This window comes from Pseudomonas sp. P4_C1 (assembly GCF_056402155.1).
Genome location: NZ_JBFUHY010000033.1, coordinates 1 through 47,032, shown reverse-complemented (window position 1 = coordinate 47,032; position 47,032 = coordinate 1). Strand labels below are relative to the sequence as shown.

Annotated in this window: 40 protein-coding genes; 11 read left to right on the top strand and 29 right to left on the bottom strand. The window is 58.3% G+C overall.

Going from position 1 to position 47,032, the window contains the following annotated elements:
* The 16 genes from AC1DU9_RS18345 to mtnA form a co-directional block, all read right to left on the bottom strand.
* A partial coding sequence (locus AC1DU9_RS18345; RefSeq protein ID WP_477810582.1) for an EpsG family protein occupies nucleotides 1-709 on the bottom strand: 709 nt, incomplete at its 3' end.
* Nucleotides 710-777: 68 nt separating this feature from the next.
* Nucleotides 778-2,061 (bottom strand): O-antigen translocase, encoded by a 1,284-nt coding sequence (locus AC1DU9_RS18340; RefSeq protein ID WP_477786805.1) that lies wholly within the window; start codon nucleotides 2,059-2,061, stop codon nucleotides 778-780.
* Nucleotides 2,051-3,193, bottom strand: coding sequence for a dTDP-4-amino-4,6-dideoxygalactose transaminase (gene rffA, locus AC1DU9_RS18335; RefSeq protein WP_223462474.1), 1,143 nt, complete (start codon nucleotides 3,191-3,193; stop codon nucleotides 2,051-2,053). Before rffA ends, AC1DU9_RS18340 begins: the two co-directional genes overlap by 11 nt.
* Entirely contained in the window at nucleotides 3,180-3,752 is a 573-nt protein-coding gene (locus AC1DU9_RS18330) for an acyltransferase (RefSeq protein WP_223462473.1), read from the bottom strand. Before AC1DU9_RS18330 ends, rffA begins: the two co-directional genes overlap by 14 nt.
* Nucleotides 3,753-4,005: 253 nt before the next feature.
* On the bottom strand, nucleotides 4,006-5,055 hold the full coding sequence (locus tag AC1DU9_RS18325) for an LPS O-antigen chain length determinant protein WzzB (RefSeq protein WP_223462472.1): 1,050 nt from the start codon (nucleotides 5,053-5,055) through the stop codon (nucleotides 4,006-4,008).
* Between the two features lie 61 nt (nucleotides 5,056-5,116).
* Nucleotides 5,117-5,353 (bottom strand): lipopolysaccharide assembly protein LapA domain-containing protein, encoded by a 237-nt coding sequence (locus AC1DU9_RS18320; protein WP_223462471.1) that lies wholly within the window; start codon nucleotides 5,351-5,353, stop codon nucleotides 5,117-5,119.
* A 24-nt stretch (nucleotides 5,354-5,377) separates the two neighbouring features.
* A complete protein-coding gene (gene ihfB, locus AC1DU9_RS18315) occupies nucleotides 5,378-5,680 on the bottom strand; it encodes an integration host factor subunit beta (RefSeq protein ID WP_477810581.1) in 303 nt (100 codons plus the stop codon).
* Nucleotides 5,681-5,831: 151 nt separating this feature from the next.
* Nucleotides 5,832-6,113, bottom strand: a complete 282-nt coding sequence (locus AC1DU9_RS18310) for a hypothetical protein (protein WP_223462469.1) — start codon at nucleotides 6,111-6,113, stop codon at nucleotides 5,832-5,834.
* A 210-nt stretch (nucleotides 6,114-6,323) separates the two neighbouring features.
* On the bottom strand, nucleotides 6,324-8,015 hold the full coding sequence (gene rpsA, locus AC1DU9_RS18305) for a 30S ribosomal protein S1 (RefSeq protein ID WP_007973639.1): 1,692 nt from the start codon (nucleotides 8,013-8,015) through the stop codon (nucleotides 6,324-6,326).
* A gap of 120 nt (nucleotides 8,016-8,135) precedes the next feature.
* Nucleotides 8,136-8,825: a (d)CMP kinase gene (gene cmk, locus AC1DU9_RS18300; protein ID WP_008049002.1), complete on the bottom strand. Its 690-nt coding sequence runs from the start codon at nucleotides 8,823-8,825 to the stop codon at nucleotides 8,136-8,138.
* Nucleotides 8,822-11,029, bottom strand: a complete 2,208-nt coding sequence (locus tag AC1DU9_RS18295; protein WP_263289828.1) for a bifunctional prephenate dehydrogenase/3-phosphoshikimate 1-carboxyvinyltransferase — start codon at nucleotides 11,027-11,029, stop codon at nucleotides 8,822-8,824. Before AC1DU9_RS18295 ends, cmk begins: the two co-directional genes overlap by 4 nt.
* Nucleotides 11,030-11,057: 28 nt before the next feature.
* Nucleotides 11,058-12,170 carry a histidinol-phosphate transaminase gene (gene hisC / locus AC1DU9_RS18290; RefSeq protein WP_223462467.1) on the bottom strand — a complete coding sequence of 371 codons (1,113 nt, stop codon included), beginning with the start codon at nucleotides 12,168-12,170 and terminating at the stop codon, nucleotides 11,058-11,060.
* 13 nt (nucleotides 12,171-12,183) lie between these two features.
* Complete coding sequence (gene pheA, locus AC1DU9_RS18285) at nucleotides 12,184-13,278, bottom strand: prephenate dehydratase (RefSeq protein ID WP_477810580.1); 1,095 nt, start codon at nucleotides 13,276-13,278, stop codon at nucleotides 12,184-12,186.
* Nucleotides 13,278-14,363, bottom strand: a complete 1,086-nt coding sequence (gene serC / locus AC1DU9_RS18280; RefSeq protein ID WP_223462465.1) for a 3-phosphoserine/phosphohydroxythreonine transaminase — start codon at nucleotides 14,361-14,363, stop codon at nucleotides 13,278-13,280. Before serC ends, pheA begins: the two co-directional genes overlap by 1 nt.
* 249 nt (nucleotides 14,364-14,612) lie before the next feature.
* Complete coding sequence (gyrA, locus tag AC1DU9_RS18275; RefSeq protein ID WP_056727165.1) at nucleotides 14,613-17,267, bottom strand: DNA gyrase subunit A; 2,655 nt, start codon at nucleotides 17,265-17,267, stop codon at nucleotides 14,613-14,615.
* A gap of 425 nt (nucleotides 17,268-17,692) precedes the next feature.
* Entirely contained in the window at nucleotides 17,693-18,769 is a 1,077-nt protein-coding gene (mtnA, locus tag AC1DU9_RS18270; RefSeq protein WP_223462464.1) for an S-methyl-5-thioribose-1-phosphate isomerase, read from the bottom strand.
* A gap of 108 nt (nucleotides 18,770-18,877) precedes the next feature.
* Here mtnA and AC1DU9_RS18265 point away from each other — a divergent pair, with 108 nt between their 5' ends.
* The 5 genes from AC1DU9_RS18265 to AC1DU9_RS18245 all read left to right on the top strand — a co-directional run bounded on the left by AC1DU9_RS18265 (nucleotide 18,878) and on the right by AC1DU9_RS18245 (nucleotide 23,864).
* Nucleotides 18,878-20,212, top strand: coding sequence for a TRZ/ATZ family hydrolase (locus AC1DU9_RS18265; protein WP_223462463.1), 1,335 nt, complete (start codon nucleotides 18,878-18,880; stop codon nucleotides 20,210-20,212).
* Nucleotides 20,213-20,269: 57 nt separating this feature from the next.
* The gene (ubiG, locus tag AC1DU9_RS18260) at nucleotides 20,270-20,968 is read left to right on the top strand and encodes a bifunctional 2-polyprenyl-6-hydroxyphenol methylase/3-demethylubiquinol 3-O-methyltransferase UbiG (protein WP_223462462.1); all 699 of its coding nucleotides are present in this window, start codon (nucleotides 20,270-20,272) and stop codon (nucleotides 20,966-20,968) included.
* A 4-nt stretch (nucleotides 20,969-20,972) separates the two neighbouring features.
* Nucleotides 20,973-21,644: an N-acetylmuramic acid 6-phosphate phosphatase MupP gene (mupP, locus tag AC1DU9_RS18255; RefSeq protein ID WP_007999922.1), complete on the top strand. Its 672-nt coding sequence runs from the start codon at nucleotides 20,973-20,975 to the stop codon at nucleotides 21,642-21,644.
* A gap of 187 nt (nucleotides 21,645-21,831) precedes the next feature.
* Nucleotides 21,832-22,572 (top strand): YciK family oxidoreductase, encoded by a 741-nt coding sequence (locus tag AC1DU9_RS18250; RefSeq protein ID WP_223462461.1) that lies wholly within the window; start codon nucleotides 21,832-21,834, stop codon nucleotides 22,570-22,572.
* 365 nt (nucleotides 22,573-22,937) lie between these two features.
* The gene (locus AC1DU9_RS18245) at nucleotides 22,938-23,864 is read left to right on the top strand and encodes a GGDEF domain-containing protein (RefSeq protein WP_223462460.1); all 927 of its coding nucleotides are present in this window, start codon (nucleotides 22,938-22,940) and stop codon (nucleotides 23,862-23,864) included.
* A 136-nt stretch (nucleotides 23,865-24,000) separates the two neighbouring features.
* On the opposite strand, the gene AC1DU9_RS18240 is transcribed toward AC1DU9_RS18245, so the two are convergent.
* The 7 genes from AC1DU9_RS18240 to AC1DU9_RS18210 form a co-directional block, all read right to left on the bottom strand.
* Nucleotides 24,001-24,762 carry an iron-containing redox enzyme family protein gene (locus AC1DU9_RS18240; RefSeq protein ID WP_263289821.1) on the bottom strand — a complete coding sequence of 254 codons (762 nt, stop codon included), beginning with the start codon at nucleotides 24,760-24,762 and terminating at the stop codon, nucleotides 24,001-24,003.
* 76 nt (nucleotides 24,763-24,838) lie between these two features.
* Nucleotides 24,839-27,298, bottom strand: coding sequence for an EAL domain-containing protein (locus AC1DU9_RS18235; protein ID WP_223462458.1), 2,460 nt, complete (start codon nucleotides 27,296-27,298; stop codon nucleotides 24,839-24,841).
* A 169-nt stretch (nucleotides 27,299-27,467) separates the two neighbouring features.
* Nucleotides 27,468-29,285, bottom strand: coding sequence for an ABC transporter ATP-binding protein (locus tag AC1DU9_RS18230; protein ID WP_223462457.1), 1,818 nt, complete (start codon nucleotides 29,283-29,285; stop codon nucleotides 27,468-27,470).
* Nucleotides 29,278-29,880: a DsbA family protein gene (locus AC1DU9_RS18225; protein WP_223462509.1), complete on the bottom strand. Its 603-nt coding sequence runs from the start codon at nucleotides 29,878-29,880 to the stop codon at nucleotides 29,278-29,280. The genes AC1DU9_RS18230 and AC1DU9_RS18225 overlap by 8 nt, the downstream gene beginning before the upstream one ends.
* Before the next feature lie 36 nt (nucleotides 29,881-29,916).
* Nucleotides 29,917-30,858 carry an oxygen-dependent tRNA uridine(34) hydroxylase TrhO gene (trhO, locus tag AC1DU9_RS18220; protein WP_457266327.1) on the bottom strand — a complete coding sequence of 314 codons (942 nt, stop codon included), beginning with the start codon at nucleotides 30,856-30,858 and terminating at the stop codon, nucleotides 29,917-29,919.
* A gap of 102 nt (nucleotides 30,859-30,960) precedes the next feature.
* Entirely contained in the window at nucleotides 30,961-31,260 is a 300-nt protein-coding gene (locus tag AC1DU9_RS18215) for a BolA family protein (RefSeq protein WP_102702334.1), read from the bottom strand.
* Between the two features lie 12 nt (nucleotides 31,261-31,272).
* Nucleotides 31,273-31,797, bottom strand: coding sequence for a DUF2059 domain-containing protein (locus AC1DU9_RS18210; protein ID WP_108215400.1), 525 nt, complete (start codon nucleotides 31,795-31,797; stop codon nucleotides 31,273-31,275).
* Nucleotides 31,798-31,988: 191 nt separating this feature from the next.
* On the opposite strand from AC1DU9_RS18210, the gene AC1DU9_RS18205 reads away from it, so the two are divergent.
* The gene (locus AC1DU9_RS18205; RefSeq protein ID WP_223462455.1) at nucleotides 31,989-33,383 is read left to right on the top strand and encodes a class II fumarate hydratase; all 1,395 of its coding nucleotides are present in this window, start codon (nucleotides 31,989-31,991) and stop codon (nucleotides 33,381-33,383) included.
* A gap of 131 nt (nucleotides 33,384-33,514) precedes the next feature.
* Here the strand turns inward: AC1DU9_RS18205 and AC1DU9_RS18200 are convergent, their stop codons facing one another.
* The 3 genes from AC1DU9_RS18200 to pap form a co-directional block, all read right to left on the bottom strand.
* Nucleotides 33,515-34,474, bottom strand: coding sequence for a DMT family transporter (locus AC1DU9_RS18200; RefSeq protein ID WP_477810579.1), 960 nt, complete (start codon nucleotides 34,472-34,474; stop codon nucleotides 33,515-33,517).
* A gap of 244 nt (nucleotides 34,475-34,718) precedes the next feature.
* Nucleotides 34,719-35,903 carry a thiolase family protein gene (locus AC1DU9_RS18195; RefSeq protein ID WP_477810578.1) on the bottom strand — a complete coding sequence of 395 codons (1,185 nt, stop codon included), beginning with the start codon at nucleotides 35,901-35,903 and terminating at the stop codon, nucleotides 34,719-34,721.
* Nucleotides 35,904-36,005: 102 nt separating this feature from the next.
* Nucleotides 36,006-37,526, bottom strand: a complete 1,521-nt coding sequence (gene pap, locus AC1DU9_RS18190; protein WP_223462452.1) for a polyphosphate:AMP phosphotransferase — start codon at nucleotides 37,524-37,526, stop codon at nucleotides 36,006-36,008.
* Between the two features lie 144 nt (nucleotides 37,527-37,670).
* Between pap and mnmC the strand changes: the two genes are divergently transcribed.
* The 5 genes from mnmC to AC1DU9_RS18165 all read left to right on the top strand — a co-directional run bounded on the left by mnmC (nucleotide 37,671) and on the right by AC1DU9_RS18165 (nucleotide 45,098).
* On the top strand, nucleotides 37,671-39,650 hold the full coding sequence (gene mnmC / locus AC1DU9_RS18185; RefSeq protein ID WP_223462451.1) for a bifunctional tRNA (5-methylaminomethyl-2-thiouridine)(34)-methyltransferase MnmC2/FAD-dependent 5-carboxymethylaminomethyl-2-thiouridine(34) oxidoreductase MnmC1: 1,980 nt from the start codon (nucleotides 37,671-37,673) through the stop codon (nucleotides 39,648-39,650).
* Between the two features lie 169 nt (nucleotides 39,651-39,819).
* Nucleotides 39,820-41,592, top strand: coding sequence for an N-acetylglutaminylglutamine amidotransferase (locus AC1DU9_RS18180; RefSeq protein WP_477810577.1), 1,773 nt, complete (start codon nucleotides 39,820-39,822; stop codon nucleotides 41,590-41,592).
* 3 nt (nucleotides 41,593-41,595) lie between these two features.
* Entirely contained in the window at nucleotides 41,596-43,344 is a 1,749-nt protein-coding gene (gene ngg / locus AC1DU9_RS18175; protein ID WP_223462449.1) for an N-acetylglutaminylglutamine synthetase, read from the top strand.
* Between the two features lie 124 nt (nucleotides 43,345-43,468).
* On the top strand, nucleotides 43,469-44,659 hold the full coding sequence (locus AC1DU9_RS18170; RefSeq protein ID WP_263289819.1) for an osmoprotectant NAGGN system M42 family peptidase: 1,191 nt from the start codon (nucleotides 43,469-43,471) through the stop codon (nucleotides 44,657-44,659).
* Between the two features lie 211 nt (nucleotides 44,660-44,870).
* Entirely contained in the window at nucleotides 44,871-45,098 is a 228-nt protein-coding gene (locus AC1DU9_RS18165) for a YheU family protein (RefSeq protein WP_223462448.1), read from the top strand.
* A gap of 5 nt (nucleotides 45,099-45,103) precedes the next feature.
* Here the strand turns inward: AC1DU9_RS18165 and csrA are convergent, their stop codons facing one another.
* From csrA to AC1DU9_RS18150, 3 genes are all read right to left on the bottom strand, one after another.
* On the bottom strand, nucleotides 45,104-45,289 hold the full coding sequence (gene csrA, locus AC1DU9_RS18160; protein ID WP_223462447.1) for a carbon storage regulator CsrA: 186 nt from the start codon (nucleotides 45,287-45,289) through the stop codon (nucleotides 45,104-45,106).
* 153 nt (nucleotides 45,290-45,442) lie between these two features.
* Nucleotides 45,443-45,775, bottom strand: a complete 333-nt coding sequence (locus AC1DU9_RS18155) for a YnfA family protein (RefSeq protein WP_008004345.1) — start codon at nucleotides 45,773-45,775, stop codon at nucleotides 45,443-45,445.
* Nucleotides 45,776-45,839: 64 nt separating this feature from the next.
* A complete protein-coding gene (locus AC1DU9_RS18150) occupies nucleotides 45,840-46,655 on the bottom strand; it encodes an SDR family oxidoreductase (RefSeq protein WP_115947244.1) in 816 nt (271 codons plus the stop codon).
* Between the last annotated feature and the right edge of the window lie 377 nt (nucleotides 46,656-47,032).

The following is a 47,032-nucleotide window of genomic DNA, read 5'->3' as shown; positions in this document are numbered from 1 at the left end:
CACTGAACAAGGGTAACGGGTAGTTATAAATATCCGCATTGAGATACAGATTTATTTTCTCACCTATAAACCCAAAATTAATCAAATATGAAAAAAGTGTTTGTATATCAAAAAATGCCGTAAAAGCCAGGAGAAAAAGTGCGACGGCCGCGTACACACTGCGACCTGGTCGAAGTTGATAAATAGCGAACGGCAATAGAATCAACAATGATGACACATGCACAAATGCGGCACAGATCACCAGAAGCATGAATATACCGATCTTCCGCACAGGAACAAACGTCGCGGCCCAAAAAAGAAGCGCGGAGGCTAAACCAAGACGAATGGCATTTAGTTCTTTATTAAGATAAAAATGACAAAAATATACAAGGATCGCGGCGCCGACATGGGGAGAAAAAAACCTTATCGCCCTGACGTTCAGCGCTACAGAGGCTAATGCAACCACACTGAAAAGCACGAGAGGCTCGCTACCAAAACCGCGCAACATAGACAGCAGGGTAAAAAACCCGAGCTCCACATTGAACTGTGAGTAGCTATATCCGCATAAAAACTCATCACACCCAAAAAAAAACGGAATGTTCGTGAACATTTGCGCGTAGGCAACATCATCGCTACCTACACCCAAACTCCGTAATGCCGCTAATATCACGAGAGCTATAGCCGATGAAAAAACTGCAAGCTGCTTGACCCACCCTTGTTTAATCAGCATTTCCGTACCACCGGAAATGGTCAAAAATATGAACACAGCGTAAATAGGCCAAACAAACTCAAAAGACATCAGTTACGCACCCAAAACTTCAACGCAAGAATACTTACAAGGAAACACATGATATAGGACATCATATACGCAACCGTGACACCTTCTGCGCCAACAATAAACTGCCCCACCAACAAGCTTAGAGATACAAATAAACCAGCTTGAAAAACTTCTGAAACTATATAAATACGAGTTGCCGCTCTTGCAACTGCAACAAAACCAATGACATAGTTAGACGCCTTGAAAAAATCACCAATCAGCTGGTAGAGTAAATATTCATTTAATTCCTCGAACTCTTTAGAGAGCAGCAAGGGAACAAAAAAATCCCGCCCAAAATAAAGCGTCCCGCCGCCGACTGCGAAAACAGCCATGACAAAAACTACAAACTTATGGGTAAGCTGCTCTATTTCTTTTTTATTATTAATCCGAGATATCATCGGCATGAAATAGGATGCCAAAAAGACACTAAAAAACCCCAAATATGCACTAGAGAGCCTAATTAGACCTTGCCAAATTCCCGCCTGGGTATAACCGGAATTACTAATTAGATTTTGTCGAATATAAATCTCGACAACGGGAAATGCGATCGCGCTCACGCACAACATCAAACTGAACCAGCCTAACTTTTTAAGTAAAAGCGAATCTATTTCCCTACGTCTAAACCTGAAACGTAGCGAGGACCTCAGATATAAATAAATACTTGGAAATACCGCCATTGCCAAGATCGATATAATCGCTATCGCCGCACCCGGCAACCCAAATTTTAATATCAGAAACCAGGCAAACGGTAACGAGATCAAGTTCCCAACTATCTGAGAAAATGCAAACGACTTAACATCAGCAAGTCCATTTGCGACAGAAGAGAACAGCATATTAAAAGCTAGCACAAACTGAAAAATCGACAACAATGATATAACCCAGGCAAGACTACCATCCCCAAGTATGAACACTGATATCGAATGAGAAAAAAGCAAAAACAACAAAGCAAAAAAAACAGAAAAGACAAATGCAAAAGCCGAGGCAGTACTCAAAAGCCTATAGAGATTAAACTTGTCATTTCTGTATTCAGCAGAATACTTTATAACGCCATGAGTGATACCTCCGCCAGCCAGCAGAGCGAGTATCGAAGTCAGGCTCATAAAATGGCCAAGCTTCCCCAGCCCGTCCGGCCCCAAATATAGAGCGATTAGCTTTAGAATCAGAAAGCCAACAACTATTTTTGAAGCCTGGGCAAGAGTCGTCAATACGGCGCTGGAAACAGCTTTCCGATACTGAAGCTTGTCGCTGCACTCGTTACGCGACACAGGACATAATCGCTGCAGTTACTTGGCTCTTGACCTCATTTTCCTCATCAGTATTCATACCTAACCAGAGAGGCAAGCGAATAAGGCGCTCACTTTCACGGGTGGTAAACTTATCATCACCGGAAAATACACCAAGCTTTTTTCCAGCAGGTGCCGAATGCAAAGGAATATAATGAAATACAGCACCAATACCAGCGTCTTTTAGTTTACTCAGCACCGCTGTGCGGACATCAATATCCTTCACCTTGATATAATACATATGGGCATTCGCAACACAGCCGTCCGGTATCACAGGGAGATCAACAACTCCCTTATTTTCATAAGCTTTAAAATGCTCATGGTACTTTGCCCATAGGGCAAGACGTGCAGAATTGATATATTCACAACGCTCTAACTGACCATACAAATAAGCCGCCTGCAGCTCACCAGGAAGATAACTGCTTCCTACATCTACCCATGTATATTTATCAATCATCCCTCGAAAGAACTGACTCCGATTTGTCCCTTTTTCCCGGATTATTTCTGCGCGGGCAACGAAACGAGCATCATTAATAATCAACAACCCTCCTTCACCACCACTTGTAAAGTTTTTTGTTTCGTGGAAACTAAAGGCAGCCATGTGACCAATAGAACCCAGTTGACGCCCCTTGTAGGTGGACATCATTCCCTGAGCAGCGTCCTCTATTACAAACAAACCATTGCGCTTGGCAATATCCATTATTGTATCCATCTCGCAAGCGACGCCTGCATAATGCACAGGCACGATCGCCTTGGTCCGAGATGTAATAGCACCCTCAATCAGGGTTTCATCAATGTTCATTGTGTCTGGGCGAATGTCGACAAACACGATTTTCGCCCCTCGCAGTACAAAGGCGTTTGCCGTACTAACAAAGGTATAGCTTGGCATGATGACTTCATCACCAGGCTGAATATCGATGAGAATTGCGGCCATTTCCAATGCCTGAGTACAGGAAGGCGTCAATAGCGCCTTGGCGCAGCCCAACGTTTTCTCAAACCACTGATGGCACAAAGCAGTGAACTCACCATCTCCCGACATTTTACCACTGCGCATGGCACGGAGAACGTACTGATCTTCATTACCAGTATATGGGGGCTTGTTAAATGGGATCATTTTTTTGCTCACTTAAAAATTCGACTTCGAGTTTCAGCAAATCTTTTTTGCGTTGTTTTATAAGCTTCGCTGGCACGCCGGCATATATCCCCCATGCCTCAGTCGACCTGGTGACTAATGCCATTGAGCCTATAGAACAACCTTCTGATATCTCAACACCCGGGAAAATAACCGACCCCGCTCCCACAATGACATGTCTGCCGAGTCGAACAGCGGAAAATTTCTCGTTCTTGAATTTTTTCGGGACGAGAGAGTTGGTCAATGTCTCGCCGCTATAATCGTCCGATTGCGAAAAGACTTTTACGCCATATGCCAATGTACAAAAATCGTCCATGACGATACCAGGAATACCTCCGGCGACGAGACACATTGGCGTGATGTGATTGTACCGACCAATTTTTACGCTTCCCGAGATCACACAAAAATCGTCAATCCTGGAAAAATCACCTATCTCGATTTTGTCCGCATTGTAAATGCACGCCTTGTCGCTGATTTTCACCTGCTTGCCAAGACTCTTGAAACCCAATTCTTGAAGTTCTTCGTCGGTTAGATAGGCCATTCTTGATGTACCAATTGAATTTGTAGTGCTAAATATTATTTCTACTATTACCGGTCACAAGCTTGCTTTAAGGTATTCAAGCTAAGCCCTGTGTCTCCTGCTCACAACCGAGAGAGGAGTGATTGTACCGACAGCCGGTAACTATCCAGTCGAAAACCACTGACTGATTGTACATTCACTAACCTGATTTCGCATAATGCCGCCGAAGAATCAACGCAAGCGCCGATTATCCAGCATTTTTCTTAGAGAAACCTCAAGAAAGCGCTCTACGCCGCCCCCACAAATAACGAACCAAACCAAACAGCAACCCCAGGAGCATCCCTCCAATCATTCCCAACCCTATGCACAGCATTTTCTTTGGCTTGATGGGGTCATCAGGTATCTCAATAGATCCATCTTGCCGATAAACAGAAACGCTGGAGGGATCAATCTGCAAGTCTTCATAGAAGAACTTTTTGATTTCAAGCATACGAAGATTTTTTATGAAGGGATCGTTACTTTTTCTCTCCTGCAAATTTTTTATTTCTGCACTCAGCGCCTTGGTGCCTCGCATGTACGTCAACTGGCCATCCATCGTTGCATTGACTTCGGCGGCGACATTACCAGAAATGATAGGAGGCTCTTCAAGGCCAATCGACTGCGCAACCCTCAACGCTTCTTGTAGTCGACTAATCGAATCACTCCGTACCCCACTTTCAGTCTGTCGCAAGATACTGATTTGCTGACCAATATTACGTGCGCGAACTTCTGCTTCCCGCGTAACGTTGGTAATCATCTCATTTTTAGAGGCTATACCTGCATTTGTTGCGAAGGTTTTCACCCACTCGGTTGCGCGCGTAGGATCATTATCCTGGACCGAAATCGAGTATCGATCTGGTTGTTCCTTGGAGGGCAAGCCTACAGTCAGTTTCTTTAAAAACTTTGAATACAATAAATCCTGTGACTCTTTTCGAGTCGTTTCAGAAAGCGATGGTAAATACACCTCTAGAAAGAACGCGCGACGCAACGCTTCACTTTGCAAGTTGCGAGTAAAAACATCAAACACATCCTTTACTGTATAAGGTGTAAGCTCCAACTCTTTGGTTCGACCATAGTTAAAATCGGCGATCCCATTAAAAGTTGGTGGCAGCAAATATACACGAGCCTCATAAACTGGCTTACTGATAAACGCATAAGCTGTTGCACCCAAAACAACAACTAAAGTAGTGCACAGTATCATTACTTTTTGAGCCCAAAGGGATCTCATCAACTCAAAAAAATCTATCTCATCCGACCCGGGCTTGGTCGATGGGTCATTCGTCATTCTGGCCAGCCTTTTCTAGTATGCATTTATGATGTTGCTTTTCATGTTCCAAGCTCGTATTTTAACGAATTCTAGGGTGCGTTTTCTTCTTTTGCGCAAAAATAAAAGCTAAAAGATGCCCTATTGCCATACCGCTCAGCAACACAAAAATTAGCGATACAGCTAGCGGAAGCTCCGGCGACGACCATCCAAGAAATACCAGTGAAACAGATTGCTTATTTTCAAGCACAAAAATGACTGTCGCAAATACAATCAGCAGTGCAATTACAAAAAAAACTATGCGCTTGACATAACTCATCGAAAAGTCTCTCGCAAATATCGATTACTGCTTTGCATCCTCGTCCTCATCCTCATTAACCCGATCCCTCAACTCTTTCCCGGGCTTGAAATGCGGAACAAATTTGCCGTCGAGACTGACCGACTGACCAGTTTTCGGGTTACGACCTACGCGTGGCGCCCGGTAGTGCAGAGAGAAGCTGCCAAACCCCCGGATCTCGATGCGATCCCYGGTAGCCAGACATTGGGACATTTGCTCAAGCATGGTCTTGATGGCCAGCTCCACATCCTTGGATGAGAGCAGCCCTTGATGGGTGACAATTCGTTCGATCAACTCCGACTTCGTCATATTTTTCCCTTCTTTTTCAAGCAGCTAGATCAGCGCTTCAAAGGTTTTAGCACGCCGGCATGATTTTGAACAGCCCGAGTTTTGCCATCTATTCCCCAACCCCAAAATGCTTGATTCCTGAAAGGCGGAAGACCTCTGAGCGGTTACCACCTCATCGACAGATCACCAACATAGTGCGCGTCAGGAACCCTGCCGGATTGAATCCAAAGAGGAAGCTTTCCTCCTCCTCCTTGACGTCGTCAGATCTCGCTACAACTTTGTAGCCCGCCCCTCTGCACTCCTTGGCCGCGCGCTTGTAACACCTCTCCCATCTCGAACCGAGCCCCGAACAATCGACCTCTATGCCGCTAACCCCGCGCACTACGTGAGTTTTGGCATTGGTGGTACAACCCGCTAGCGCCAGCACTGCTACTGCGACAATTAGCTTGTTCATTCACGTCCTTTTGCCAGAAAGCCTACCGGGCGATCATTAGTCTCAGGCTAAAGACTAGCTGCAAATAAGCGCTTGATCCGACTAAACAATCAGACATTTTTTCAGCACCTTTGGTTCACGACTCGAGCAGCTACAGCCGAGCGAAACTCACCAAACTCCAGGCACAAAAAAGGGCGACCGAAGTCGCCCTTTTTTACAGAAAGTCAGAACTTAGTTCTGCTTTTCCATTTGTGCACGCAGCAGGTCACCCAGAGTGGTGGCCACAGGAGCATCAGTAGCTACTGGCTTGTCGCGCAGGCTCTGGATTGCTTCTTTCTCGTCTTCAACGTCTTTCGACTTGATCGAGAGCTGGATTACACGGCTCTTGCGGTCAACGCTGATGATCTTGGCTTCTACTTCTTCGCCTTCTTTCAGAACGTTGCGCGCGTCTTCAACGCGGTCACGGCTGATTTCGGAGGCTTTCAGAGTCGCTTCGATATCGTCGGCCAGAGTGATGATGGCGCCTTTAGCGTCAACTTCCTTCACGATGCCTTTAACGATGGCGCCTTTGTCGTTCTCTTGAACGTACTCGGAGAACGGATCGCTTTCCAGTTGCTTGATACCCAGGGAGATGCGCTCGCGCTCTGGGTCAACCGACAGGATAACGGTGTCCAGCTCGTCGCCCTTCTTGAAGCGGCGAACGGCTTCTTCGCCCACTTCGTTCCAGGAGATGTCGGACAGGTGAACCAGACCGTCGATGCCGCCGTCCAGACCAATGAAGATACCGAAATCGGTGATCGACTTGATGGTGCCGGAGATTTTATCGCCCTTGTTGAACTGGCCAGAGAAATCTTCCCATGGGTTGGATTTGCACTGCTTGATGCCCAGGGAGATACGACGACGCTCTTCGTCGATGTCCAGAACCATGACTTCCACTTCGTCGCCGACTTGTACGACTTTCGAAGGGTGGATGTTCTTGTTGGTCCAGTCCATTTCGGAAACGTGTACCAGACCTTCAACGCCTTCTTCCAGCTCAGCGAAGCAGCCGTAGTCGGTCAGGTTGGTTACACGCGCGGTAACGCGAGTGCTTTCCGGGTAACGGGCTTTGATAGCAACCCATGGATCTTCGCCCAGTTGCTTCAGGCCCAGGGAAACACGATTGCGCTCGCGATCGTACTTCAGAACCTTGACATCGATCTCGTCGCCAACGTTGACGATTTCGGAAGGATGCTTGATACGTTTCCAAGCCATGTCGGTAATGTGCAGCAGGCCATCGACGCCACCCAGATCGACGAATGCGCCGTAATCGGTGAGGTTCTTGACGATACCTTTGACTTGTTGGCCTTCCTGCAGGGATTCCAGCAGAGCTTCGCGCTCGGCGGAGTTCTCGGCTTCCAGGACGCTGCGACGGGAAACGACAACGTTGTTGCGCTTCTGGTCCAGCTTGATGACCTTGAATTCCAGCTCTTTGCCTTCCAGGTGCGTGGTGTCGCGCACTGGACGGACGTCAACCAGAGAACCTGGCAGGAACGCACGGATGCCGTTAACGTCGACAGTGAAGCCGCCTTTAACCTTACCGTTGATAACGCCCTTGACCACTTCTTCGGCTGCGAAGGCTGCTTCCAGAACAATCCAGCATTCAGCGCGCTTGGCTTTTTCACGGGACAGCTTGGTTTCACCAAAGCCGTCTTCAACCGAGTCCAGAGCAACGTGAACTTCGTCACCGACGTTGATGTTCAGTTCGCCAGCGTCGTTGTAGAACTGCTCAAGCGGGATGAGTGCTTCAGACTTCAGGCCAGCGTGAACGGTTACCCAGCGAGCCTGGTAATCGATATCAACGATAACACCGGTGATGATGGAGCCTGCCTGAAGGTTCAGGGTTTTTAGGCTTTCTTCAAAGAGTTCCGCAAAGCTTTCGCTCATTTTAATTCCTGTTGATGAGGGCGAAGAATACGCCCATCTCCACACCCCAGACGGTGTGGGTTAGTTTCATTTAAAAGAAGCCACCGCAGGACTATGACTGGTCCCCTGCGGCCTTCTTGGTCACCCGGCGATATCGCGAATGGCGATCTCGCTCATGATGCGTTCCAGCACCTGGTCGATGGATAATTCCGTGGAATCCAGCTGTATGGCGTCAGCCGCCGGTTTGAGCGGGGCTACCGCTCGCTGGGTGTCACGCTCATCGCGCGCACGTATCTCATCTAGCAGACTCGACAGACTAACACCCTCGACTTTGCCCTTCAACTGCAAATATCGTCGGCGTGCCCGCTCCTCGGCGCTGGCGGTCAGAAAAATCTTCAGCGGCGCATCAGGAAAAACCACGGTGCCCATGTCGCGACCATCCGCCACAAGACCCGGCGCTTCCTGAAAAGCTCGCTGGCGCTGCAACAGCGCCTCGCGTACAGCAGGCAACGCAGCCACCTGGGAAGCGCCGGAACCGACGCTTTCGGTGCGAATGACATCGCTGACTTCATCACCTTCCAGAATGATGCGTTGCAACTGACCGTCCGTCGCCGCGATGAACTGCACATCCAGATGAGCGGCGAGTTTCTTCAGCAGCTCTTCATTGGTCAGGTCGACACCATGATTATGCGCGGCAAAGGCCAGCAATCGGTACAACGCACCGGAGTCCAGCAGATTCCAGCCCAGGCGCTTGGCCAGAATCCCGGCGACCGTGCCCTTGCCCGAACCGCTTGGCCCATCGATGGTGATGACCGGTGCAATGCTGATCACGACTGTGCCTCTTGTGCCACGCGAATACCGACCTGTGCGCACAGCGCCAGGAAATTCGGGAACGAAGTCGCGACGTTGGCGCAATCATGAATGCGGATCGGGGCACTGGCGCGTAGCGAAGCAACGCTGAACGCCATGGCGATACGGTGATCGCCATGGCCGTGCACTTCACCGCCGCCGATCTGACCGCCGTCGATGATGATGCCATCCGGGGTTGGCTCGCATTTGACGCCCAGCGCCAGCAAACCATCCGCCATGACCTGGATGCGATCCGACTCCTTGACCCGCAGCTCTTCGGCACCACGCAACACGGTGCGCCCTTCAGCACAGGCAGCGGCGACGAAGAGCACCGGAAATTCGTCAATGGCCAATGGAACCAGCGCCTCGGGAATCTCGATACCTTTGAGTTTAGCTGCACGCACGCGCAAGTCAGCCACCGGTTCGCCACCCACTTCACGCTGGTTTTCCAGGGTGATATCGGCGCCCATCAGGCGCAGGATGTCGATCACACCGGTACGGGTCGGGTTGATGCCGACGTGCTCGAGTACCAGTTCCGAACCCTCGGCGATCGACGCCGCCACCAGGAAGAACGCCGAGGACGAGATATCACCCGGGACTTCAATGTGGGTCGCGGTCAGTTTGCTGCCAGATTCGACCGATGCGGTAGCACCGTTGACCGTTACCGGATAGCCGAAACCGCGCAGCATGCGCTCGGTATGGTCGCGGGTCGGAGCAGGCTCGGTAACCGTGGTCTTGCCTTCGGCATACAGGCCGGCCAACAGCAGGCAGGACTTAACCTGGGCACTGGCCATCGGCATGGTGTAGGTCAGGCCCTTGAGCTTGTTGCCACCACGAATGGTCATCGGTGGACGACCCTCGGCGGCGGTTTCGATCACGGCGCCCATTTCACGCAGCGGATTGGCCACGCGATTCATCGGGCGCTTGGACAGCGATGCGTCGCCGGTCAGGGTGCTGTCGAAGTTCTGCGCGGCCAGCAGGCCGGACAGCAGACGCATCGAAGTACCGGAGTTGCCCAGATAGATCGGGCCCGGCGCCGGCTTCAGGCCATGCAGGCCAACGCCGTGAATGGTCACGCGTCCGTGGTGTGGGCCTTCAATGACCACGCCCATGTCACGGAATGCCTGCAAGGTCGCCAGGGCATCTTCGCCCTCGAGGAAGCCTTCGACTTCGGTGACGCCTTCAGCCAGGGAGCCGAGCATGATCGAACGGTGGGAAATCGATTTGTCACCTGGTACGCGAATCCGACCGGACAGGCGGCCACCAGGTTGAGCCAGGAAAATCAGATCGTTGGAATTCATAGCGTCCACATAGGCCCTGCGGGCCAGGATTTTACTGAAATGCTCGCGAGCAACCCGGGCGCGAGTGAAAACGCCCAACAATTGGTGCCCATCCCCTGCATCGACCGCGTCGCGCAAGGCGTCGAGATCGCTGCGAAATGTATCGAGTGTGCGCAGGACAGCTTCGCGGTTGGCGAGAAAGATGTCGTGCCACATGACCGGGTCGCTTCCGGCGATTCTTGTGAAATCGCGGAAACCGCCCGCAGCGTAACGGAAGATCTCAAGATTTTCATTGCGCTTGGCCAACGAATCGACCAAGCCGAACGCCAGCAAGTGCGGCAGATGACTGGTCGCCGCCAAGACTTCGTCGTGACGTTCAACCTGCATGTGCTCGACATCGGCGCCCAATTCGCGCCACAAACGGTCGACTACCGCCAGGGCTGCCGGATCGGTTTGCGCCAGCGGCGTCAGGATCACTTTATGGCGACGGAACAATTCGGCGTTGGAGGCTTCCACCCCGCTCTGCTCGGAACCGGCAATCGGGTGCCCCGGCACGAAGCAAGACGGCATGCTGCCAAAGGCTTCGGTGGCCGCACGCACCACATTGCCCTTGGCACTGCCGACATCGGTCAGGATCGCCTGGCCCAGATCCATGCCCGCCAGACGCGCGAGCACTTTCTCCATGGCCAGGATCGGCACCGCCAGCTGAATGACGTCGGCGCCCTGACAAGCAACGCCCAGGTCTTCCTCACAGCGATCCACCACACCCAATTCGACCGCGAGTTTGCGCGATTGCGGATCGAGATCGACCCCGACCACTTCGCGGCATATGCCACTCTCACGCAACCCCTTGGCAAACGAACCGCCGATCAATCCAAGGCCGACCACCACCAGGCGACCGATCATAGGTTCAGCAGATTGCAGTGCAGTGACATCAACCACGAGCCAGAACCTTGGTCAGCGCTTCAAGGAAGCGGCTGTTCTCTGCCGGCAGGCCAATGGTGATGCGCAGGTGATTCGGCATGCCGTAGTTGGCCACCGGGCGCACGATCACGCCCTCCCGAAGCAAGCCCTGGAACACCGGGGCCGCGACTTGATCGAGATCGACGCAGATGAAATTGCCTTTGGACGCAATCCAGCTCAGCCCCAGCTCACGGAATCCGGCTTCCAGTTGCTGCATGCCGGACTCGTTCAACTGACGGCTTTGCGCCAGATACTCCTCGTCCTTCAAAGCCGCACAAGCAGCGGCCAGGGCCAGGCTGTTGACGTTGAATGGTTGGCGTACACGGTTCAGCACGTCTGCGACCACCGCTGTGGACAACCCATAACCCACGCGTAGCGCCGCCAGCCCATAGGCCTTGGAGAAAGTGCGGGAAACCAACAGGTTCGGATAAGCCGCCAGGAAGTCCAGACCATCCGGCATATCACTGCCTTCGGCGTACTCGATGTAGGCCTCGTCCAGCACCACCAGCACATGCTCCGGAACATCCTGCAGGAATTCGTCCAGCGCCTCGGCATCGAACCAGGTCCCGGTCGGATTGTTCGGGTTGGCGATGAACACCACGCGGGTATTGGCATCGATGGCTGCCAGCATGGCAGGCAGGTCATGCCCCCAATCCTTGGCCGGAACCACCTTGGCCTGCGCGCCGACTGCCTGAGTGGCAATCGGATAGACAGCGAACGCATGCTCGCTGAACACGGCATTCAGGCCCGGCGCCAGATAGGCGCGCGCCACCAGCTCAAGAATGTCGTTGGAACCATTGCCCAGCGTCACTTGATTGAGCTCGACTCGGCACTGCTCGGCCAGCAGGGTCTTGAGCGCAAAACCGTTGCCGTCCGGATAGCGGGTCAGCTCGGCCAGCGCATCGCGGATCGCCGCCAGCGCCTTGGGGCCGGGGCCCAGCGGGTTTTCGTTGCTCGCCAGTTTGACGATGCTGGCTGGATCGAGATCCAGCTCGCGAGCCAGTTCGTCCACGGGTTTGCCCGGAACGTAAGGCGAAAGTTGTTGCACGCCCGGCTGTGCCAGAGCGAGGAAATTGCCACTCATTTGCTACCGCCCCTTAGAGAACTGCTTTCGGGTAGGAACCCAGCACTTTGAGTGCCACCGCTTCCTGACTGATCTTTTCCAGCACACTTTTGACCAGCGGGTCGCGGTGGTGGCCGACGAAGTCGATGAAGAACACGTAGGTCCACTTGCCACTGCGCGACGGACGAGTCTCGATTCGCGTCAGGTCGATGCCATTGTCGTGGAACGGCACCAGCAACTCGTGCAACGCACCCGGTTTGTTGCTCATGGAAACGATGATCGATGTCTTGTCGTCGCCAGTCGGCGGCACTTCCTGATTACCGATCATCAGGAAGCGCGTGGAGTTATCCGGGCGATCCTCGATCTTCTCGGCCAAATGGGTCAGCCCGTACAGGCCGGCCGCCATGTCGCCGGCAATCGCCGCCGAGTTCCACTCTCCCTTGACCCGCTTGGCCGCTTCAGCGTTGCTGGACACCGCCACACGCTCGACATTCGGGTAGTGGGCGTCCAGCCACTTGCGGCACTGGGCCAGGGACTGGGCGTGGGAGTAGATCCGGCTGATGCTGTCGGTCTTGGTGTTTTCACCGACCAACAGGTGATGGTGGATACGCAGTTCGACTTCGCCGCAGATCACCATGTCGTGCTCAAGGAAGCTGTCGAGGGTGTGATTGACCGCGCCTTCGGTGGAGTTTTCCACCGGCACCACGCCAAAATTCACCGCACCGGCCGCCACWTCACGGAACACTTCGTCGATCGCCGCCATCGGCTTGCTGATCACGGCGTGACCGAAATGCTTCATGGCCGCCGCCTGGGTGAAGGTACCTTCAGGGCCCAGATAAGCCACTTTCAGCGGCTGTTCGAGTGCCAGGCACGAAGACATGATTTCGCGGAACAACCGCGCCATCTCTTCGTTGCCCAGCGGCCCCTGGTTACGCTCCATGACACGCTTGAGCACCTGAGCTTCGCGCTCAGGACGATAGAACACCGGCACTTCGCCTTCGGCCAGCGAGGCCATCTTTACTCGCGCGACTTCCTGGGCGCAGCGCGCACGCTCACTGATCAGCTCCAGGACCTTTTCGTCCAGGGCATCAATGCGCAGGCGCAGTGCCTTGAGTTCTTGCTCAGACATTAGCCGTGTTCCTTCTCGAACTCTGCCATGTACGAAATCAGCGCATTGACGGCGTTGATGTCGACGGCGTTATAGATGGAGGCGCGCATGCCACCCACGGAACGGTGCCCCTTGAGGTTCAACAGGCCACGCTCATCGGCACCAGCCAGGAACGGCTTGTCCAGACGATCGTCCGCCAGGCGGAACGGCACGTTCATCCACGAGCGGTCCGACTTGTTGATCGGGTTGCTGTACAGGCCGCTGGCGTCGATAAAGCTGTACAGCGTGCGCTGCTTGACTTCGTTGAGCTTGCCGATGGCCTCGACGCCGCCCTGCTCTTTCAGCCACTCGAACACCAGGCCGGACAGGTACCAGGCCAGGGTCGGCGGGGTGTTGTACATCGAACCGTTATCGGCCGCGACCTTGTAGTTGAGCATAGTCGGGCACAGGGAACGGGCGTGGCCCAGCAGGTCTTCGCGAACGATGCTCACCACGATGCCGCTCGGACCGATGTTTTTCTGGGCGCCAGCGTAGATCATGCCGAAACGCGAAACATCCACCGGACGCGACAGGATGTCCGAGGACATGTCGGCGACCAGCGGTACATCACCGGTTTCCGGAATCCATTGGAATTCCAGGCCGCCGATGGTTTCGTTCGGCGCGTAGTGGACGTAGGCCGCGTCTTTCGACAGCTTCCATTCGTTCTGGCCGGGAATGGCGAAATAGTCGTAAGGCTTGGCGGTGCCGGCAACGTTGACGTGGCCGTAGCGCGAAGCTTCTTCGATGGCTTTCTGCGACCAGATACCGGTGTCGATATAGTCGGCCGAGCCGTTTTCCGGCAACAGGTTCAGAGGAATCTGAGCAAATTGCTGGCTGGCGCCACCTTGCAGAAACAGCACTTTATAGTTCGAGGGGATATTCAGCAGATCACGCAGATCCTGCTCGGCCTTGGTGGCAATGGACACGAACTCATCGCTGCGATGGCTCATTTCCATGACCGACAGGCCCTTGCCGTGCCAGTCGAGGAGTTCACCCTGGGCGCGCTGCAGGACAGCTTCGGGAAGCGCCGCAGGACCGGCACAGAAGTTATAGGCTCTCTTGCTCACATCCAATCTCGCTCTGATTTGGTGGTATCACGCAGTAAATCGCATTATCAGCCGACACCGGGTCCCTGCTGAAACAGAGATTTGTGGGAGCGAGCCTGCTCGCGATTGCATCACCGCGATACTTCAGACGTACCGCGGCGCATGCATCGCGAGCAGGCTCGCTCCCACAAGGGATCTCCAGTGGTGTCGATATTTCATTACGGACAAACAACAAGGGGGCGAATTTTCATCCGCCCCCTGCTTACCCGCTTATTCCTGTGGTTCTTCGTCAGCGGCGGCGTCGAGTTGCTGGTCTTCGGCAACGTCGTCAATCACGACCTCACCGACAAACCCTTCACCCTCTTCACCTTCCAGCTCTTCGCCCTCGACTTCCGACGGCTCCTGAACCCGCTCCAGCCCGACCAGTGTTTCGTCGTTGGCCAGTTTGATCAAGGTCACGCCCTGGGTGTTACGACCCAGGCTGGACACTTCGTCGACACGGGTGCGCACCAGGGTGCCCTGGTCGGAAATCAGCATGATTTCCTCGCCGTCGAGCACCTGCACCGCGCCGACCAGACGGCCGTTACGCTCGTTGCTGACCATGGCGATAACGCCCTGACCGCCACGCTTGTACTCAGGGAACTCGGTGATCGCCGTGCGCTTGCCGTAGCCACGCGCCGAAGCGGTGAGTATCTGGCTGCCTTCTTCCGGGATCAGCATGGAAATCAGCTTCTGGCCTTCCGGCAGACGCATGCCGCGCACACCGCGGGCGGTACGGCCCATGGCGCGAACGTCGGATTCCTTGAAGCGGGTAACCTTGCCGCCATCGGAGAACAGCATCACTTCGCGCTCGCCATCGGTGATGGCCGCGGAAATCAGCACGTCGCCTTCGTCCAGCTCCAGCGCGATCAGGCCGACACTGCGTTGACGGCTGAAGGATTCCAGCGGGGTCTTCTTCACGGTGCCGTTGGCGGTGGCCATGAAGATGTAGTGACCTTCGGTGTATTCCTCGACGGGCAGCATGGTGGTGATGTACTCACCATCATCCAGCGGCAGCAGGTTGACCAGCGGACGACCACGGGCAGCGCGGGACGCTTCAGGGATTTCGTAGGTTTTCAGCCAGTACACCTTGCCCTTGCTGGAGAACAGCAGCAGCGTGGTGTGGCTGTTGGCAACCAGCAGGTGAGCGATGTAGTCCTCATCCTTGACGCCGGTTGCCGACTTGCCTTTACCGCCACGACGCTGGGCCTGGTACGCAGCCAGCGGCTGGGTCTTGGCGTAGCCACCGTGGGAAATGGTCACGACGCGCTCTTCTTCCGGGATCATGTCACCCAGGGTCAGATCGAGACGAGCGTCGAGGATTTCGGTACGACGTACGTCGCCGTACTCGGCGCGAATCACTTCCAGCTCTTCGCGGATCACTTCCATCAGGCGCGTGGCGCTGTTGAGGATGCGGATCAGCTCGCCGATCTGGTTGAGGATCTCTTGATACTCGGCCAGCAGTTTTTCGTGTTCCAGACCGGTCAGGCGATGCAGACGCAGTTCCAGAATGGCTTGCGCCTGCTCTGGCGACAGGAAGTACTTGCCGTCGCGCAGACCGTATTGCGGATCGAGGTTTTCCGGACGGCACGAATCGGCGCCGGCACGTTCAACCATCGCCACCACGGCCGAGGATTCCCAAGGCGTGCTGATCAGCGCTTCCTTGGCTTCCGACGGCGTTGGCGACGCCTTGATCAGGGCGATGACCGGGTCGATGTTCGACAGGGCAACCGCTTGACCTTCAAGGATGTGGCCACGCTCGCGCGCCTTGCGCAGTTCGAACACGGTACGACGGGTGACGACTTCGCGACGGTGACGAACAAAGGCCTCCAGCAGATCCTTGAGGTTCAGGATCCGCGGACGGCCGTCGATCAGCGCGACGATGTTGATACCGAACACCGCTTGCAGCTGGGTCTGGGCGTAGAGGTTGTTGAGGATGACCTCAGGCACTTCACCGCGACGCAACTCGATCACGACGCGCATACCGTCCTTGTCGGACTCGTCGCGCAGTTCAGTGATGCCTTCAAGCTTCTTCTCTTTTACCAGCTCGGCGATCTTCTCGATCAGACGCGCCTTGTTCAGCTGGTAAGGGAGTTCGGTGATGACGATCTGCTGACGGCCACCGACCTTGTCGATGTCTTCGATCATCGAGCGGGCGCGCATGTAAATGCGCCCGCGACCGGTGCGGTAGGCTTCGATGATGCCGGCGCGACCGTTGATGATCGCGGCGGTCGGGAAGTCCGGACCGGGGATGTATTGCATCAGCTCGTCGACAGTCAGCTCGGGATTGTCGATGAGCGCCAGGCAACCGTCGATGACTTCACCGAGGTTGTGCGGCGGAATGTTGGTCGCCATGCCCACGGCGATACCGCTGGAGCCGTTGACCAGCAGGTTGGGAATACGGGTCGGCATGACCGCCGGGATCATTTCGGTGCCGTCGTAGTTCGGCACCCAGTCCACGGTTTCTTTATGCAGGTCAGCCAGCAGCTCGTGCGCCAGCTTGGTCATGCGCACTTCGGTGTATCGCATGGCCGCGGCGTTATCGCCGTCCACCGAACCGAAGTTGCCCTGGCCGTCTACCAGCAGGTAGCGCAGGGAGAATGGCTGCGCCATCCGAACGATGGTGTCGTACACCGCGGTATCACCGTGCGGGTGATACTTACCGATCACGTCACCGACAACACGGGCAGATTTCTTGTACGGCTTGTTGAAGTCGTTGCCCAGCTCGCTCATCGCGAACAGCACGCGCCGGTGCACGGGCTTCAAGCCATCGCGCGCATCCGGCAGTGCCCGCCCGACAATTACGCTCATCGCGTAGTCGAGGTAGGACTGCTTCAGCTCGTCTTCGATATTGACCGGGAGGATTTCTTTGGCCAGTTCGCCCATGAGAAGCCTGATTCCTTTTTCTGGTGAAACCTCGTCACATCCATATGGGACGAACGAAGCTCGCCGATACAGGCTGAGTGCCATGCACCGACTTACGACAAATCAACGAGTTATGCCATGGATCTGCGCAGTACGGGTCGCCTCTTAGGGCAACCCTGGAAACCGCCGGATGTTATCACAAGAGCCGCCACGCACCTATCCCCCAGATGCGCATGGAGAGTAGTTAGTTGACCGGTGACAGGCTTGAAGGGGACGAGAGGGGCTTAGAGCCGTGTTGAATGGAGAATTGGCGACTGATTCGGGTTGGTTCATTGGGTTTGACGGCCTCATCGCGAGCAAGCTCGCTCCCACAGGTTTTGTGTGCACCGCAAACACTGTGGGAGCGAGCTTGCTCGCGATGGCTATCTTTCAGACGCCAGAAACTATCAATGCAGACGCTTACGGCACATCAACTGCGCCATCTTCGCCGTATCCGGGCGCTCGACGATGCCTTTTTCGGTGACGATCGCATCGATCAGGTCCGCCGGCGTCACGTCGAACACCGGGTTAAAGGCATTGACGTCGGCCCCGACGCGCTTGCCACCGACCTCCAGTAGCTCGCGACCATCACGCTCTTCAATCGGAATGTCATCGCCGCTGGCCAGGTTCATGTCAATGGTTGAACTCGGCGCCACCACCATGAAGCGCACGCCGTGGTGCATGGCATTGACGGCCAGTTGATAGGTGCCGATCTTGTTGGCCACGTCGCCATTGGCGGTGATCCGGTCCGCGCCGACGATGACCCAGGTAGGGCCTTTGGTCTTCATGATATGCGCCGCGGCGGAATCGACATTGAGGGTCACGGGAATGCCTTCATTGGCCAGCTCCCACGCAGTCAGTCGCGAGCCCTGCAGCCACGGGCGGGTTTCGTCGACATAGACCTGCTCGACCATACCCTCGATGAATGCACCACGAATCACCCCCAGCGCCGTGCCAAAGCCGCCCGTGGCCAGAGCGCCGGTGTTGCAGTGGGTCAGGATCGCCTGGGCGTTGCCCTGATGCTTGCGGATCAGGTCCACACCCAGCTGGGCCATGGTCAGGTTGGCTTCGCGATCACTTTCATGAATGGCGATGGCCTCGGCTTCCAGCACCTCCAGCGGATCGGCATTGTCCTTCAGGCGATCAAGCCGGTCGTGCATGCGCCCCAGCGCCCAGAACAGGTTGACCGCGGTAGGACGGGAATCGGCCAACAGCATGAAATCCTCTTCCAGCGCAGCGTACCAGTCGCCACCTTCGGCAATCCGGGCGCGGGCCGCCAGTACGATGCCATAAGCGGCACTGATACCAATCGCCGGAGCACCGCGCACCACCATCGAGCGAATGGCCTCGGCCACGCCAGCGGCGCTGGTGTAGGCAATCCAGGTTTCCTCGAACGGCAAAATACGCTGATCCAGCAGATGGAGAGCGCCATCACGCCAATCGATGGCCTTTACCTTTTCCGCAGCCAACAGTCGATCGCGCATCCCTCACCCCGCACTCATGAACAAAAGCCGCCGATTATAGCGATCCCCCCGCGAAGACGCTCGGGTATACTTCGCCATCCTATACAAAAGCACTGGAACCGACCTTCGATGCCGAACACTGCCGCTGCGCTCGACCTGTTATTGCTGCCGACCTGGCTGGTACCCGTCGAACCCGCTGGTGTTGTCCTCAAGGAGCATGGCGTGGGCATCCGTGATGGACGCATCGTGTTTATCGGCCCACGTTCCGCCGCACTGAAGCTTAACGCAACCGAAATCCGTGAATTGCCCGACATGTTGCTCAGCCCCGGCCTGATCAATGCCCACGGGCACGCGGCGATGACGCTGTTCCGTGGCCTGGCCGATGACCTGCCATTGATGACCTGGCTGGAAAACCATATCTGGCCCGCCGAGGCCAAATGGGTCGATGAAGATTTCGTGCGCGACGGCACCGACCTTGCCATCGCCGAGCAAATCAAAGGCGGCATCACCTGTTTCTCTGACATGTACTTCTTCCCGAAGGTTGCCAGCGAGCGGGTGCACAACAGCGGTATTCGCGCGCAGATCGCGATTCCGATCCTCGACTTCCCGATTCCGGGCGCCGCTACGGCGGACGAAGCCATTCGTCAGGGCGTCGAATTGTTTGGCGATCTCAAACACCACGAGCGCATCAAAATCACCTTCGGCCCCCATGCCCCCTACACCGTGGGCGACGAAAACCTGGAAAAAATCAGGGTGATTGCCGAAGAGCTGGACGCATCGATTCACATGCACGTGCATGAAACGGCGTTCGAAGTGCAGCAATCGGTCGAGCAGCGCGGTGAACGCCCGCTGGCCCGCCTGGCACGCCTGGGCTTGCTGGGGCCACGTTTCCAGGCGGTTCACATGACCCAGATCAGCGAAGAAGACCTGACGCTACTGGTAGAAAGCAACAGCAATGTGATTCATTGCCCGGAGTCGAACCTCAAGCTGGCCAGCGGATTCTGCCCGGTCGAGCGTTTGTGGGAGGCCGGGGTCAATGTCGCGGTCGGCACCGATGGCGCGGCCAGCAACAATGACCTGGACCTGCTCGGCGAAACCCGCACCGCGGCCCTGCTGGCCAAGGCTGTCGCCGGCTCGGCCACCGCGCTGGATGCCCATCGCGCCTTGCGCATGGCCACCCTCAATGGCGCCCGGGCATTGGGTATCGAGGCCGAAACCGGCTCGCTGGAAATCGGCAAAGCCGCGGACATGGTCGCGTTCGACCTCTCCGGCCTGGCCCAGCAACCGGTCTACGACCCGGTTTCGCAGCTTATATACGCCACCGGCCGCGACTGCGTGAAACACCTTTGGGTTGCCGGCAAGCAATTGCTCGACGACCGTCGCCTGACAAGCCTGGACGAACAACAGCTTGGCACTGTCGCGAAGGCCTGGGGCCAGCGCATCAGTGGCCGCACCGAATCGTAAGCACCCTGGAGCACAATCCGGGGCAACAGGATTTTTCAAGTTTTAGAGGACTAGACCATGAGCAACGTCGACTACGCCGAAATCGCCAAATTCGAGGCCCTGGCCCATCGCTGGTGGGACCGCGAAAGCGAATTCAAACCGCTGCACGACATCAACCCGCTGCGGGTCAACTGGATTGACGAACGCGTCAACCTGGCGGGCAAGAAGGTCCTCGACGTCGGTTGCGGCGGCGGCATCCTCAGCGAAGCCATGGCTCAGCGCGGCGCGACCGTGATGGGTATCGACATGGGCGAAGCGCCGTTGGCGGTTGCCCAGCTGCATCAGCTGGAGTCGGGCGTGAGCGTCGAATACCGGCAGATCACCGCCGAAGCCCTGGCCGAGGAAATGCCCGAGCAGTTCGACGTGGTCACCTGCCTGGAAATGCTTGAGCACGTGCCGGATCCGTCGTCGGTCATCCGCGCTTGCTTCCGCATGGTCAAGCCCGGCGGCCAGGTGTTCTTCTCCACCATCAACCGCAACCCGAAAGCGTATCTGTTCGCCATCGTCGGCGCCGAATACATCATGAAGTTGCTGCCGCGCGGCACCCACGACTTCAAGAAATTCATCCGCCCTTCCGAACTCGGCGCCTGGAGCCGCATGGCCGGCCTGACCGTCAAGGACATCATCGGCCTGACCTACAACCCGCTGACCAAGCACTACAAACTGGCCTGCGACGTGGACGTCAACTACATGATCCAGACCCTGCGCGAGGAATAAGTCGATGCCAATCAGAGCGGTTCTTTTCGACATGGACGGCACCCTGCTCGACACCGCGCCGGACTTCATTGCGATCTGTCAGGCGATGCGTGCCGACCGCGGCTTGCCACCGATGAACGACAAGCACATCCGCGACGAGATTTCCGGCGGCGCCCGCGCAATGGTCGCAGTGACCTTCGCCATGGACCCGGAATCGCCGGGTTTCGAGGAGCTGCGCCTGGAGTTTTTGGAGCGCTACCTCGTCGGCTGTGCGGTGCACAGCAAGCTGTTCGACGGCATGGCTGAATTGCTGGCCGACATCGAAAAAGCCAACCTGATCTGGGGGGTGGTCACCAACAAGCCGCTTCGCTTCGCCGAGCCGATCATGCAACAGTTGGGGCTGGCTGAACGCTCGGCGCTGCTGATCTGCCCGGATCATGTGAAGAACAGCAAACCGGACCCGGAACCGCTGATCCTGGCCTGCAAGATGCTCGACCTAGACCCGGCCAGCGTGCTGTTCGTCGGCGATGACCTGCGCGACATCGAGTCAGGCCGCGATGCCGGTACCAAGACTGCTGCGGTGACCTTCGGCTATATCCACCCGGATGACAACCCGCGGCATTGGGGTGCGGATGTGGTGGTCGATCATCCGCTGGAGTTGCGCAAGGTGCTCGATAGTGCGCTGTGCAGTTGCTGAGCCGCGCTCCCGCAAGAGCGAATGACCACAGTCTTGCGAGGATGTGAGCATTACCAATGTGGGAGCGAGCCTGCTCGCGATAGCGGCGGATCAGTCAGCATTGATGTTGAATTTGATACCGCCATCGCGAGCAGGCTCGCTCCCACAGGGATAACGCTTGACCTGAAGAATTATTGTCGAGGTTTTTATGTTTGATTATTCCGCCCGCCCCGAACTGCTCAAGGATCGGGTCATTCTGGTCACCGGCGCAGGACGCGGTATTGGCGCCGCAGCGGCAAAAACCTACGCGGCCCACGGCGCAACCGTGCTGCTGCTGGGCAAGACCGAAGCCAACCTGATCCAGGTCTACGACGAAATCGAAGCCGCCGGCCATCCACAACCGGCGGTGATCCCGTTCAACCTCGAAACCGCCCTGCCCCATCAATACGATGAGCTGGCGGCGATGATCGAAAACGAATTCGGGCATCTCGACGGACTGCTGCACAATGCTTCGATCATCGGCCCGCGCACGCCGATCGAGCAGCTGTCCGGCGAAAACTTCATGCGGGTCATGCAAGTCAACGTCAATGCCATGTTCATGCTCACCAGCACTCTGCTGCCGCTGCTCAAGCTGTCGCAAGATGCCTCGGTGGTATTCACGTCCAGCAGCGTCGGCCGCAAGGGACGTGCGTACTGGGGCGCTTATGGCGTCTCCAAATTCGCCACTGAAGGCCTGATGCAAACCCTGGCCGACGAAGTCGATACCGTGGCCCCGGTACGCTCCAACAGCATCAACCCGGGCGCTACCCGCACCAGCATGCGCGCCCAGGCTTACCCGGGTGAAAATCCGCTGAACAACCCGACGCCCGAGGAGATCATGCCGGTCTACCTTTACCTGATGGGCCCGGACAGCACCGGTATCAACGGCCAGGCGTTCAACGCCCAGTAGCGACCGTACGTCGCTTTTTGGTGCCGCGCCGATTTCCTGTCGCGGCACTCGAATACACGCCAGGCACCTGTCAAACAAACGTCACATGCAGCGCTGCAAAAGTAATAGACGAAGCACAACCAGTTGATTTAATACAATTTTTATTCAGATGAACCGAATGGCACGACTTTCGCTTTAACTTTGCTCAGACACGCAACGTGAAAGCAGACGGGACGAAGCTTGAGTGCGGCGATTACTCTTCTTCTACAAAGCAGATTAAACTTGTACGAAATGTCCTACGGGACTGACGGACCAGTACGACGCGCAGCCTAAGCCGCTCTCACCCTGCTTGTAAGACAGCCTTACTGCTTAGGGGCGCACGCCTTATGAAACCACCTTCCCAGACCAACGCAATTGACTTCGATAGCGCCAAATTGCAGCGCCTGGGCTTTGGTCAGCACCCGCCTCTTCTGGCAAGGCCTGTCAGTCTTGCGCAATTGCGCCAGCAACTGAGCCTGCAGCTGCAAACCAGTCTGGAGCCGCAACGCATTCTTGGGACGTTCTATCGCGAGATTCAGCGATTGGTACCGCTGGACGCTTTGTGCTACCTGCACAAGAGCAGTGACTTGCGTCTGGAGTTCGGCCAACGCGGCCACCACTCCATCAGTTACAGCCTCAGCCACGAAGGCGAACACCTGGGTGAGCTGATTTTCCGCCGCAATCAGCGCTTCAGCGAACAGGAACAGGGCAATCTCGAATCACTGTTGGCCGCGCTGCTTTTCCCGATGCGCAACGCGCTGCTTTACCGTACCGCCACCCAAAGYGCACTGCGCGACCCGCTGACGGGCACCGGCAACCGCATCGCCATGGACCAGACGCTGCAAAGGGAAATCGAGATATCCCGGCGCCATCTGCAACCGTTATCGGTGCTGATGCTGGACATCGATCATTTCAAGCAAGTCAATGATACCCACGGCCACAGCACCGGCGATGACGTGCTCAAGGCGGTCGCTGCCTCGATCAAAAACCAGCTGCGCAACGTGGACATGGTGTTTCGCTATGGCGGTGAAGAGTTCCTGATCCTGCTGTCGAACACCACCCGCGAGGCCGCGGCCATGGTCGGGGAACGACTGCGGCTCGCAGTGCAGTCGCAAGAGTACCTGGCCGATAGTCATCTGATCGTGCTGACAGTCAGCCTCGGCTGTTCGACACTGTTACCCGGCGAGTCTGCCGAAAGCCTGTTGCGACGGGCAGACAGTGCATTGTATGTAGCCAAGCGCGAAGGTCGTAACCGACTGAAGATGGCGGGCTGATTTTTCAGCCACCACACAAACCAATGTGGGAGCGAGCCTGCTCGCGAATGGGATCTGACCTTCAACGATGATGTTGACTGACAGTCCGTATTCGCGAGCAGACTCGCTCCCACAGTTTTTTCAAGCAGCGATTGAATCAGCTTTCGGCCAGTGCCATCCGCTCACGCGCGACCGGTGCTCTTTCTGCGTGCTCCAACTGCATGCAACGTTCGAGAAACAGGTACATGTAGTCGTAGCTCTTGCACACAGCCTGGCGCAACTCCACCTGCAGGGACTTGCTCGGGTTGGTGCCCGCCAATGTGCAGATGATTTCCAGGGCTTCCCATGGATGGGCATCGTCGTACTGGGCATGCATCTTCAGCCACTTCATCGCCCGCTTGCGATCCTCCTCGGGGAACGAGGTGGCGTAGATGCCGCTGGAACAGACTACCGCCGACCATTCCCCGGTCGCCCCTTCGATGGCGTAGTTGGTGGCGGCAATCGCAACGATCAGCGAGTCGGATGAACTGGTGTGCCAACACCAATGGCTCAAGGCATGAAGCTCCGGTGCAACCTGCTGCGCCTGAAGGTCCTCCAGGCTGACACCGTGCGCGCGGCTCCAGTGCACCCAGTAATCGGCGTGGTTCAATTCGACGCGGATATTACGCATCAGCCAGCGACGGGCCATGTCTTCGCCGGGATGACGGGCAAAGCGTGTCTTGGTGAGGTTTTGTGCCATATACAACGCGAACTGTTCGACCACCGGCCAGCCACCGATCAGGTATTGGCGCATGGTCTTTGCACTGAGTTTGTTGTCTCGCATGCGTTGGTACAGTTCGTGTTCGACAACCCGGCGCTTGCTCTCGCTGCAATCCTGGATCAGGCGCTGGGCCCAGGCAGGGTAACTTGCAGCTTCCATGAGCGGTCCGGTTCGGTTGAATGTGTCGATCACTGTCGAGCTCCTTTTGATTGTGATTGTAAGACCGGCAGGAGTTTCAACGGAACGTGCCAGGGGCCTTGAACAACAGCGGCTGAGGCCTGGCGGGACGACTTAACAGGCTATCAAAGGTAAACAAATGCGGGCGTTCAATCACATACCCTTGAGCGTAATCCACCCCGATCTCCAGCAATGCCTGCTCGATCTGGGGCGTTTCGACAAACTCGGCAATCGTGCGCTTACCCATGACATGACCGATGTGATTGATCACTTCGACCATGGCGCGGTTAATCGGGTCGTCCAGCATATCCTTTACGAAACTCCCATCGATCTTCAGGAAGTCTACAGGCAAATGTTTCAGGTACGCGAATGAGGACATTCCGGCGCAAAAGTCATCCAGTGAAAAATAGCATCCTAAGCCTTTGAGTTCATTAATGAATCGAATGGCGCTGCCAAGATTTGAAATAGCACTGGTCTCAGTAATTTCAAAACAAATCATTTCAGGCGGAATCGAATACGTCACAAACTGTTCGCGCAGGAAGTCCAGGAACGCCTCATCCCCGATCGTCGTGCCTGACAGATTGATCGCACACATGGCCAGCGGCCCACGGTGTGGCTCGGCCCGGCATTGGGCAATGATCTTGAACACGTTCTGCACAACCCAACGATCCAGCGAACTCATCAGGCCATAGCGTTCAGCTGCCGGAATGAAGCTGTCGGGCAAGATCATCCGCCCGGCTTCGTCATGCAATCGCAGCAGAATCTCAATGTGCCCGCCGCCCTGTTCGACATGACCCAAGGGGGCAATTTCCTGGGCGTACAGGCAGAAGCGGTCCTCCTCCAGCGCCATGTGCAAACGTTGCACCCAAGCCATTTCGCCGAAGCGCAGGGACAACTCCGAGTCATCCGGATGATAGACCTGGACCCGGTTCCGGCCCTTTTCCTTGGCCATGTAGCACGCCATGTCGGCAGCACGCAGCGAGGCTTCGAGCGTCGTCGGATTCTGCGCAACATGGACCAGCCCGATGCTGACAGTGGTCACGAAAGGCCGGCCCTTCCAGACAAAATGCAGATTTTGCACAGTCTGACGCAGGCTCTCGGCAATTTTCTCCGCCGCTTCCGGCGCGCAGTTTTCCAGCAGGATGCCGAATTCGTCGCCGCCAAGGCGCGCCAGGGTATCGCCTTCGCGCAGCCCTGATTGCAACAAGGCACAGATATGCCGCAACAGTTCGTCGCCTGCCGCGTGACCGCAGGTATCGTTGACCAGCTTGAACTGATCCAGATCGAGGAACATCAGGGCATGGCGACCCGAATGGCGGGTCAGGTTGTGCAGCGCCTGTTCCAGGCGATATTCGAATTCGCGGCGGTTGGCAAGCCCGGTCAAGGCGTCGTGGGTCGCCTGCCACGACAGATTGGCGATGTATTGCCGCTCCTGGGTCATGTCATGCAGCACCAGCACCGTTCCGCTGACTTTGCCGGCATTGCGGATCGGAGCACCCACCAGCGTGACCGACACCGTGCTGCCGTCCAGGCGTTGAATCAACTTGGAGTGCTCACTGCCGCCACTGAGTTGGCCGCTCAGAATATGCTCGATCAGGGTGAAACCGTCGCTCTGTGCATTTTCATCCAGCAGGTTGAACAGCGCCGCCAGCGGCAACCCTGTCGCCTGCTCGGCCTTCCAGTGGGTCAATGCCTCGGCCGCCGGATTCATGTAGGCAATCGCACCGGAAACATCCGTGGTGATCACGCCATCGCCAATCGATTGCAGAGTGATCTGCGCCCGTTCTTTCTCCAGTTGCAGCGCATCGGCGAAGGCATGGCGCTGCTTGAGCAGTTTATGGGTGCGCATCAAGGCCAATGCAATCAAGCCCAGGGCGGTGGCGAGGTTGATCACCAGCAACAGTCGCAGGATCATCCGCGAGCCTTCGCCCAAGGCATCGCTGAAGGCCTTCGCCGCCGGTGTCACACTTTCGTTGATGACGAATATCTGATCCTTCCAGCGCTTGATATCGGCATCGGTGGCCTGCCTGGTGGTGATGCGCTGATGCATCTCCCGCGCAACGGCATCGAGTTGCACCAGATACGCGTCGCCCACCATCCAAAGGTCGATGGCTTTCTCGTGGTAACTGAAGTGCCGGAAATTCAGGTACAGCCAGATCACACTGGTGATGTCATCCGGATGGTTGCCGCCCTTGAGGATCGCCACCCGTGCCGCCGTGATGTCCGGCGGCCGATGATCCAGCGCCACACGCAATTCATGCCCGCCCTGAGGCACGGAAATGGCGTTCTGGTATTTATGAAAAATCGCTTCGTCGCCGCTGTCGGCGTAGAGATTGAGGTAATAGATGGCGTCTTTCTGGCCCTTGGACCACAGGCTCTCACCGGCGACATAACCRCGAACAGCCGACAGTACATAAAGGCTGACACCGCCCAAGAGGGCCTGAAACACCACAACGGCGATAAATGGCCAGACGATGCCCAACAGCCGTGGCGTTCCGAGAGTCCGCTTTTGATTCATGAGGTCCCTTGCGTTAGCACTGCTCGCTCGTCTTCCGGACGAAATCGCTACAGCTAGACTAGGTTGCGATCCCGGTCCCGGCAAGCGACAAGCTTTGCCCGGAGGGAACATCGCGGCCACTGAATTCGGTCGCGATCATGTTTTTTTATCGTATTGAATCGGCGRCTCGCTACAACTGCTGCAAATGCCCATACAGCTTGGCGTATAACCCACCTTCGGCGATCAGTTGCTGGTGGTCGCCGTCCTCGGCAATTTGCCCGCCGTCGAACACCAGCACACGATCGGCTTGTTTTACCGCCGAAAGACGGTGGGCAATGATCAGCGTGGTGCGGTTGCTCAGAAACCGCGCCAGTGCCTGGTGCAGGTTGTATTCGGTGGCGGCATCGAGCGCGGAGGTGGCTTCGTCGAGGATCACCACCTTGGGCTCGGCCAGCACCATCCGGGCGATGGCCAGACGCTGGCGTTGTCCGCCGGACAAACGCACGCCGGAGCGCCCGACGATGCTGTCCAGGCCATGGGGCAAATCCCGGACCGTGCCGTGCAATTGGGCGATTTCCAGCGCCTGCCAACAGGCCTCGTCACTGCGTTCGCGGCCCATGGTCAGGTTGGCGCGGATGGTGTCGTTGAACAGCGCCGGATGTTGCAGGACCACGGCGACATTTTCCCGAACGGTTTCCAGGCCGATCTCTTGCTGGGTTGAACCACCAAAGCGAATGGTGCCCGCCAGCGGCGTATACAAGCCCAGCAGCAGTTGCACCAGCGTGCTCTTGCCGCCGCCACTGGCACCGACGATTGCGACCTTTTCGCCGGGGGCGATGGACAGGTTCATCTGGTTCAGGACCAGTTCATCACCGTAACCGAAACTCAACCCCTGTACTTCCAGCCCGACCGTCTCGCGACCACTGAACGGGTCGACTCCACCCGAGTACTCGGGCTCATCGGCTCGGGACAGCAGCTCGTTGATTCGCGACAGCGCACCACCGGCTGCGTAGTAGGCATATTGCAGGTTCAGCAGTTGTTCCACCGGACCGATCATGAACCACAGGTAGCTGAACACCGCGAGCATCTGGCCGATTGAAAGGTCGGAAAACAGTACGGTGAGCATCGCCGCGGCCCGGAAAATATCGATGCCGAACTGGAACAGCAAGCCGCTGGCCCGGTTCGACGCATCGGTCTTCCATTGCGAGTTCACCGCGTAGTCCCGCACGTCCCGGGCGCGCTGCCCCAAGCGACCGAGGAAAAACCCCTGGCGGTTGCCGGCGCGAACTTCCTGGATCGCATCCAGCGTTTCGGTCAGTGCCTGGGTGAAGCGCGAAGTGCTGTCATTCTCGAGTTTCTTCAGGTGCTTGACCCGCTTGCCCAATTGCACCGTGGCGTAGATCACCAAGGGGTTGAACAGCAGAATCAGCAGCGCCAGTTGCCAGTGCATCCACACCAGAATGCCTGCCGTGCCGACCAGGGTCAGCATGGCCACGAGGAAACGGCTGAGGGTTTCGCCGACGAATTTGTCCAGCGTGTCCAGGTCAGTCACAAGGTGCGTGGTCACCGTGCCGCTGCCCAGGCTTTCGTATTCGCCCAGCGAGATGCGCTTGAGTCGCTCGATCAGCCGCACACGAATCCGATAGACGATGTCCTTGGCCAGCCCGGCGAACAATTTCGCCTGCACTACGTTGAACATCAACGCCGCGCAGCGCAGGGTCAGGGTCACCAGCAGCATCAGGCCGATGTAGCCCGCGGCCTTCTGCCAGCCTTCGGGCAGCGCGTGGTTCATGATCTTCAGCGCGGCATCACCATGCCCCAGCAATACCTCATCCACCAGCAACGGCAGGAGCAAGGGAATCGGTACGCTGCACAAGGTCGCCAGCACGGCCACGCCGTTGGCGATCCACAGGGATTTCTTGTGATGCAGGGCCAGGCGACGGATTTCCGCCCAGCTCAGACGGTCGACACGTTTAGCGGAGGCAACATCATCGGGCAGGTCATGCACAGGCAGCACGCTCCAGCCAGCGGCCGAGCAGCGGGGACAACTCGCTCAAAGGCTGATAGCCATTGGTCAACAATGCCAGTTGGCCGTTACGCTCAGCCAGCAGGGTGGGGAAACCGGCAATGCCCAGGTCCTGGACCCAGGTGAAATCAGCCGCCGTCGCGGTGTGCATATCGGCGCGGTCAAACGCGGCGGCGAATTCGATGCGTGGCAGACCGGCCTGTTCGGCCAGTTCCACCAGCACACTGGCGCGGGTGACGTCGCGCCCTTCGGCATAGAACGCATGCTGAATCAGCCCGAGCAGTTTCCAGGCACAATCCGGTGCCAGTGTGCGCGCCGTCACCAGTGCCCGGCAGGCTGGCTCGGTGTCGTAGACAAAGCCGTCGGGTAACGCGCCTTCAAGCTTGAAGGGCTGGCCGGTGGCCTTGGTGACCGCCTGCCAGTGTTCGAGGATATAGCGCCGGGTACTCGGCTCCAGCGCGGCACCGCTACCGGTGCGCAAACCACCCACGATCAGATGCACCTCCACGCCTGCGGCTTGCGCCTGTTCGACCAGTGCGTTGGCCACCGGAGCAAACCCCCAGCACCAGGAGCACATCGGGTCCATCACATAGAGCAGGCGCGCAGACATGGTTCAGGCCTCGGAGGATGCTTGCTTGTAGTTGAAGCCGATCGGGTGAGGCTGGTTACGAGCCTTGGCCAGTTCGATCTGCTTCTGCCGGTCGATGGCGCTGCGACGGGTCTTCTCACTCAGCTTATCCCAGCAATGCGGGCAACTGATGCCGGCCACGTAATGCTCGGACGCGCGGTCTTCCACGCTGACCGGCGTGCGGCAGGCATGACATTGATCGTAGTCGCCTTCGCTCAGGTCGTGACGAACGGTCACGCGGTTGTCGAACACGAAGCAGTCGCCCTGCCACCTGGTTTCTTCCTGTGGCACCTCTTCGAGATACTTCAGGATGCCACCCTTGAGGTGATAGACCTCGTCGAAGCCTTCGCTAAGCATGTAGCTCGACGCCTTCTCGCAACGGATGCCGCCGGTGCAGAACATCGCGACCTTCTTGTGCACGGCCGGGTCGAAGTTGGCTTTGATGTAGTCGGGAAATTCGCGAAAACTGGTGGTTTTCGGGTCGATGGCGCCTTCGAAGGTACCGATCGAGACCTCGTAATCGTTACGGGTGTCGATCAGCAGTACTTCCGGGTCGCTGATCAGCGCGTTCCAGTCCTGCGGATCGACGTAGGTGCCGACCTTTTTGTTCGGGTCCACGCCTTCCACGCCGAGGGTGACGATTTCTTTCTTGAGTTTGACTTTGGTGCGATAGAACGGCTGATCGTCGCAGTACGACTCTTTGTGATCGATGTCGTCCATGCGAGGGTCGTTCTTGAGCCAGGCCATCAGTCCGTCGATACCTTCGCGACTGCCGGACACGGTGCCGTTGATGCCTTCTTCGGCGATCAGCAGCGTGCCTTTGATGCCGTTGTCGACCATCGCTTGCAGCAGGGGCTCGCGCAGGGCGACGTAATCTTCCAGAGTGACGAACTTATACAGTGCCGCCACGACAATCTGTTGTGTCATGGGTAAATCTCCAGGTGGCTACCCTCGTAAGGGGTGAACCGGATACGAAAAAAAACGCGCCGGGTTAGCGGCGCGTTGGGCATTCTAACAAAAAACCGGTGTTTAGTGCTTGCTGCCGCCAGCACAGGTCGGCGAGGCCGGAGCCGCGTCGATCTGTGCCCATTCCTCTGGCGTGTAGGTATGCAGCGCCAACGCATGGAACTCTCCCATCAGCTCGCCGAGCGTGCCGTAGACCTTCTGGTGGCGCTTGACCCGGTTCAGGCCTTCGAACTGCGTACTGACCACCACAGCCTTGAAATGGGTTTGCAGCCCACGGCTGTGCATATGGCTCTCGTCCAGCACTTGCAGATGCTCGGGCTGAAGCAGGGCCAGCGTCGATTCGATGCGTTGTTGCATGGTCATACCGAACTCCGCTTAAGGCTTTTTCTTGGCTGGTGCAGCCGCGTCTTTCGGCGTCAGCTCGGCGGTCATGTCAGCCAACAGCTTGTTGACCACCGGCACCGCGCTTTCCAGCTTGGCCTGGGTCATCTGGGCCGATTGCTGGGTCAGCTGGGGCATTTTTTCCAGGACTTTCTTGCCCAGTGGCGACTGGTAGAACGCAACCAGGTCCTTGAGCTCGGATTCGGTGAAGTTGGTGGTGTAGAGCTTGATCATGTCCGGCTTGAGTTTGTTCCAGCCAATGGCCTGGTCCAGAGCGGCGTTGGCCTTGGCCTGGTAAGTTTCCAGCACGGCTTTTTTCGACTCAGGGGCTTTGGTCTGTTCGAAACGCTGGGCAAACATCTGCTGTACTTGCATGTACACCGGGGTGCCCAGTTTGTCAGCGTGCGCCATGGTCAGGAAAGCCTCGGCACTGGCGTTATGGCTGGCGGTGTCGGCAAGAACCTGGCCGCTGGCGCAGACCAAAGCAACGGCGGTACAGATGGCACGAAGACGAGTCATCGAGTTTCCTTTTCTAGCTGGCGAGGTAAGACCCCAAGGGCATCCATTCTGCGCCTAAAAAAGTGTGTCGCTCAACCCCGAGCCTTGTCGCGCTTGATTTAGAGGGGTTGAATGGTCAAATTCAGACTAATGGAACCACGGCTGTGGATCACGGCCTAAACTGCGCAATCGGACCTACAGGAGTGAGCAAGATGAGCCGTATCGAAACCGACAGCCTCGGCGAGGTTGAAGTCCCGGATGAAGCCTACTGGGGCGCTCAGACGCAACGCTCGCTGATCAACTTCGCCATCGGCAACGAACGCATGCCGCTGGCGGTGTTGCATGCCCTGGCGCTGATCAAGAAAGCCGCGGCACGGGTCAATGATCGCAACGGCGACGTACCCGCCGATATCGCCCGCCTGATCGAGCAGGCGGCCGACGAAGTGCTCGCCGGCGACCACGACGACCAGTTTCCGCTGGTGGTCTGGCAAACCGGCAGCGGCACCCAGAGCAACATGAACGTCAACGAAGTGATCGCCGGTCGCGCCAACGAGCTGGCCGGCAACCCCCGTGGCGGCAAGTCTCCGGTGCACCCCAACGATCACGTCAATCGCTCCCAGAGCTCCAACGACTGCTTCCCCACCGCCATGCACATAGCGGCCGTCCAGGCGGTGCAACAGCACTTGCTGCCGGCGATCAGCGAACTGTCCGGCGGGCTGGCCGAACTGGCCGCCCGCCACATGAAACTGGTCAAGACCGGCCGAACCCACATGATGGATGCGACACCGATCAGCTTCGGCCAGGAAATCTCGGCCTTCATCGCACAACTCGATTACGCCGAGCGGGCAATCCGCAGCGCACTGCCCGCGGTCTGCGAGCTGGCCCAGGGCGGAACGGCCGTCGGCACCGGGCTGAATTCACCCCACGGCTTCGGCGAGGCCATCGCCGCAGAATTGGCCGCCCTCTCCGGTTTGCCGTTTATCACCGCACCGAACAAGTTCGCCGCACTGGCCGGTCATGAACCGCTGACCACGCTGTCCGGCGCGCTGAAAACCCTCGCCGTGACCCTGATGAAGATCGCCAACGATCTGCGCCTGCTGGGTTCCGGCCCGCGCGCAGGCTTTGCCGAAGTCAAGCTGCCGGCCAATGAACCTGGGAGTTCGATCATGCCGGGCAAGGTCAACCCGACCCAGTGCGAAGCCTTGTCGATGCTGGCCTGCCAGGTGTTGGGCAACGACGTCGCCATCGGTTTTGCGGCCAGTCAGGGCCACTTGCAGCTGAACGTGTTCAAACCGGTGATCATCCATAACCTGCTGCAATCGATCCGTTTACTGGCTGATGGCTGCAGCAACTTCCAGCAGCACTGCGTGGCCGGTCTGGAGCCGGACGCGGAAAAAATGGCTGAACACCTGGAACGAGGCCTGATGCTGGTGACGGCGCTCAACCCGCACATTGGCTATGACAAATCGGCGAAGATCGCCAAGAAGGCCTACAGCGAAGGACTGACCTTGCGCGAAGCGGCGTTGCAACTAGGGTATCTGACGGACGAAGAGTTCGATGCATGGGTGAGGCCGGAGAATATGCTGGAGGCTGGGGCCAAGGGCTGAGTTCTGTAGCGCCTGACAGTCCGTCATCGCGGGCAAGCCACGCTCCCACAGGTTTCGAGTCGTTCATGAACATTGTGGACGACGCAAAACCTGTGGGAGCGTGGCTTGCCCGCRATGAACGATGACGCGGTCTAACTGGCAGCCATCCGCACCTTCCGCGCCTTCAACCCGGCAATCAGCGAAGGCCCCAACGCCACCAGCGCCGACCCCAGCACCACCAGCACCGCACCGCCATAACCCAAACCATTGATCGTCTCGGCATGCACATAGTCGGGCCACAACCACGCAGCCATGGCAACCGCCGCAAAAGTCACCAACGGCGTGATGGCCAGCGTTGCGCTGACCCGGGAGGCCTCCCAATGGGCCAGGGCCTCGGCAAACGCGCCATAGGCAATCAGGGTGTTGAGGCAGCACGCCAGCAGCAACCAACCCTGCAACGGGTTCAATTGCAACGCTTCGAGCGGATGCACCCACGGCGTCAACAGCAGCGCGCAAAACAGGTAGATCACCATCATCACCTGCAGCGAATTCCACACCGTCAGCAATTGCTTCTGCCCCAGGGCATAGAAGGTCCAGACCGTGGACGCCAGCAGCACCAGCAGCACGCCGGCGGTGTAGTCGGTCAGCGACGTGAGCAATTCACTCAAGCGCTGGTTGAAAAACAGCGCAAAACCCATCAGCAGTACCAACAACCCGATCCCCTGCCCCAGGCTGAACCGCTCCTTGAACACAAACACGCTGGCGATCAGCAGCATGATCGGCCCCATCTGCACCACCAGTTGCGCCGTGCCGGGGCTGAGCAGGTTCAGGCCCATCAAATACAGCACATAGTTACCGACCAGGCCGAGCACCGCCATCAGCACCAGCCAGCCACCACGAGGACCGAGCACTTTGCGGCTGGGCAGGCGCCTGGTGGCCGCCAAGTAAATGAACAGGCAGCCGCCAGACACCAACAGGCGAAACCAGGTCACCGTCACCGGGTCCATCACCAGCAGCACCTGCTTGAGCTTGATCGGCAGGATTCCCCACAACAACGCGGTCAACAAGGCCAGGAACAGACCGTAACCCCAGCGACCCGATGAAATGTGCATGTGAACCCCAACGCCAACTGACAGGAGCCGTCATTCTAGGCCTGGAGCGGTGGCGTACACAGGCACAGTTTGAGACTGGCCGCGAATGAAACTGTGCAGGTCGCAATACCGTGGCGCGCCCATCGCGAGCAAGCTCGCTCCCACAGTGTCTAGCGGCGATCATTAATCTTGTGTACGCCACAAAACCTGTGGGAGCGAGCTTGCTCGCGATGGCTATCTAACTGACAACAAGGTACATCAAGGCTTAACGCACCGCCTCAAACAGTCCCGTAGCCCCCATCCCGCCCCCCACGCACATGGTGACGATGCCGTAACGCAGATTGCGTCGCTGCAACTCACGAACCAGATGCCCGACCTGACGCGAACCGGTCATGCCGAACGGGTGACCGATGGAAATCGAGCCGCCGTTGACGTTGTACCGGGCGTTGTCGATTTCCAGGCGGTTACGGCTGTACAGGCACTGCGAGGCGAAGGCTTCGTTGAGTTCCCACAGGTCGATGTCGTCAATCCGCAAGCCTTTGGCCTTGAGCAGTTTCGGTACCGAAAACACCGGGCCGATGCCCATCTCGTCCGGCGCGCAACCGGCCACGGTAAAACCGCGAAAGAACGCTTTCGGCTTGAGCCCCAGTTCCAGCGCTTTTTCCAGGCTCATTACCAGGGTCATTGACGCGCCGTCAGACAGTTGCGAAGAGTTGCCGGCCGTGACCGAGCCATCTTCTGCGAAAACCGGTTTCAACCCGGACAGACTTTCCAGGGTGGTGTCCGGGCGGTTGCAGTCATCGCGGTCGACGATGCCGTCGAGGATCTGTGCCTGACCGGTGCTTTTGTCTTCGACACGATACTTCACCGCCATCGGTACGATTTCATCGCAGAACAGCCCGGCGGCCTGCGCCTCTGCGGTACGCTGCTGGCTTTGCAGCGCATACAGGTCCTGCTCTTCACGGCTGACGCTGTACCGACGCGCGACAATTTCAGCGGTCTGGCCCATCGGGAAGTAGATGCCCGGCACCTGCTCCTTGAGCAGCGCGTTGATCAGGTTGTCGGTGTTGACGCTCTTCATGGTCAGGCTGATGGACTCGACGCCGCCGGCGACGATGATGTCGCTGCAACCCGAAGCGATCTGGTTGGCGGCAATGGCGATCGCCTGCAAGCCCGAGGAACAGAAGCGGTTGAGGGTCATGCCGGCCGTGCCGATGCCCAGGCGCGACAGCACCGCGACATTGCGACCGATATTGAAACCCTGGGCGCCTTCGTTGGAACCGGCGCCAACGATGCAGTCCTCGACGCTCGCCGGATCGATACCGGAGCGCGCCAACAGTGCATCGACACAGTGTGCCGCCATGTCGTCCGGGCGGGTCATGTTGAATTTACCGCGAAAGGATTTGGCCAGGCCGGTCCGCACGCTGTCGACGATCACCACTTCACGCATGACATACCTCATTGTTGTTATCGGTTGAGAGTGGACCGAGCATAAGTCCAGCTCTTCTCCAACCGCGACAATCATTCACCTCGCGTATGCGTAACCATCGCTTCAATCCTTGTCCTTACGCTTGCGTTCATGCCGGTCGGATTTTTCGAAAGCCTCCTCCAGTGCCCGGTTGATAGTGCGCAAGACTTTGACCCGTGCCCAGCGCTTGTCATTGGCTTCCACCAGGGTCCATGGCGCAATCTCGGTGCTGGTACGGTCGACCATGTCACCGACCGCCGCGCGATAGTCATCCCATTTTTCACGGTTGCGCCAGTCGTCTTCAGTGATCTTGAAGCGCTTGAAGGGAATCTTTTCGCGCTCCTCGAAGCGCTCCAGTTGCGTCTGTTTGTCGATGGACAGCCAGAACTTGACCACGATCACACCGGCGTCGGTGAGCTGTTCTTCGAAATCGTTGATTTCACCGTAGGCACGCAGCCAGTCCGCCGGGCTGCAAAAACCTTCAATGCGCTCCACCAACACCCGGCCATACCAGGAGCGGTCGAACACGGTGAACTTGCCCCGGGCCGGAAGGTGTCGCCAGAAACGCCACAGATAGGGCTGAGCCCGTTCTTCTTCGGTGGGCGCGGCAATCGGCACGATGCTGTACTGGCGCGGGTCAAGCGCTGCCGCCACCCGACGGATCGCCCCGCCCTTGCCCGCCGCGTCGTTGCCCTCGAACACCGCCACCAGTGCATGGCGGCGCATGCGCTTGTCGCGCATCAACCCGGAAAACCGCGCTTGCTCGGTGATCAGCCGTTCTTCGTAATCATCCTTGTCCAGGTTCAGGGTCAGGTCCAGGCTGTCGAGCAGGTTCACTTGATCGACGCTGGGGAACACTGGCGCGGCGCTGACCTTTTCCGGGTGGATCGTCGGCCGCTGCAATGCGCCGTGCAGGCCCGCCAGCAGAATCCGCCCCACGGCCAGACTGCGATAATGCGCATCCGCCCCGGCGATCACATGCCACGGCGCATAGTCACGGCTGGTGCGCCGCAGCACCCGCTCCCCATATTTCACGAACCTGTCGTAGGTTTGCGACTGCTGCCAGTCCAACGGGCTGATACGCCAGCTGTGCAGCGGGTCGTCGGCCAGCGCCTTGAGTCGCGCCTTCATTTGCTTCTTGGAGAGGTGAAACCAGAACTTGAAGATCAGCGCACCTTCATCGCACAGCATTTTTTCCAGGCGCTCGGCGCCGTTGATCGCCTGGTCCAATCGCGGATCCTTGAACTCGCCATGGACCCGCCCCTGCAGCATCTGGCTGTACCAGTTGCCGAAGAAAATCCCCATGCGCCCCTTGGCCGGCAGCATCCGCCAGTACCGCCAGGCCGGTGGCCGCGCCAGCTCTTCGTCGGTTTGCTGATCGAACGTGCGAACCTCGATCAGACGCGGATCCATCCATTCGTTGAGCACCTTGATCGTCTCGCCCTTGCCCGCACCTTCGATGCCATTGATCAAAATGATCACTGGAAAGCGGCGTTGCTGCTGCAATTCGAATTGCGCTTCGAGCAACGCTTCGCGCAGGGCCGGGACTTCGGCGTCATAGGTGTCTTTGTCGATGGCGTGATCGATTTCGGCAGATTCAAACATGAGCGGCTCCCTTCCAGATGTGAGCAAGACTAGCGGATGGAACTGAGGGTCAGCAGAGATTTTCCTGATGGTCCCCTCGCCACAAAGAGCTTGGCCACGCCATCGATCGGCTAGAATGTCGGCCTTGCCGTTGCCGAGCCTGCCATGAAACCTGAACTGCCCCACGCCCAGCTCGACTGGGATGACCAAGGTCGTCCGTATTCGCGAGTGTTCGACGATGTGTATTTCTCCGACCAGTCGGGGCTGGACGAAACCCGCTATGTCTTTATCGAGCAGAACCGCTTGGCGGAACGCTTTGCTGCCTTGCCGGAGGGCGGACGCCTGGTCATCGGTGAAACGGGCTTTGGCACGGGACTGAATTTTCTGTGTGCCTGGCAGGTGTTCGAACAACACGCGGCGGCCGGAGCGCGGCTGCATTTTGTCAGCGTCGAAAAGTACCCGTTGAGCCCGGCCGACTTGCAACGTGCCCTGGCGCTTTGGCCGGAACTCAAGGTGTTTGCCGATCAATTGCTGGCGCAGTACGTGGCGATCCATCAGGGTTTTCAGCGCCTGACGCTGGATAACGGTCGCGTCACCCTGACGCTGCTGATCGGTGACGCATTGGAGCAACTGCCGCAACTCGATGCCCGAATCGACGCCTGGTTCCTCGACGGTTTCGCTCCGGCGAAGAACCCCGACATGTGGACCGCCGAACTGTTTGCCGAACTGGCGCGCCTGGCCGCTCCCGGTGCATCCATCAGCACATTCACCAGCACCGGTTGGGTGCGGCGCTTGCTCAACGCCGCCGGTTTCAAGATGAAACGCACCCCAGGCATCGGCCACAAATGGGAAATCCTGCGCGGCGAGTTCCTCGGCTGGCCCCAGGACGTGCCCGCCCCGGTGCCCGATAAACCCTGGTTTGCCCGCCCGGCGCAACTGACCGGCGAACGCCAGGCACTGGTGATCGGGGCCGGGCTGGCCGGTTGCGCCAGCGCCGCCAGCCTCGCCGCGCGGGGCTGGCAAGTGACAGTGCTGGAGCGCCACGACGATATCGCCCAGGAAGCCTCGGGCAACCCGCAGGGCGTGCTCTACCTGAAGTTATCGGCCCATGGCACGGCGCTGTCGCAAATGATCGTCAGCGGGTTCGGTTACACCCGACGACTGCTCGAACATTTGCAACGGGGTCACGATTGGGACGATTGCGGCGTGTTGCAACTGGCCTTCGATGCCAAGGAAGCCGAACGCCAAGTGCAATTGGCCGCGGCATTTCCGGCGGACTTGTTGCACCTGCTGGATCAACCCGAGGCACAGGCCGTGGCCGGTATCGGGCTGGCACAGGGGGGCCTGTTCTATCCCGAAGGCGGCTGGGTCCACCCACCGGCGCTGTGCCAGTGGCAGGCCGCGCACCCGCGAATTCAATTGCTCACCCATCGCGATGCGCTGGAACTGCGCAAGGTTGACGATCAGTGGCAAGCCTGGAACGGCGAGCGTCTGCTCGCCAGTGCACCGGTGGTGGTGCTGGCCGGGGCCGCCGAAATCCGGCGATTCCCCGAGAGTGCCGAGTTACCGCTCAAACGCATTCGCGGGCAAATCACCCGCCTGGGGCAAACCCCGCAAAGCCAGGCCCTGAGCACCGTGGTGTGTGCCGAAGGCTATGTCGCCCCTGCACGTTTGGGCGAACACACGCTGGGGGCCAGTTTCGATTTCAAGAGCGATGACCTGACGCCGACCACGGCCGAACACCTGGGCAACCTGACCATGCTCGAAGAGATTTCCCACGATCTGGTCGAGCGTCTACAGGCCGACAAACTTGCGCCTGAAAGCCTCCAGGGGCGCGCCGCTTTTCGCTGCACCAGCCCTGACTACTTGCCAATCGTCGGACCATTGGCCGACACCCAGGCGTTCGCTCAGGCGTATGCAGCGCTGGGCAAGGATGCCCGACAAGTGCCGGACGTCGAATGCCCATGGCTTGACGGTTTGTACATCAACAGCGGCCACGGCTCGCGCGGTCTGATCACCGCGCCGCTGTCCGGGGAACTGCTGGCGGCCTGGCTGGACAACGAACCCCTGCCCTTGCCCAGAAGCGTCGCCGAAGCCTGCCATCCCAATCGGTTTGCCTTGCGGCGCCTGATCCGGGGCAAGTAGTCGATACAGCAGCCTAAGTCGCCCTCACGGGGCGATTCGGCCGTGGTCAGCCACGCATATAACTCATCGGTCTAAAACTCCCCTTACCGAGGAGGGTCACTTTCTGAGTACCCGCCGTTTGGCGCGGTATCGATTGACCCTCCCCAACGGAAAAACCGGTAAGGAATTTATGTGCGGATTAGCTGGCGAGTTACGTTTTGATCATCAACCTGCAGACCTTGCAGCCGTTGAACGAATCACCCATCACCTGGCCCCTCGCGGCCCCGACGCTTGGGGTTTTCATAGCCAGGGGCCGGTTGCCCTGGGCCATCGGCGCCTGAAAATCATGGACCTGTCGGACGGCTCGGCGCAGCCGATGATCGACCCGCAATTGGGCTTGTCCCTGGCCTTCAACGGGGCGATCTACAACTTTCCGGAATTGCGCGCCGAGCTTGAAAGCCTGGGATACGCCTTCTATTCCGGTGGCGACACCGAAGTGCTGCTCAAGGGCTATCACGCCTGGGGCGAAGCCTTGTTGCCGAAACTCAACGGTATGTTTGCCTTTGCCGTTTGGGAGCGCGATGCCCAACGCCTGTTCATCGCTCGCGACCGACTCGGCGTGAAACCGCTGTACCTGTCGCGCACCGGCCAACGCCTGCGCTTCGCCTCGGCGCTGCCGGCATTGCTCAAGGGCGGTGACATCAACCCGATCCTCGATCCTGTAGCGCTCAATCACTATCTGAATTTCCACGCCGTGGTCCCGGCACCGCGCACCTTGCTGGCGGGAATTGAAAAACTGCCGCCGGCCACCTGGATGCGCATCGAAGCCGATGGTCGCACCGAGCAGAAAACCTGGTGGACCCTGCCCTACGGTCCTCACGCCGATGAGACGGATCTGACCCTCGAAGACTGGCGCGACCGTGTGCTCGACAGTACCCGCGAAGCGGTCGCCATCCGCCAACGCGCGGCAGTGGATGTCGGCGTGCTGCTATCGGGCGGTGTCGATTCAAGCCTGCTGGTGGGCTTGCTGCGGGAAGTCGGCGTGGACAATCTGTCGACCTTCTCCATCGGCTTCCAGGATGCCGGCGGCGAGCGTGGAGACGAGTTCCAGTATTCGGACCTGATCGCCCGACACTACGGCACGCAGCATCACCAGTTGCGCATCGATGAAAAAGAAATCATCGAACAACTGCCCGCCGCGTTCCGCGCCATGAGCGAACCGATGGTCAGCCATGACTGCATCGCCTTCTACCTGTTGTCCCGGGAAGTGGCCAAACATTGCAAGGTGGTGCAAAGCGGCCAGGGCGCCGACGAACTGTTCGCCGGTTACCACTGGTATCCGCAAGTGGATGGTGCAAGCGATCCGTATGCCGCGTACCGCGAAGCGTTTTTCGACCGTAGCTACGACGATTACGGCGCCACCGTGCAACCGAAATGGCTGACTGCGAATGACGCCGCCGGTGACTTCGTCAAAACCCATTTCGCCCAGCCCGGTGCCGAGGCGGCGGTGGACAAAGCCTTGCGTCTGGACAGCACGGTGATGCTGGTGGACGACCCGGTCAAACGGGTCGACAACATGACCATGGCCTGGGGCCTGGAAGCACGCACGCCGTTTCTCGACTACCGCCTGGTGGAGCTGTCGGCCCGGATCCCAGGGCGTTTCAAACTGCCGGACGGCGGTAAGCACGTCTTGAAAGAAGCCGCGCGACAAGTGATTCCCAGTGAAGTGATCGACCGCAAGAAAGGTTACTTCCCGGTGCCGGGCCTCAAGCATTTGCAGGGCGATACGCTGGAATGGGTGCGCGAGCTGCTGCTCGATCCCGGCCAGGATCGCGGCCTGTTCAATCCCGCGATGCTCGACCTTCTGCTGACTGACCCGCAGGGACAACTGACGCCGTTGCGCGGCTCGAAGCTGTGGCAACTGGCGGCCCTCAACCTGTGGCTCAGCGAACAAGGAGTCTGACCGATGAAACCTCATACCACAGCGTTCAGCCAACGCCTGTTGCGCGGCCAGTCGCCCTCCTACGAACGCCTGCAGGCACGCCTGGCCGAAGACCGCAGTGCGCTCGGCGCGGCACCGATTGCCGTGCATTGCGGCTGGGGCCGCTTGCTGATCGGGCACACCTTCGCCGATGCCGCGAGCCTCGCCGGGGAGTTGCTCAACGAGCGGCCCGGCGAACGGGATATTGCGCTGTACGTCGCCGCGCCCCAGCAAGTGCTGGGGCTGGAGCCGACGCAGCTGTTCCTCGACCCGTCCGATACCTTGCGCCTGTGGTTCAGCGATTACCGTCAGGCGACCCGGGTGTTTCGCGGTTTCCGCATTCGCCGCGCGCAAAGCGATGCCGACTGGCAGGCGATCAATCAGCTGTATCAGGCGCGCGGCATGCTGCCGATCGACGCCACCCTGCTCACTCCGCGTCACCTGGGCGGCCCGATGTACTGGCTGGCCGAAGACGAGGACAGCGGCGCCGTCATCGGCAGCGTCATGGGCCTCAATCACCACAAGGCCTTCAACGATCCCGAACACGGCAGCAGCCTGTGGTGCCTGGCGGTCGACCCGCACTGTGCGCGACCGGGTGTCGGAGAGGTGCTGGTGCGGCATCTGATCGAGCACTTCATGAGTCGCGGGCTCGCCTACCTCGACCTGTCCGTGCTGCACAATAACCGACAGGCGAAAAACCTTTACGCCAAGCTCGGTTTTCGCAACCTGTCGACCTTCGCCATCAAGCGCAAGAACGGCATCAATCAGCCGCTGTTTCTCGGGCCCGGTCCGGAAGCCGCGTTCAACCCGTACGCGCGGATCATCGTCGAGGAAGCACATCGTCGTGGCATTGATGTGCACGTCGATGACGCCGAGGCCGGGATGTTCACCCTCAGCCATGGCGGGCGCCGGGTACGCTGCCGTGAATCCCTGAGCGATCTGACCAGCGCCATCAGCATGAGCCTGTGCCAGGACAAAAGCCTGACCCACAAAATGCTCAAGGCAGCCGGGTTGAACCTGCCGGCGCAGCAATTGGCGGGTAACGCCGATGACAATCTGGCATTCCTCGATGAATACCAGCGCGTGGTGGTCAAGCCACTGGATGGTGAACAGGGGCAAGGGGTGGCGGTGGATTTGCGCACCATCGAGGAGGTGCAGCAAGCCATAGAAGCCGCTCGCCACTTCGACAGCCGCGTGCTGCTGGAGAGTTTCCACGAGGGCCTCGACCTACGCATTGTGGTGATCGGTTTTGAAGTGGTCGCCGCCGCCATTCGCCGGCCGGCCGAAGTGGTCGGCGACGGCCAGCACTCCATCGGTGCATTGATCGAAGCCCAGAGCCGGCGGCGGCAAGCGGCCACGGGCGGCGAAAGCAAGATCCCGCAGGACCAGGAAACCCGGCGCACCTTGCGTGCCGCGGGATACGACTACAGCAGCATTCTGCCGGCCGGTGAGCATCTGTTCGTACGACGTACGGCGAATCTTCATACAGGCGGTGTTCTTGAAGATGTAACGGCGATCCTGCATCCAACGCTAGTGGACGCCGCCGTGCGGGCCGCGCGGGCGCTGGACATTCCCATGGTCGGCCTCGACCTGATGGTGTCCGCCGCTGACCAGCCGAACTATGTATTTATCGAAGCCAACGAACGGGCCGGGCTGGCCAATCACGAACCGCAGCCGACGGCGGAGCGGTTTGTGGATCTGTTGTTTCCGTACAGTCAGCCGGTGGTCTCTTAGCCATGTGTTGTCTGGACTGATGCCATCGCGAGCAGGCTCGCTCCCACATTTGATCGCATTCCCCTGTAGGAGCGAGCTTGCTCGCGATGGCGGCCTTACTGGCGATAACCCATCAGGAGTTTCCATGATCAGCAAAATCCCCGAACCAGACCTCGGTTACCTGCAAAAAGTCCTGCTGGAAATGCTCGCCATTCCCAGCCCCACCGGGTTCACCGATACGATCGTGCGCTACGTCGCCGAACGCCTTGAAGAACTCGGTATTCCCTTCGAGCTGACCCGTCGCGGCACCATCCGCGCCACGCTCAAGGGCAAGAAGAACAGCCCCGACCGTGCCGTTTCCGCCCACCTGGACACCATCGGCGCGGCGGTGCGGGCGGTGAAGGACAACGGCCGCCTGACCCTCGCGCCGCTCGGCTGCTGGTCCAGCCGCTTTGCCGAAGGCAGCCGGGTCAGCCTGTTTACCGACAACGGCGTGATTCGCGGCAGCGTCTTGCCGCTGATGGCGTCCGGGCACGCGTTCAATACTGCCGTGGATGAGATGCCGATCAGCTGGGATCACATCGAGTTGCGCCTGGATGCCTACTGCGCCACCCGTGCCGACTGCGAGTCGCTGGGCATCAGCGTCGGCGATTTCGTCGCCTTCGACCCGCTGCCAGAGTTCACCGAAACCGGCCACATCAGCGCCCGCCACCTCGACGACAAGGCCGGGGTGGCCGCGCTGCTGGCGGCGCTCAAAGCGATTGTCGACAGTGGCGAAGAGTTGATGATCGACTGCCATCCGCTGTTCACCATCACCGAGGAAACCGGCAGCGGCGCCGCGGCTGCGTTGCCCTGGGACGTCAGTGAATTCGTCGGCATCGACATCGCACCGGTCGCGCCAGGCCAACACTCCAGTGAGCATGCGGTGAGCATCGCGATGCAGGATTCCGGTGGGCCGTATGACTATCACCTGTCGCGCCACCTCCTGCGCCTGGCCAGCGACAACGAGTTGCCCGCCCGCCGCGACCTGTTCCGCTACTACTTCAGCGACGCACATTCAGCGGTCACCGCCGGCCACGACATTCGCACCGCCCTGCTCGCCTTCGGCTGCGACGCCACCCACGGTTACGAACGCACCCACATCGACAGCCTCGCCGCCCTGAGCCGCCTGCTCGGTGCATACATCCTCAGCCCGCCAGTGTTTGCCAGCGATGCGCAACCGGCCAAGGGTTCACTGGACCGTTTCAGCCATCAACTCGAACACGACACGCAGATGGAAAGCGATACGCGGGTACCGTCAGTGGACAGTCTGGTGGGGCAACGGTCGGAGAACTGATCCGTTTTTTTTGTTGCTGGAGAGATCACCATCGCGAGCAAGCTCGCTCCCACAGTTGATTGGTGGTGAACACAATTATCCGGTTCGCCGCTGAGCCCTGTGGGAGCGAGCGTGCTCGCGATGGCGGCAGATCGGACAACATAAAACAACCAAGCTAGCGGCAATCTCGCATTCGCCGTAGCATCGCGCCATTGATCCAGCCGAGGTACCTATGCTGATTCCCTACGACCAACTTCAAGTCGACACCCTCACCCGCCTGATCGAGGACTTCGTGACCCGCGACGGCACGGACAATGGTGACGACACGCCACTGGAAACCCGCGTACTGCGCGTGCGCCAGGCCTTGACCAAGGGCCAGGCACTGATTGTCTTCGACCCGCAAAGCGAGCAATGCCAACTGATGCTCAAGCACGACGTGCCCAAACACCTGTTTGATTGAAGCCTTCAGCGTCCCTTGGTCTTCGCCAGTTTGTTCTGGATACGTTCGTAGATTTCCGAGCGGTGAACTTTGACGTCCTGCGGCGCTTCGACACCAAAGCGAATGTTGTTTCCATTGATCGCGAGAACGCGCACGGAAATGTTGTCAGCGATGGAAATGGTTTCGCCCACAACGCGAGTGAGTACGAGCATGAGGAGTGTCCTTCAGGGGTTACTGGCCCTTGAAGATGCCCGGCCCGCGGTTTGCCTACAATGCTTCGGCAGCAAACCAGACCGGACTGACAGCCATGACGCACTACGCTTACGGAAAGGTCTGACAATCCGGCTGATTGTAGGGCCGATCTGTCAGGATGCGGAGAATCGCGGCCCGAACAGGATGATGCTCGCGCCGATCACACACAACGCCACGCCAAGCCAGTCCGAACCCAGCGGACGAATCCGTTCGACCACGGCCAACCAGCCGATTGACGCAATGATGTAGATGCCGCCGTAAGCGGCGTAGGCGCGGCCGGCGTAGGTGGCTTCGATACGGGTCAGCAGCAGGGCGAACAGGGTCAGGCTGAGGAGCGCCGGCACTACCCACCACATGCTTTTACCCTGGCGCAGCCACATCCAGAAGGCGAAGCAACCGGCAATTTCGAACAGCGCGGCGAGGAAAAACCACAGGTAATTGAGCATGCAAGCGTCTCGCGAGGATGGCCGATGGCGGCCACCCTAACCACAGTGTTGCCTGCGAGCAAGATCAGCTTGCCGATTGCCTGGCCTTGGCGCGCATTTTGTCGGCCATGACGGTCATTTCGTTGTAGAGCAGTTGCGGGTTCTTCTGCTTGAGCGCCCAGGCCATGCGGCCCTGTTCGTGGGGCAGGATCATGAACTCGCCGGCGGCGACCTGCCGGTAGATGTAGTCGGCGATGTCAGCGGCGCTGATCGGCGAGCTTTCCAGCAATTTGCCGACCTGGGCTTTCATGGCCGGGGTCGGACCGCGGAAGGAGTCCAGCAGGTTGGTCTGGAAGAACGACGGACACACCACATGCACGCCGACTTCCTGATGCGCCAGTTCGATCAACAGGCTCTCGGACAACGCCACCACACCCGCCTTGGCCACGTTGTAGTTGCTCATCGCCGGGCCTTGCATCAGCGCGGCCATGGACGCGATGTTGATGATCTTGCCTTTGCTTTTTTCCAGCAGCGGCAGGAAAGCCTTGCAGCCCTTGACCACGCCCATCAGGTTGATTGCGATCTGCCAGTCCCAATCCTCCAGGGACAACTCGCTGAAGAACCCGCCAGACGCCACACCCGCGTTATTAACGATGACATCGATGCCGCCGAGCTTGACTTCGCAGGCCTGGGCGAACGCCGTCAACTGGCTGTAGTCGCGCACGTCGCAGCGCTGGATGAAACCGTCGCCACCGGCTTCGCGGACCAGTTTCAGGGTTTCCTGCAAGCCGGGCTCGCTGACGTCCGACAACGCCAGTTGCCAGCCTTCACGCGCCCAGCGCAGCGCGATTTCGCGACCCAGGCCAGAGCCTGCACCAGTGATCATCATGCGATTTTGCATAGCAAACAGCCTTGTTGTTCTCGGAAGATGCACCGAGTGTAGCGAAGGAGATCGCCCGACCCACGCTCCATCAGATTGCTGAATGGCCCGAGCAAACCGCGGGAGCCTTTGAAGTAACCAATGCAACAAAAAAAGATAGCGACCCGCCAGGCATCGGCATAGGGGACGGCCTTCATAGACCGTACCCCTGCCACACCACCCGGCATGCGGGTCCGCACCGGGCGGTTCGAGGGATTGAGGTCAGGAGAGACGTGGAAGTCCCAAGCGATCAAACCACGCGAGATTAAGCACCCAATTCAAGGCCCATCGACTGTTGTCCCACCAACGACGGGTGTTACATGCCACTTTCTGGGCGACTTCTTTACTCGCACCCAAAG

Bases quoted from the DNA above. Each gene is read 5' to 3' on its own strand.
- rffA (WP_223462474.1), bottom strand. From the start codon at position 3,193: ATGATCCCATTTAACAAGCCCCCATATACTGGTAATGAAGATCAGTAC.
- AC1DU9_RS18330 (WP_223462473.1), bottom strand. From the start codon at position 3,752: ATGGCCTATCTAACCGACGAAGAACTTCAAGAATTGGGTTTCAAGAGT.
- AC1DU9_RS18325 (WP_223462472.1), bottom strand. From the start codon at position 5,055: ATGACGAATGACCCATCGACCAAGCCCGGGTCGGATGAGATAGATTTT.
- AC1DU9_RS18320 (WP_223462471.1), bottom strand. From the start codon at position 5,353: ATGAGTTATGTCAAGCGCATAGTTTTTTTTGTAATTGCACTGCTGATT.
- AC1DU9_RS18310 (WP_223462469.1), bottom strand. From the start codon at position 6,113: ATGAACAAGCTAATTGTCGCAGTAGCAGTGCTGGCGCTAGCGGGTTGT.
- rpsA (WP_007973639.1), bottom strand. From the start codon at position 8,015: ATGAGCGAAAGCTTTGCGGAACTCTTTGAAGAAAGCCTAAAAACCCTG.
- AC1DU9_RS18295 (WP_263289828.1), bottom strand. From the start codon at position 11,029: ATGATCGGTCGCCTGGTGGTGGTCGGCCTTGGATTGATCGGCGGTTCG.
- hisC (WP_223462467.1), bottom strand. From the start codon at position 12,170: ATGAGTGGCAATTTCCTCGCTCTGGCACAGCCGGGCGTGCAACAACTT.
- gyrA (WP_056727165.1), bottom strand. From the start codon at position 17,267: ATGGGCGAACTGGCCAAAGAAATCCTCCCGGTCAATATCGAAGACGAG.
- mtnA (WP_223462464.1), bottom strand. From the start codon at position 18,769: ATGCGCGATCGACTGTTGGCTGCGGAAAAGGTAAAGGCCATCGATTGG.
- AC1DU9_RS18265 (WP_223462463.1), top strand. From the start codon at position 18,878: ATGCCGAACACTGCCGCTGCGCTCGACCTGTTATTGCTGCCGACCTGG.
- ubiG (WP_223462462.1), top strand. From the start codon at position 20,270: ATGAGCAACGTCGACTACGCCGAAATCGCCAAATTCGAGGCCCTGGCC.
- mupP (WP_007999922.1), top strand. From the start codon at position 20,973: ATGCCAATCAGAGCGGTTCTTTTCGACATGGACGGCACCCTGCTCGAC.
- AC1DU9_RS18250 (WP_223462461.1), top strand. From the start codon at position 21,832: ATGTTTGATTATTCCGCCCGCCCCGAACTGCTCAAGGATCGGGTCATT.
- AC1DU9_RS18240 (WP_263289821.1), bottom strand. From the start codon at position 24,762: ATGGAAGCTGCAAGTTACCCTGCCTGGGCCCAGCGCCTGATCCAGGAT.
- AC1DU9_RS18225 (WP_223462509.1), bottom strand. From the start codon at position 29,880: ATGTGCTCCTGGTGCTGGGGGTTTGCTCCGGTGGCCAACGCACTGGTC.
- trhO (WP_457266327.1), bottom strand. From the start codon at position 30,858: ATGACACAACAGATTGTCGTGGCGGCACTGTATAAGTTCGTCACTCTG.
- AC1DU9_RS18215 (WP_102702334.1), bottom strand. From the start codon at position 31,260: ATGACCATGCAACAACGCATCGAATCGACGCTGGCCCTGCTTCAGCCC.
- AC1DU9_RS18210 (WP_108215400.1), bottom strand. From the start codon at position 31,797: ATGACTCGTCTTCGTGCCATCTGTACCGCCGTTGCTTTGGTCTGCGCC.
- AC1DU9_RS18205 (WP_223462455.1), top strand. From the start codon at position 31,989: ATGAGCCGTATCGAAACCGACAGCCTCGGCGAGGTTGAAGTCCCGGAT.
- AC1DU9_RS18200 (WP_477810579.1), bottom strand. From the start codon at position 34,474: ATGCACATTTCATCGGGTCGCTGGGGTTACGGTCTGTTCCTGGCCTTG.
- AC1DU9_RS18195 (WP_477810578.1), bottom strand. From the start codon at position 35,903: ATGCGTGAAGTGGTGATCGTCGACAGCGTGCGGACCGGCCTGGCCAAA.
- pap (WP_223462452.1), bottom strand. From the start codon at position 37,526: ATGTTTGAATCTGCCGAAATCGATCACGCCATCGACAAAGACACCTAT.
- mnmC (WP_223462451.1), top strand. From the start codon at position 37,671: ATGAAACCTGAACTGCCCCACGCCCAGCTCGACTGGGATGACCAAGGT.
- AC1DU9_RS18180 (WP_477810577.1), top strand. From the start codon at position 39,820: ATGTGCGGATTAGCTGGCGAGTTACGTTTTGATCATCAACCTGCAGAC.
- ngg (WP_223462449.1), top strand. From the start codon at position 41,596: ATGAAACCTCATACCACAGCGTTCAGCCAACGCCTGTTGCGCGGCCAG.
- AC1DU9_RS18170 (WP_263289819.1), top strand. From the start codon at position 43,469: ATGATCAGCAAAATCCCCGAACCAGACCTCGGTTACCTGCAAAAAGTC.
- AC1DU9_RS18165 (WP_223462448.1), top strand. From the start codon at position 44,871: ATGCTGATTCCCTACGACCAACTTCAAGTCGACACCCTCACCCGCCTG.
- csrA (WP_223462447.1), bottom strand. From the start codon at position 45,289: ATGCTCGTACTCACTCGCGTTGTGGGCGAAACCATTTCCATCGCTGAC.
- AC1DU9_RS18155 (WP_008004345.1), bottom strand. From the start codon at position 45,775: ATGCTCAATTACCTGTGGTTTTTCCTCGCCGCGCTGTTCGAAATTGCC.
- AC1DU9_RS18150 (WP_115947244.1), bottom strand. From the start codon at position 46,655: ATGCAAAATCGCATGATGATCACTGGTGCAGGCTCTGGCCTGGGTCGC.